Here is a 57671-nt window from a genome sequence, read left to right as displayed (position 1 = left end):
GCCGAAGTGCAGCTCGTGATAGACGTCGCTCTCGATCGCCGGCACGCCGTGCTTCGCGAGCAGTTCGACCAGCGCGCGCTTGCGCGCATCGGGCATCTGGAAGCCGAGCGGATTCTGGAAATTCGGCATCACCATGCATGCGGCGACGGGCTCGCGCGCGAGGACCCGCTCGAGCGCGTCGAGATCGATGCCGTCGCCCGGGTGCGTCGCGATTTCGAGCGCGCGCATGCCCATCCGCTCGATCGCGTGGAGCATCGCGTAGAACGTCGGCGACTCCACCGCGATCGTGTCGCCCGGCTTCGCCACCGCCTGCAGGCACAGGTTGATCGCCTCGGTCGCGCCGATCGTCATCACGATCTCGCCCGGCTCGACCGCGACCCCGCGCTCCGCATAGCGCCGCGCGATCTGGCGGATCAGCTCCTGGTTGCCGGGCGGCAGGTCGTCGATCACGCCCCAGCGCGTGCGCCGCCGCCCGATCGTCTGCGCATAGCGCGCGAGGCGCTGCACCGGAAACTGCGACGCGTCCGGATACGGCGAACCGAGCGGCACCGCGTCGTCGCGCGCGATCGAGCGCAGCGTCGACAGCACGAGCCGGCTCACGTCCACGGCCGACGGCTCGGCGGCCGGCGCGGAGACATGCAGCTCGGCCTCGGCCGGGGCCGCCGCGCGCGCCCGCACGAAGTAGCCCGACTGCGGCCGGCTTTCGATCAGGCCGCGGCTTTCCAGCACGAGGTACGCACGCAGCACGGTCGTGACGCTAAGCTGCTGCTGGCGACTCGCCTGCCGTACCGACGGAATCCGCTCGCCGGGCCGGTACACGCCTCGCTCGATCTGCGCCTGGAGATCGTCGGCCAGTTGTTCGTAACGCTTCACGTGCCTCCTTTCAGCTTCCCTTCAGCAACACAGTTGCGATCCGCATGGTATGGATGGCCGAAACTGTACTCTTTTTTGAAGTGAACAGGTGTACACACAGCGGCACGGGCGCCGCGCGTACTCTGCACGCATCGACCCCGACACCCGCATCATGAAAAAGAAATCCGCCACCGCGCGCATCGAACCGTATACCCATCCGGCCGCTGGCTGGGGCGCGCTGAAAGCCGTCACGATCAACCTGATCAAGGAAAAGGTCGCCGGCGGCAACTACCGCACGCTGCTGCGCCAGAACCAGCCGGACGGCTTCGACTGCCCGGGCTGTGCGTGGCCCGACCGCCAGCACGCATCGACGTTCGAATTCTGCGAGAACGGCGTGAAGGCCGTGGCGGCGGAGGCGACGAGCAAGCGCGTGACGCCGGCGTTCTTCGCCGCGCACACGGTGACCGAACTGCTCGAACAGTCGGATTTCGAGCTCGAGCAGCACGGGCGGCTCACCGACCCGATGGTGTACGACGCGCAGACCGACCGCTACGTGCCGATCGCGTGGGACGACGCGTTCGAGCTGATCGCGCGCCACCTGCGCGCGCTGCCGGACCCGAACCAGGCCGCGTTCTACACGTCCGGCCGCGCCAGCAACGAAGCCGCGTTCCTGTACCAGCTGTTCGTGCGGCGGTACGGCACGAACAACTCCCCCGACTGCTCGAACATGTGCCACGAGGCGACGAGCCGCGGGCTGCCGGCGTCGGTCGGCGTCGGCAAGGGCACCGTCACGCTCGACGATTTCGAGCATGCCGACACGCTGCTGATCTTCGGCCAGAACCCCGCGACCAACCATCCGCGGATGATGGGCGAGCTGCGCGAGTGCGCGAAGCGCGGCGCGACGATCGTGTCGATCAACCCGCTGAAGGAGCGCGGCCTCGAACGCTTCGCCGATCCGCAAAGCCCGCTCGAGATGCTGACGATGTCGGGCACGAAGATCGCATCGACGTTCATCCAGCCGACGATCGGCGGCGATTTCGCGCTGATCAAGGGGATGGCCAAGCGCGTGCTCGAACTCGACGACGCCGCGCGTGCCGCCGGTGCGCCGCGCGTCGTCGACACCGCGTTCATCGGCGAGCACACGGCCGGTTTCGACGCGTTCGCCGACGATCTGCGCGCCGAGCGCTGGTCCGCGCTGACGGCCGAAAGCGGCGTGCCGTACGAGCAGATCGACGCGCTCGCGCAGCTCTATGCACGCAGCGAACGCGTGATCGCGACGTGGGGCATGGGCATCACGCAGCACAAGCATTCGGTCGCGACGGTGCAGATGCTGACGAACCTGATGCTGATGCGCGGCAACATCGGCCGCCCCGGCGCCGGCCTGTGCCCGGTGCGCGGCCATTCGAACGTGCAGGGCAACCGCACGGTCGGCATCGAGGAAAAGCCGTCGCAGGCGTTCCTCGACCGGCTCGGCCACGTGTTCGATTTCGAACCGCCGCGCCATCACGGCTACGACGTCGTCGAGACGATCGAAGGGATGCTCGACGGCCGTGTGAAGGTGCTGATCGGTCTGGGCGGCAATTTCGCGATGGCGACGCCCGACACGCCGCGCACGTGGGAAGGCATGCGGCGCTGCGCACTGTCCGTGCACATCACGACGAAGCTGAACCGCAGCCACCTGATCCACGGCCGCGACGCGCTGATCCTGCCGACGCTCGGCCGCACCGAGATCGACCTGCAGGACGACGTCGCGCAAGGCGTGACGGTCGAGGATTCGATGAGCATGGTCCACGTGTCGTACGGGATGAACAAGCCGGCCTCGCCGAACCTGATGTCGGAGCCCGCGATCGTCGCGCACATGGGCCACGCGCTGTTCGGCAGCGGCACGATCGACTGGCTCGCGTACAAGAACGACTATGCGAAGATCCGCGACGCGATCGAGGCGACCGTCGATGGCTTCTACGACTACAACGCACGCATCGCACGGCCCGGCGGTTTCCACCTGCGCGTCGCATCGCGCGACCGCGAATGGCTGACACCGACGGCCAAGGCGAACTTCATCGCGCACGCGCTGCCGACCGACACGCCGATCCAGCGCGCCCGCGCGCTGCACGGCGACCGGCTGATGACGCTGATGACGACGCGCTCGCACGACCAGTACAACACGACCGTCTACGGGCTCGACGACCGCTATCGCGGCGTGTTCGGCCAGCGCCGCGTGGTGTTCGTCAACCGCGACGATCTCGCGATGCTCGGCCTGAAGGCCGGCGAATGGGTCGACATGGAAACCGTGTGGCACGACGGCATCGAGCGGCGCGCGGACGGCTTCCTGCTCGTCGAGTACGACATTCCGCGCGGCTGCATCGGCGCGTACTACCCGGAAACCAACCCGCTCGTGCCGCTCGACAGCGTCGGCGACGTGTGCAACACGCCGACGTCGAAATCGGTGCCCGTGCTGCTGCATCGCGCGGCCGCGCCGGCCTCGATCGCCGCCTGACGGAGCGCGACGATGATCGTTCGTCCGCGCGAGCACTGGCTGCGAATGCTGCTCGTCTGGAACGGCTCGGTGCTGCCGACCATCCTGCCGCAGCTCGTGCTGACGCTCGCGATCAGCGTCGTCGCGGTCTGGGGCGGCGGCCGCGTGCTGGGCGAGAAGGTGCCGCTGAACCCGACGCCGTTCACGCTGATCGGCCTGACGCTCGCGATCTTCGCCGGGTTTCGCAACAACGCCAGCTACGAACGCTATCGCGAAGGCCGGCAGCTGTGGGGCGGCGTGCTGACCGCCACGCGCACGCTGGTGTCGCAGGCGCTCTGCTACGGCGCGCTCGACCGCGACGACGCCTCGCGCCGCGCGTTCGTGCGCACGGTCGTCGCGTTCGTCTACGCGCTCAAGCACCAACTGCGCGGCACCGATCCGGCCGCGGACCTGCGCGCGCTGCTCGACGGCGCCACCTACGCGCGCGTCGCCGCTTCCCGGTTTCGCCCGATCGTCATCGTGCACGCGCTGCGCGAAGCCTTCGCCGCGCGCGCCGATGCGGGCCATCTCGCCGACACGCGCCTGTGGATGCTCGATGCGCGCCTCGACGATCTCGTCGCGATGGTGAGCGGCTGCGAGCGCATCGCGTCGACGCCGATTCCGTTTTCATACGACGTGCTGCTGCACCGGACCATCTACGCGTATTGCGTGTTGTTGCCGTTCGGTCTCGTCGATTCGATCGGTGCTGCGACACCTTTTGTGACAGTTTTCGTCGCCTATACGCTGATCGCGCTCGACGCCATCGCGCATGCGATCGCCGAACCGTTCGGCGACGGCCCGAATCATCTCGCGCTCGATGCGATGACGCGGCAGATCGAGCGCACGCTGCTCGAACTGAACCGCGAGCCGCTGCCGGCCGAGGTGACGCCCGGCCCCTCCTACCGCCTCACCTGAGCGGTCATCCTGTTCGATCGCCGCGGCCGCGCAGGAAATCGCCATGCGCGGCGGCCGCATCCGCGATCCGCCGCAGCAGGACCACGCCGTGCAGCAACGCATGCGCGGCGTCGCCGTCGCGCGCGGCCACGCGTCGTCGCAACAGGCCGGCCGCGGCATTGCACGTCTGCTCGAGCCGCGCGAAATCCGCCCGTGCGACGCGCCCACGCACCGCCGCCGCCGCGCGGCGCGCGGCCGGCTCGCGCGCGACCAGTTCGGCGAGCGACAGCAGGCTGTCGCCGATTCCCCAGATCGCGAGCAGATCGCGCATGTCGTGCTCGATCAGCGTCTGCGGCACGCTACCCGCGAATCCGAGCTCGCGTGCGAGACGGTCGGCCGTGCGGCTCAGCCATGCGCTCGCCGACCATGCCCGCGGATCGCGCGCGAGCCGCGCGAGATCGCGGCGCACCGCGCGATGCAGCCGCCGCCGGCTCGTGCCCGGATCGCCGGGAAACACCAGCGCGAATACCAAAGCGCCGAACGCGATGCCGAGCAGCGTCGCGAGCGCGCTGTTCAGAAACGCGGCGTCGCCGATCCGCGTCGTGTTGTTCGGCGACGTGAAATTCCAGAAGAAGATCGAGAACGCGCTGCCCATCGCGGCCGTGCGCGGATGGCGCATCGCGAGCCCGGTGCCGATCAGGAACACGCCGAGGATGTAGGCCAGCATCTCGAAGCCCGACACCGCGGGCAGCAGGATGAAGTTGCAGACGATGCCCGCGACCGCCGCGCATGCCGTGCCTTTCAGGAAACCGACGATCGCACGCACCGAATTGGGACGCGTCGAGAACAGCGCGCTCACCACGGCCGTGATCGCGACGAACCCGCCGCCCGCCGGCCACGCGGTGAAGATCCAGATCGCCGACGCAGCCAGCACCGCGACGAACGCGCGGACGCCGTTGTGACACGCGAGCACCGGATCGCGGTGGAACGCATAGCGCACGCGTGCAGGCGGCGGCACCGGCCGGTCGAGCAATGCCTGGCTCGCGAATGCACGGTCGAAGCCGCCGAGCAGCGCCGACAGCCGATCGAGCGTGAGCAGGCGCGACGTGTCCGGGCCGGCCGGCGCGGCCGCTTCGACCCGCAGTGCGTCGTCCACGCGTGCGCGCAGCGCCGCCATCTCGTGCCCGGCGTCGCCCGATACGGCGACCCGGTCGAGCACGCGTGCCGCCTCGTCGACGAGCGGCTCCGGCGCATCGCCGCCGCGCGCCGCATGCTCGCGGATCGCCAGCCCCGCGGCCTGCGCGGCGAGCACGCCGAGCGCCGCCACGCGCAAATGGCCGATCATGTTGCGCACCGGCGGCGCGCCGGCCGCCGCATATTCGGCCGCCGTATCGAGTTCGAGCGCGTCCGCGAACAACCGGTGCACGGCCGCGTCGTTCGGCTCGCGGCGCAGCGCGCCCGCGCCGACCGCCACCGCGCGGTCGAGATAGCGCGCGAGTCGCGTGCGGACATCCTTCAGCGGCGCGCCGGGTGCGAAGACCGTTTCGAACAGCGCACCGCACAGGATGCCGACCACCACGTACAAAAAACGCGCGACGGCGATGTCGAACGCATGCAGCGGCGCGGATACCGCGTCCATCGCGACGATCGCGGCCGTATAGCCCGCGAGCACCGCCGCATACGCACGAAAATTCCGCTGGAACGTCGCGATGCCCGCGCACAGGCCGATCCACGCGGCGAGCGCGGGCAGGAACAACTGAGGCGTCTGCGCGAACGCGCTGGTCAGCGCGAGCGCCACGGCCGCACCGATCGCGGTGCCGAGAATCCGGTATTGGCTCTTCGACAGCCCCATCCCGCGGCTACCCTGCGCGACGATCCACACGGTCGAGGCGGCCCATATCGGATCGTCGAGATTCATCCGGAACGCGATATAGAGCGCGGTCAACGACGCGGCCGTATTGCGGAGTGTGAATGCAAGCGCGCCGGGCGGCAGCGTCGGACGCGCGTCGCGCAGCGCGGCCCGGACGGCCGCGAGCGGCGGCATGCTGGGGAAAGCGAATTTCATCCGGCGAGCATACGGTCGCGCGGCAGCCGCCACTACGGGGCGCGGGCAGGATGCGTTATTGCGCCGGGCAGGATAATCGGCTCGATCCGCAACGTTCCGGCCCGCGACGGTAAGATGCACGCAGGCCAAACACCGAAACGAACCGCATGGACCTCGAGAGCATCCGGATATTCCTGCGCGTGGTGGAACGCGGCAGCTTCACCGCCGCGGCCACGCAGATCGACATGCCGCTCAGTCGCGCGAGCCGCAAGATCAGGCAGCTCGAGGACGACCTCGGCGTCCAGTTGCTGTACCGCACGACGCGCCGCGTGTCCGTCACCGAAGCCGGCCGCGACTATTACGAGCGCTGCCTGCGCGCCGAGGAGATCCTGCTCGACGCGGATCGTCAGGTGCGCGCGCTGCGCACGGAACCCGAAGGCACGCTGCGCGTGCTGGTGCCTTACGCGATCGGCCTGTTCGAACTGGAACCGGCGCTCGCCGAGTTTCGCCGGCGCTACCCGCTGGTCCAGCTCGTGCTGATCTACGACAACAGCGCGCTCGACCTCGTCGAACACGGCTTCGACGTCGCGCTGCGCACCGGCGTGCTGACCGATTCCGGCTATGTCGCGCGCTCGCTCGGCTGGTCGCACGCGAAGCTCGCGGCCAGCCCGCACTATCTCGACCGCGCCGGCCGGCCGCACACGCCGCAGGATCTCGCCGATCACGACATCCTGTTCGTCGGCCGCGACGCGCCCGGCCTGACGCTGCGCCTCACCAACGCGGCCGGCGACGTCGCCGACGTGCCGGTGCGGCCCGTGCTGATCTCGAACGAATCGGTCACGGTGCTGCGCCAGGCCGCGAGCGGCGGCGGCATCGCGCTGATTTCGACCCACTTCACCACACGGCGGATCGAGAGCAACGAACTCGAAATCGTGCTGCCCGACTGGCATCGCACCGACGACGTCGAGCTGCACGCGCTCTACCCGAAACGCGCGACGCTCGACAGCAAGGTGCGCGCATTCGTCGAGTTCCTGACCGAAGTCTTCACGGCGTGGCGGACCATGCCGTAGGGCCGGCAATCGATGCACGGCGGCTACATTATTGCGGTGCAGGAAAGGAATTAATGAGCGCGCAAGCGTTGATCGTCGTGCGCCGCATCGTTAGCCTGTGGCGATGAAAAACGACCACACCCGCTACGGCAGCCACGTGCCCGCTGCCCGCCGACGCGTCACGCGCGTCGCGCCCTCCTGACCGGCGACAGCCCGCCCCGCGACGCCCGCCCCGGCTTCGCCATTCCGATTCACCGATCGAACCGACCACCGCACGCGACGGCACCGCTCGTCGGGCCGCCGTGCGGCGCGCGTGCGTCCGTCCGTTCCGCGCTTCGCCGCACGCCGGCGCGTCGCGTGCGGGCGCGGCGTTCGGCCTTCGTCCATTACGCAGGAACGCCATGTCCTCTCCCTCGTCTTCAGGCCCGCTGTCGGGCGGCCGGCTCGTCATCGGCACGATCGCGGTATCGCTGGCGATGTTCATGAACGTGCTCGACTCGTCGATCGCGAACGTCGCGATCCCGACGATCTCGGGCGACCTCGGCGTGTCGGTCGACGAAGGCACGTGGGTGATCACGATCTTCGCGGCGGCCAACGCGGTGTCGATTCCGCTGACCGGCTGGCTCACGCAGCGCTTCGGCCAGGTGCGCCTGTTCGTCACGTCGATCCTGCTGTTCGTGCTCGCGTCGTGGCTGTGCGGAATCGCACCGAACCTGCCGACGCTGCTCGCCGCGCGGATCCTGCAAGGCGCGGTCGCGGGGCCGCTCGCGCCGCTGTCGCAGGCGCTGCTGCTCGGCGCATGGCCACGGCAGAAGTCGTCGACGGCGCTCGCGCTGTGGTCGATGACGGCGCTCGTCGGCCCGATCGCGGGGCCGTCGCTCGGCGGCTGGATCACGTACGACTACAACTGGTCGTGGATCTTCTACATCAACATTCCGGTCGGCTTCTTCGCGGCCGCCGTCACGTGGTTCGTGTTCCGCGATCGCGAATCGGCCACGCGCCGCATGCCGATCGACACGGTCGGCCTGCTCCTGCTCGTGCTGTGGGTCGCGTCGCTGCAGATCATGCTCGACAAGGGCAAGGATCTCGACTGGTTCAACTCGCCGGTGGTCGTCGCGCTGGGCATCGTCGCGCTGATCGGCTTCGCGTTCTTCCTCGTGTGGGAGCTGCACGAAGCCAACCCGATCGTCGACCTGCGACTCTTCACGCAGCGCAACTTCGCGGGCGGCACGATCGCGATCTCCGTCGCGTACGGGATGTTCTTCGGCACGCTCGTGCTGCTGCCGCAATGGATGCAGGGCTATCTCGGCTACCGCGCGGTCGATTCGGGGCTGGCCACCGCGCCGCTCGGATTCTTCGCAATCCTGCTCACGCCGGTCATGGGGCGTCTGCTGCCGCGCACCGATCCGCGCTATATCGCGACGCTCGCGTTCGTCGGCTTCGCGGCCGTGTTCATGATGCGCACGACGTTCTATACCGACGTGTCGCGCCGGGATCTCGTGCTGCCGACGCTGTTGCAGGGCATTCCGATGGCGATGTTCTTCGTGCCGCTGACGTCGATCATCCTGTCCGGGCTGCCGCCGGAAAAGATTCCGGCCGCGGCCGGCCTGTCGAATTTCGGCCGCACGTTCTGCGGAGCGGTGGGGACGTCGCTGATCGGCAATGCGTGGAACGACCGCACGATCCTGCATCACGTGCGGCTCACCGAACAGGCGAGCGTCACCAATCCGGTCTTCACGCAACAGCTCGACACGAGCCGTTCGCTGCTGCACCTGAGCCCCGATTCGGCACTCGCGTTCTTCAATGCGTCGGTCGATTCGCAGGCGGCCGTGATGGGCCTGAACGACATCTTCTACGTGTCGGCGATCATCTTCATCGCGATCATCCCGCTCATCTGGATCACGAAACCGGCGCGCTCGGGCGGCGGCGATGCCGATGCGGCGGCGGCCGGCGCGCATTGATCCGCGTGCACGGCGCCGGACTGCGCGCCGGCATCGCGACGGCCGCGCGATGCGCCGATCACGGCGACGACCGACGCAAGCGCCCGGCCGGCAGCGGGCGCTTTGTATCGAATCGTTTCAACGCGCCGACGGTGTCGAATGCTGCGGGTATACTCCGTCGTCAGCCGCCCGTTGCATCGTCGTCCGTCAAAAGCGGCCCGATTCCGGGCGGTTTCGTCGCGAAGCTTCGCGTTTCGCCACCCCGCGCTCCAGCCTCGATACGAGACCCCGACGACCGACCATGAAACGATTCCTGCTGCTCCTTCCCGCCGCCCTGCTCGCCGCCTGCGGTTCCGCTCCGTCGTCCGACTCGGCCGGCTCGGGTACGGCACCGATGATCTACGTGTCGTCGCAACGCCCGGCCTACGCGATCGCGAACTGCCTCGACAGCCGCCTGTCGGGCACCGAACAATCGCAGCACAACGGCGTGACCGACATCGCCGTCGGCTCGAATTCGTACTTCGTCACGCTGACGCCGTCGGGCAACGGCTCGGTGATCAAGGTCGTGCGCGGCTCGGGCAGCGAGCCGGCCGAGGAAGCGATGCGCTTCGCGGTCGCGCGCTGCGCGATCTGACGCCCTCCCGCGCGGGCCGCCCGGCCCGTCGCGACGCGCCAACCGGCGCGCCTGCCGAATATTTTCATCCGGGTGCCCGTCGATGAGAGAATCGCACCACGATTCCTTTTCGATGGAGCCCGAATGAAGCACCTGCTGTCCCGGCTGTTCGTCAGCGCCGCGCTCGTCGCGCTTGTTCCGGCGCTGCCGGCGCAGGCTGCCACGCCGCCCGGCATCTTCGTCGTCGCCACGCAACTCGGCGAATTCACGACCCTCGACCCGAGCGGGATCTACGAGCTGGTGCCGTCCGAATACGTCGCGAACACCTACGAGCGGCTGGTGCGCGTCGACCTGAAGGACCCGACGCGCTTCGACGGACAGATCGCGCAATCGTGGACGGTCGGCGCCGACGGCGTGACCTACACGTTCAAGCTGCGCCCGGGCCTCACGTTCCACTCCGGCAACCCGGTCACCGCCGACGACGTCGCGTGGTCGCTGCAGCGCACCATCCTGCTCGACAAGGGGCCGGCCGGCGTGCTCGCCGATCTCGGCCTCACCAAGGCGAACGTGATGCAGAAGGTGCGTGCGATCGATCCGCAGACCGTCGTGCTCGAAACCGACCGCAAGTACGCGCCGAGCTTCGTGCTCAACGTGCTGAGCGCGTGCCCGGCATCGGTGTTCGACAAGAAGCTGCTGCTGTCGCACCAGCAAGGCAACGATTTCGGCAGCGGCTGGCTGCGCACCAACGACGCGGGCTCGGGCCCGTACCAGCTCGTCAAGTGGACGCCGAACGAATCCATCGTGCTGCAGCGCTTCGACAAATACCGCACGCCGTACCCGATGAAACGCGTCGTGCTGCGTCACGTGCCCGAAGCGTCCGCGCAACGGCTGCTGCTGGAGAACGGCGACGCCGACGCCGCGCGCAACCTGAGCCCCGACAGCCTCGCCGCGCTGTCGAAGGCCGGCAAGATCAAGGTCGCGTCGTGGCCGGTGTCGGCCCTGCTGTACCTGAGCCTGAACACGAAGAACCCGAACCTCGCGAAGCCCGAGGTCCAGCAGGCGATGAAGTGGCTCGTCGATTACGACGGCATCCAGCGCAACATCGTCAGCACGACCTACAAGGTGCATCAGACCTTCCTGCCCGAGGGCTTCCTCGGCGCGTCGAACGCGCGGCCCTACAAGCAGGACGTCGCGAAGGCGAAGGCGTTGCTCGCGAAGGCCGGCTTGCCGAACGGTTTCGACGTGACGATGGACATGCCGAACGACTATCCGTACCTCGAGATCGCGCAGGCGCTGCAGGCGAACTTCGCGCAGGGCGGCATCCGCGTGAAGCTGATCCCCGGCGACGCGAAGCAGGCGATCGGCAAGTACCGCGCGCGCCAGCACGACATCTTCATCGGCGAATGGTCGCCCGACTACATGGACCCGAACAGCAACGCGCGCGGTTTCGCGTGGAATCCGGACAACTCGGACCAGTCGCCGACCAAGATGCTCGCGTGGCGCAACGGCTGGGACATTCCGCAACTGACGAAGGACACCGAGGCCGCGCTCGTCGAGCCGTCGCCCGCGAAGCGCGCGCAGCGTTACGAGGCGCTGCAGAAGGCCGTGCTCGCGAACTCGCCGTTCATCATCATGTTCGAGAAGGTCGTGCAGGTCGCCACGCGCCCCGGCGCGACCGGACCGGAAATCGGGCCGATCAACGACCTCGTGTCATACCGCACGCTCGCGAAATAATCGCGGCCGCCTGCACGCGCGGCCACACCGCCGTACAGGTAATCGCCGCGGGCCGCAGGGCCGGCGCCGGCCCGTGCGGCGGCGGCGATCTACAATGACCTGCATCGCGCGGATACCGCGCTGGGCACACGTAACGGGACGAGAACATGCATTCGAGCGAGCACGCAGTGTGCGTGGCGATCAACGACAACAACCGCGCGTGGTACGAAATGCTCGTGCCGTTCCTGCTGTCGCTGCGGCACGCCGGCTACGACGGGCGGATCGCGGTGATCGGCTACGGGCTGTCCGAGCGCAAGCGGCAGATTCTCGCGAGCCAGTCGGTCGACGTGATCGACGCGTCGAGCGCCTATGCGCTGCCGGTCGGCCGCTTCATCGAGGCCGCCGGGTATTGCGCGCGCCATCCGCAGATCCGCAAGCTCGCGCTGTACGACGCGGACATCTGGTTCTGCGCGCCGCAGTTCGACCTGTTCTCGCGGATCGGCGACGACCGCATCCACGTGTGCCCCGACCCGCTGTTCTGCACGTTCGTCGTCACGCCGCTGATCGGCGAGCGGCGCGACCATCACTGGCGCCTCGTCGTCGACGAAGTCAATGCGCGCCACGGCGGTGCGCTGCAGGCCGGGCTCGTCGCCGGCACCGCCGACGCGTGGGCGCGTTATGCCGACCACCTGCGCGACTGCATCGCCCGCATCGGCACCGATTTCCAGGAATGCTTCGGCCTCGATACGACGTTCCTGCATCTGTGGAGCGCGCAAGGCGAAACGGCGCTGCTCGACCCGGTCCAGAACTTCGTCAGCAAGTACGGCATTCACGAATCGTTCGATGCGGGCAGCGGCAAGACGACGCTCAGGCATCACGGCGAGCCGATCCGCGCGCTGCACATGACCGGCGACATCCGCTTCCTCGACCGGTGGCGCTACTACACGAACCACGCCGACGCCGCGCTGCGCGACGGCACGCCGTTCGCGCTGTCGGACGGCACGCCGGCCCCGTCCGATGCGCTCGCCGCACGCATCGCGGCGGCGGATTACGTGCAGTCGGCCGGGCTGACCGTTGCGTCCGCGGCGCTCGAGACGAGCGCGGGCGCCTACCTGCAGGCGATCGACGAACCGGGCGGCACGATGCTCGTCGGCAGCGGAAACCATGAAATCGTGTTCGCCGCGACCCGCGACATCGCACGGCTGAACGTCTATGTCACGCACCCGTCCGGCTCGCCGTCGCCGCTGCTGTGCGAGGTGCGGGTCGACGGCCACCCGCAGCGCAAAGGCACCGAACTGATGGCGCATTTCTGGTACCGGATAGCGGCCGGCGCCGTCGTCACGCTGCGCGCAACGAGCCTCGGCGGCCAGCAGTGCAACGCGATCTGGCGGCTGCGCGAAGCGCCGGACATGCAGCAGTAAGCGCCCGTCCGCACGCGTTCAATCGAACGCCGCCCAGACCAGGTACGCATTCAGCGCGACGATCACGACCGTCGCCGCGCCGGCGACGATTCGCAGCGGCATCCGCATCGCGTAAGCGCCCATCACGTCCTTGCGCGCCGACAGCATCAGCAGCGCGATCATCGGCATCGGCAGCACGAAGCTCAGCACGACCTGGCTCGCCACCATCGCCCGCGTGACGTCGCAGCCGAGCGCGACCACCACGAACGCGGGCGCGATCGTCACCGCGCGCCGCACCCAGATCGGCATGCGGCGGTGGATGAAGCCCTGCATCACGACCTGCCCGGCCATCGTGCCGACCACCGAGCTCGATACGCCCGACGTCAGCAGCGCGACGAGAAACAGCGCGCCGGCCGCCGGCCCGAGCACCGGGACCAGCGTGTGATAGGCGTCGCCGATGTCGGTCATGCCCGGCGCGGCCACGTGGAACGCCGACGACGCCATCATCACCATCGCGAGATTCACGAATCCGGCGAGCCCGAGCGCGATCACGACCTCCCGGTTCGAGAAACGCACGAGCCGCCGCCGCTGCGCGTCGTCGCGCGGCGCGGTGCGATCCTGCGTGAGGCCCGAATGCAGATACAGCGTGTGCGGCATGATCGTCGCGCCGATGATCCCGACTGCAATCGTCAGCGCCGCATGATCCGGAATCTGCGGGACCACCAGGTGGAACGCGGCCGCACGCCAGTCCTGCGGCGCGATCAGCAACTCGCCGAGATAACACGCGCCGATCACGCCGACCAGCGCCGCGATCGCCGCTTCGAGCGGCCGGAAGCCGCGTCTTTCGAGCGCGAGGATCGCGCAGGTCGCGAACGCGGTCGCGACCATCCCCGCGAACAGCGACAGGTGGCACAACAGCCCGAACGCGAGCGCGCCGCCGAGGAATTCGGCGAGGTCGGTCGCCATCGCGGCGATCTCGGATGCGATCCACATGGCCCACACGACCGGCGCGGGAAAGCGGTCGCGACACAGTTCGGCGAGGTTGCGGCCGGTCACGATGCCGAGCTTCGCCGACATCGCCTGGAACAGCATCGCGATCGCGTTCGCGGCCAGCACGACCCACAACAGCCGGTAGCCGTACGCGGCGCCGGCCTGGATGTTGGTCGCGAAGTTGCCGGGGTCCATGTAGCCGATCGACGCGATCACGGCCGGGCCGACGAACGGCAGCAGCGCGGCGACGCCGGTGCGGCGCCCTTCCAGCGCGGCGCGCGCCGCGCCGTCGGTGTGCTCGGTGGAGCGGCCCGGCAGCGCGAAGCCGCCGGCAGGTTTGCTCGGGACGGGAAGCATGGTGGAGTTTCCGTTCGAATGAGTAAGACCGATTCGGGCGCACGTGCCGCGGCCGGCCTGCCGCGTGCCGGCCATGGCAGGACGATGGCGGCGTTACAGCGGCACGACGTCGGGACGATTGCGCGGAAACTGCGCGATCACGTCCGGCGCGACGTTCAGGTGCGCTTCGACGAGCTTCGGCGGCGTATGCGCGAGCCAGTCGGACAACGACACCTCCGCATAGCGGTCGGTCTTGAAGATCTCGAGGAACACGAGGTCGGTCCGGCCGGTGTTCTGCACGTAGTGACCGAGGCTCTTCTTCACATAGCCGACGTCGCCCGCGCGGAAGTCGGCCGTCTGCGCCTTCGGCCCCGTGTCGAACACCGTCATCCGCGCCTCGCCTTGCAGGTAGTACTGCCATTCGTCGGCGTTCGGGTGCCAGTGCAGCTCGCGCATGCCGCCCGGATGCACGGTGACGAGCGCCGCCGCGACGGTCGTCGACACGTTGAAGTTGGTGCTGTCCGCGATCCGCACCTCGCCGCCGCGCGTCTTCCTGACCGGCTTCATGTCGCCGAGCGAAAAGACGAACGGATGCGGCGGCACACCGGCCGACGCGGCCGACGCGCGCTGCGCGTCCGCGAGCGGGCCCGGCTCGTCGCCCTGGAAAATCCACAGGTTGTCGAGCGGCACGTTCCTGAACGCATCGGCCGGCACGCCGAAGTTGAGCGCGAGCACGTCGGGCGGCGTATGCGCGATCCAGTCGGTCAGCAACAGCGTGTTGAATTCCGATGCGCGGCCGTTATCGAATGCGAGCAGGAATTCGGCGCCGTCGCTGCCGAGGCCCTGCAGCGAATGCGGCAGGCCGGGCGGGAAATACCAGAGATCGCCGGTCTTGACGTCCTGCACCGACGGCCGGCCGAGCTCGTCGAGCACCGTGATCCGGCAGCGGCCGTCGAGCATGATGGCCCACTCGGCCTGCTGGTGCCAGTGCATCTCGCGAATGCCGCCGCGCGTCAGCCGCATGTTGACGCCGGAAATGGTTTCGGAAATCGCGAAATCGTCCTGCGTCACTTCGCGCGCCCAGCCGCCATTTTGAATGCGTTTATGGGCATTATTGAAAGACGCCCAGAATAACGGCATCCCGTTGATATCGGTGGCCGGCGGATCCTGAAAAGATGGAAATTGATTGGCGATGGCCGGATTTTTAGGCCCCGGGTCGGTCAGGCTCTGGCGATTGCGCGCATTCACCGCGCCTTCCGGCGGACTGTCCGGATTGCCGAACGAGGCGGCCTTGGCCGATACCGCGATGCCCGCGGCGGCAATGGCGCCGGCCGTACTTGCCAGCATTTTGCGTCGAGAAAGATTCGTCATGATTTCCTCTTCATTCTTGCGATCAAGAGAATTCCAGTTACGGAATACTTGCCGTTTTCGGATTATCGAAAATCAAACATCCCGTGACGCAAGTTAAATCCAAATCACGAAAAAACTTAAATGAATTATTAACCTGAATTAATGATTTAATCTGATCGACTTTAATTTTGTAATTATTGCGGTGCGGAGGGACGCCGGGTGGCGGCGGATGTCGGCGAATCGGTCAGGTGCGGTGAATGCGGAAATACGACCGCGGCAGGTCGTGACGTCGCGCATGGCGACCGGAAGCGATCGAGGCGCGCCACGTGCCATCGCCGATGCGATGCAGCCGATTCGGAGAACCGATCGTGAAAAACGGAAAACGGGTGAACGCCGATCCGTCGACCACCGGCTAACCGGGCCGCGTCGGGCGCGGCTTACTCCCGCGGCATGTCGGCGAGCCGCTGCGCGGCGAACTGCAATCCGCCCAGGATGCGCTCCGCGACCCTGGCCGGAAAACCGGGAGGCAGTGCCGCGCCGACCGACTCGATCACGTTCGGCGTCGCGGCGACGAGCCGTTCGACGATCGGCGTCGCGATATCGCCGAGCAGGCAATATTCGGCCATCGCGGTAAAGTGCCGTCGCGTGATATCGCGCATCGCATAGTGCTTGCGCTTGCCGTGCACGGCCATCGCGAGCTTCGCCTTGTGCCACGACCACTGATTCGCGCCATCGCCTTCGACCGGCCAGATCGACATCACGTCGTAGAGCGGCGTGAGGCGGAAACGGCCGCCCGGCAGCAGCCGCAGGCTGAAATTCTTCGCATGCCCGTCCGGTGCAGCGAGCATCCAGAACACGATCAGGGCGGCGAACAGCGTGTCGAGATCCTCGCGCGCCGTCTCCGAACGGCGCAGCAGGCCGGCCAGATCGGGTACGCCGGGGCCGCCCTGCGACTCGTACTTCAGGTGAGGCGGCACGCCGAGCGCCTGGCAGAAATCTTCCTGCGGCAAGCGCAACAGCCACCCGCCGTCGCGATGCAACACCCGATCGAACCGTTCGACCGACAGTACCTTGTGCGCGCCGAAACGCACGATTTCAGCACGCGCCGCCGGCAGCCCGAACGCGCGCAGGATCGCGAGACACAGCCACTCGTTCTCGACGGAGGCCGTGAGATCGGCCCGCTTGTTGCCGACCAGCCCGAGCGGCAACTTGAGAATATGCGTCGTCGGCGTGGCGCCGTGCGGGCGCATCCAGCGCCCGTCGTGAAACAGCAGTGCGGTCTTTTCCTGCGCACCGGCGAGCGACAGCCGGAAATCGTCGTCGTCTTCGCCCGCCGTCGCCACACCGCTCGCCTGATCGAGCACGCGGGCGACGTCCTCGTCCGACAGCGGCGTGCCGTCGATGCGATCGAGGCCGGCTGGCGCATCGTCTTCGCCGAGCAATTGCACCGCCCCGACGCAATCGCGACCGAGCGCGGCAAGCAGATCGAACGGCTCGGTCGTCGGCGTGCCGAACCTAGCGGCCAATCGGCGCCGAATGGCGTCGCTGTCCGGAAGCAGGTTGTCGAAGTAATGATTGACGCGTTCGCCACGCAACGGGGCATCGCCGACACCGAACGGCAGCGACAGCGACAACGGGCGGCCGACGGCCGACTGCTTCCAGCCGGCGTCGTACAGCAGTTCCATGTCGCCGCGCACGGGAATCCGCCATGTGCCGACCCTCTGGCCGTTCGCCCAGATCGACAGCGCGCGCGTGTGCGATTTGCGGCCCATCGCTTACCACTCGGCGGCGGCGGCGTCGCGCCCGTCCTTGGTGCGAATGCTGAGTTCGAGCCCGTACAGCGCGGTCAACTCCAGCAATTGCCTGAGCGACAGGCTTTCGGTACGCGTGGTTTCGAGCAGCGACAGCCGCGACTGGCCCACCCCGATTCGCACGGCCGCTTCGGCTTGCGTCAGGCCCTTGGCCTGACGCGCCGAAGACAGGATTTCGCCCAGTTGCGCGGGCGTATTGACGATGAAATTCACGGCGCGTATTCCTGTAGGCAATATGCGCAGTATATTCCTGACAGGCATAAACGCAAATTATTCCTCACATGCATAAACGCAAAATATGCATGACAGGCATAAAAAGCGGCCTACGCGCCGACATCCCGCTTTTGGACCGACCCTATCAGTCATCCTCACACCATAGTTTTTATCCGCTGGCGCGAATGATTTTGGCTTTGTTAGATGGATGACATTCGCTCACCAGACGACAACGATCTAACATCCGATGACTTGCGCGTTCGCCCGTACCGTCGAATCCCGCTTTGCCGAGCTGACGCCGACGGCCAAGCGCATCGCGAGCTACATGCTCGCGAACCTCGACCGGCTCGGGCTCGAGACGGCCGACCAGATCGCGCAGCAGGCCGGCACCAGCGGCATCTCGGTCGGACGCTTTCTTCGCAGCGTCGGCTACCGCAATCTCGACGACCTGAAACGCGAACTGCGCGGCGGCGGCGATCGTCCGTGGATGATCACCGACCGGCTCGACGAATACCGCCGCGTCGCGGGCACGCAGCCGGCCGAACGCAACCGCGGCACCGGGAGTGACAGCCCGCTCGCGTCGTCGCTCGAGCGCGAGCTCGATGCGATCCGCCACGTGTACCGCCTGGCCGAAGGCCCGGTGTTCGCGCAGGTCGCCGACCGCATCGCACAGGCCGACGCCGTGTTCATCCTCGGCATCCAGTCGACGCGCGGCATCAGCAACGCATTCAGCAGCTACCTCGAATACCTGCGCCCGCGCGTGTTCTATTCCGACGGCCAGTCGGGCTCGTACGTCGATTCGCTGAACTCCGAATTCGAGCGGCCGTACTGCGTCGTCACCGATACGCGCGCGTATTCGCGCAGCGCGCGCCGCTATTGCCAGGCGGCCGCCGAGCTCGGCCAGCCGTTCGCGCTGGTCACCGATCTGTCGTGCCCGTGGGCGCGCGAATGGCCGGCCGACCTGCTGCAGGTGAAAACCGACGTCGGCCAGTTCTGGGATTCGCTCGCACCGCTCACCTGTCTGTTCAACCTGCTGATCACCGCCGTGGTCGACCGCCTCGGCCCCGCGATCGACCGGCGCGTCGCGCGCAACCGCGAACTGCAGCGCACGTTCGACCAATTCGAATCATGAGCGAGCCCACCCTGCCGATGAACGATCACCGCCTCGTCGAAATCACGCCCGCCACGCATCGCGTCGATATCGATCTCGTCTATGCGACCGAGCGCAATCTGACCGGCAAGCCGATCTACCGCAACGCGCACTGTCTGCTGCTCGAGCCGGCCGAAGCCGCATTGCGCCGCGCGGTCGACGTCGCCGCGCAGGCCGGCTTCACGCTGCGCATCTACGACGCCTACCGGCCGCCGCAGGCGCAGCAGGTGCTGTGGGATTTCCTGCCCGATCCGAACTTCGTCGCCGATCTCGGCCGCGGCTCGAATCACAGCCGCGGCACCGCGCTCGACCTGACGCTCGTCGGCGCGAACGGCGCGCCGCTCGACATGGGCACCGGCTTCGACGAGATGGTCGCCGCATCGGGCCACTTTCATGCGGGACTGCCCGAGCACGTGCAACGCAACCGCCTGCTGCTGCTCGGCGTGATGCACGCGGCCGGCTTCGCGCACATCGACAGCGAATGGTGGCACTACGAGCTGCCCGGCTCGCGCGCGTTGCCGCAGATCGACAACGCGGCGAGCGGCCCGTGGCGCCTGATGTAACGACGAAACACGCCCCCCTTTTCCGTTCACGTTCACCGACTTCAACGACCGATGGAGCGCACATGAAATTCCCGACATCCCGGCTCGTCGCGGCGCTGGCCGCCGCGTCCGTATTCGCCGCCGTTCCGTTTTCCACCGCCCATGCGGAAACGCCGAAGGACTTGTTCGTGATGGCGACGCTGCTCGACGAATTCACGACGCTCGACCCGGGCGAGATCTACGAGCTGGTGCCGGAGGAATACGTCGCGAACACGTACGACCGGCTCGTGCGCGTGGACCTGCGCGATCCGTCGAAATTCAACGGCGACGTCGCGCAGTCGTGGACGGTGAGCGCCGACGGCCTGACCTATACATTCAAGCTGCGCACCGGCCTCAAGTTCCATTCGGGCAACCCGCTGACGGCCGACGACGTCGCGTGGTCGATCCAGCGCGCGGTGCTGCTCGACAAGGGGCCGGCCGCCGTGCTGACCGGCATCGGCCTCACGAAGGCGAACGTCGCCGCGAACGTGAAGAAGCTCGACGACGCGACGGTGTCGATCACGACCGACCGCAAGTACGCGCCGACCTTCGTGCTGAACGTGCTCGGCTCGTGGCCCGCGTCGGTGCTCGACAAGAAGCTGCTGCTGTCGCACCAGCAGGGCAACGACTTCGGCAACGCGTGGCTGAAGACCAACGAAGCCGGTTCCGGCGCCTACAGGCTGGTCAAGTGGACGGCCGGCGACAGCCTCGTGCTGCAACGCTTCGACGGCTACCGGCTGCCGCTCGCGATGAAGCGCATCGTGCTGCGCCACGTGCCCGAAGCCGCGAGCCAGCGCCTGCTGCTGGAAAACGGCGACGTCGACGCGGCGCGCGACCTGAGCCCCGACGATCTCGCGTCGGTGGTGAAGTCCGGCAAGGCGAAGGTGGCGGCATCGCCGCAGGCGACGCTGCTGTATCTCGGCCTGAACACGAAGAACCCGACGCTCGCGAAACCCGACGTGCAGGAAGCGCTGAAATGGCTCGTCGACTATGCGGGCATTCAGAGCAACGTCGTGAAAACGACCTACAAGGTGCACCAGACCTTCTTGCCCGAAGGCTTCCTCGGCACGCTGAACACGAACCCGTACAAGCTCGACGTCGCGAAGGCGAAGGCGCTGCTCGCGAAGGCCGGCGTGCCCGGCGGCTTCTCGGTGACGATGGACGTGCGCAACGACTATCCGTACACGGAGATCGCGCAGGCCGTGCAGGCGAACTTCGCGCAGGCGGGCATCAAGGTTCAGCTGATCCCCGGCGACAACAAGCAGACGCTCGCGAAATACCGCGCGCGCCAGCACGACATCTACATCGGCGAATGGTCGGCGGACTACATCGACCCGCACAGCAACGCGCAAGGTTTTGCGTGGAATCCGGACAACTCCGACAAGTCGAGCTATAAAATGCTGGCCTGGCGCAACAGCTGGGACATCCCGCAACTGACGAAGGAAACCGACGCCGCGCTCGCCGAGCCGGCCGCCGCGAAACGCGCGCAACGGTATCAGGCGATGCAGAAGGAAGTGCTCGCGCACTCGCCGTTCGTGATCATGTTCGAGAAAGTCGCGCAGGTCGCGACGCGGCCCGGGGTGAGCGGGCTCGAAGTCGGGCCGATCAACGACCTCGTGTCGTACCGCAACCTGAAGAAGCAATAAGATTCGCCGCATGTCGACTCCCGCCTCCTCCCTCGAAGCCCTGCGCACGCTGCCCGCGCGGCGCCCGGCCGTGCGCTGGGCCCTGCGCGTGCTGCGCTGGGCGCTCACGCTCGCCGTCACGTTCGCGGGGCTGCTCGCGCTGACGTTCGTGATCGGCCGCAAGGTGCCGATCGATCCCGTGCTCGCGATTCTCGGCGATCGCGCATCGGCCGACGCCTATGCGGCCGAGCGCATCGCGCTCGGGCTCGACAAGCCGCTCGTCACGCAATTCCTGATCTATGCGCGCGACGTGCTGCACGGCAACCTCGGCGTGTCGCTGCTGACCGCGAACCCGGTGCTCGACGACATCCGGCGCGTGTTCCCGGCCACGCTCGAACTGGCGACGATCGCGACGTTGATCGGCATCGCGATCGGCGTGCCGCTCGGCGTCGCGGCCGCCGTCAAGCACAACCGGCCGATCGATCACATCGCGCGCTTCGTCGGGCTGATCGGCAACTCGGTGCCGGTATTCTGGCTCGGGCTGATGGGGCTGCTGCTGTTCTATGCGCGGCTGCACTGGGTCGGCGGCCCCGGCCGGCTCGATCCCGTGTACGACGGGATGGTCGACCCACGCACCGGCAGCCTGCTGCTCGATGCGGCGCTCGCCGGCGAGTGGGACGTATTGCGCAACGCGGTGTCGCACATCGCGCTGCCGGCCGCGATCCTCGGCTACTACTCGGTCGCGTATCTCAGCCGCATGACGCGCTCGTTCATGCTCGACCAGCTGAGCCAGGAATACATCGTCACCGCGCGCGCGAAGGGCCTGTCCGAGCGGCGCGTGATCTGGCGGCACGCGTTCGGCAACATCGCGGTGCCGCTGCTCACCGTGATCGCGCTCACGTACAGCAACCTGCTCGAGGGCTCGGTGCTGACCGAAATCGTGTTCGCGTGGCCGGGGCTCGGCTCGTACCTGACCGGCGCGCTGCTGAACGCCGACATGAACGCGGTGCTCGGCGCGACGCTCGTGATCGGCGCGATGTTCATCACCGTCAACCTGCTGACCGACGCGCTGTACCGCGTGTTCGATCCGCGTGCGCGCTGAGGGCCGCTTCGACATGACCGCTTCCGCCCCGCTTCTTTCCCCGTCCACCCCGAAGGCCGCCCGATCATGAATGCCGAGCGTCTCACGCTGCGCGCGTGGCTTCTTTCCGATGCGCCCGCGTCGCGCTCGCAGGCCGCGTTCGGCCTCGCTTACCGCCGCTGGCGCCGCTTCGCGGGCAATCCGCTCAACCTGTTCGGGCTCGCGATCCTGATCGCGCTGATCGCGGTCGCGATCGTCGGCCCGCTGATCATGCCGCACGATCCGCTGCGCCAGGTGCTGGCCGACCGGCTGCTGCCGCCCGGCTCGCCGTCGCACTGGTTCGGCACCGACCAGCTCGGTCGCGACATCCTTTCGCGGCTGATCGCGGGGTCGCGCCTGACGCTCGGCATCGCGCTGCTCGTCGTCGTGATCGTCGTGCCGATCGGTCTGCTGATCGGCACGACGGCCGGCTATTGCGGCGGCTTCGTCGACAGCGTGCTGATGCGCATCACCGACATCGCGCTCGCGTTCCCGAAGATCGTGCTCGCGCTCGCCTTCGCGGCCGCGCTCGGCCCCGGCGTGATCAACGCGGTCGTCGCGATCTCGATCACCGCATGGCCCGCGTATGCGCGGCTCGCGCGCGCGGAGACGATCCGCATCGCGCAGGCCGACTACATCCATGCGGCGCGGCTGCAAGGCGCGTCGGGACCGCGCATCCTGCTGCGCTACATCATGCCGCTGTGCATGTCGTCGGTGATCGTGCGTGCGACGCTCGACATGGCCGGCATCATCCTGACCGTCGCGGGCCTCGGCTTTCTCGGCCTCGGCGCGCAGCCGCCGAGCCCCGAATGGGGCTTCATGGTCGCATCGGGCCGCAACGTGCTGCTCGACGCGTGGTGGGTCGCGACGCTGCCCGGCATCGCGATCCTGCTCGTGAGCCTCGCGTTCAACCTGCTCGGCGACGGGCTGCGCGACGTCTTCGATCCCCGCCATGGAGCATGACATGCCGATGAATTCCACCGCCGCGCCGGCGCCGCTCTGCGAGATCCACGGGCTGAAGATCGGTTTCCGCGGGCACGACGGCAGCGTCACCGACGCCGTGCGCGACCTGTCGCTGACGCTCGCACCGGGCGAGCGGCTCGGCATCGTCGGCGAATCGGGTTCCGGCAAGTCGCTGACGGGCCGCGCGCTGCTCGGCCTGCTGCCCGACGCCGCGCGCTGGTCGGCGCGCACGATGCGCTTCGCGGGCCACGACCTGCTCGCGATGTCGCCGCGCGAGCGCCGGCGGCTGTGCGGCAGCCAGATGGGCATGATCCTGCAGGACCCGAAATATTCGCTGAACCCGGTCATGACCGTCGCGAAGCAGATGGGTGAAGCGTTCCGGCTGCGCGAGCCGGGCTTGCGCGGCCGCGCGCTGCGCGAGCGGATCGTCGACGCGCTCGCCGCCGTGCAGATCCGCGACCCGGCGCGCGTCGCCGATGCGTATCCGCACGAGCTGTCGGGCGGCATGGGCCAGCGCGTGATGATCGCGATGATGGTGTCGACCGGCCCGCGCCTCTTGATCGCCGACGAGCCGACCTCCGCGCTCGACGTCGCGGTGTCGATGCAGGTGCTCGCGGTGCTCGATGCGATGATCGCGCGACACGGCACCGGTCTGATGTTCATTAGCCACGACCTGCCGCTCGTGATGTCGTTCTGCGACCGCGTCGCGGTGATGTATGCCGGGCGCGTGGTCGAAATCTGCGCCGCGCGCGACCTGCGCGATGCGTCTCATCCCTATACGCGCGGGCTGCTCGCGGCGCATCCGCCGCTCGCGAACCCGCCCGACGAACTGCCGGTGCTGCGGCGCGACCCGGCATGGCTCGATCCCGCGCCGCCGGCCGCCGTACGCACCGATCGACAGGAGGCCTCACGATGATCGACGTCGACCACGCATCGATCCGTTTCCCGACCCGCACGGGTCATGTCGACGCCGTGCGCGATGCGAGCTTCGCGGTACGCGACGGCGAAGTGTTCGGGCTCGTCGGCGAATCGGGTTCCGGCAAGTCGACGCTGCTGCGCGCGCTGACGGGCCTCGCGCCGCTCGCGTCCGGCAGCCTGTCGATCGACGGCCGCCCGGTGGGCGGCACGCCCGATCGTGCGTTTCGCCGCCACGTGCAGATGGTGTTTCAGGATCCGTACGCGTCGCTGCATCCGCGCTTCACCGTCGACCAGACGCTGCGCGAGCCGCTGTCGATCCATGCGATCGGCGACGCCGACGCGCGGATCGCCCGCGCGCTGTCCGAGGTCGGGCTCGGCCCGGCGTTCCGCTTCCGCTACCCGCACCAGTTGTCGGGCGGTCAGCGCCAGCGTGTCGCGATCGCGCGCGCGCTGATCGTCGAGCCGCGCGTACTGCTGCTCGACGAGCCGACGTCGGCGCTCGACGTGTCCGTGCAGGCCGAGATCCTCAATCTGCTGCGCCGCCTGCATCGCGAGCGCAACCTGACGATGATCCTCGTCAGCCACAACCTCGCGGTGATCGGCTTCCTGTGCCAGCGCGTCGCGGTGATGCAGCACGGCGAGATCGTCGAACAGTTGCGCATCGAGGACGTGCGCGCCGGACAGGTCGCACGCGACTACACGCGCACGCTGCTGCAGGCGACCGAAGGCTACCGCCGCCTCGCCCCGGTGGCCGACGCGTCCGCCACGTGACATCCGCCGGACGCGAACGCATGCGATACTGCGCACGCCACGCGTCGGCTTGCCGCCGCATGGAACCCGTGCGCACCGCAGGGGTCAACTTCCATTCGTCAACAGCTCAACAGCAATAGGGAGGCGTTCATGCTGCAATTCATCGAAACCCTGGTGGTCGGGCTCATCGTCGGCCTCCTCGCCCGCGCGCTCAAGCCCGGCGACGACAAGATGGGCATCCTGATGACCATCGTGCTCGGCGTCGTCGGCTCGCTCGTCGCCGGCTACGTCGGCCGCGCGGCCGGCTGGTATGCGCCGGGCCAGGGCGCGGGCTGGATCGCGTCGATCATCGGCGCGATCGTGCTGCTCGTGATCGTCGGCGCGGTGCGCAAGCGCGCAGGCTGATCGCGGATCTGCCGCTCGTTCGAGCGGCCACCCAGGCAAAACGGCCGCTCGAACTCGAGCGGCCGTTTTGCCTTGCGCGGTCCGATCACGCGCCCGTGCACCCGGTTTTCGCAGGTCAGCGCACCACGCCGCGATCGAATCGCGGGATATTGCGTCGCGTCGAATGCGAATCAACCGCGGCTTTCTCCCGCCGTGCGTCCTTTATTCCAACGGCAAACACGTGCATACCACAAAACGGTGAGAGGCGGTACGACGTCCACCGCCGACGGCCGATACGAGCACGATCGAATCCGCCCTTGCCGCCCATCTATTCCCTTCCTCCTGCATGCCGCTCAGTGGACCTGAGCGGGTTCAGGGCATTCGGCTTCGGCCGCATCCGACCGTTTTTAAAATTTTATCGTACTTGTCCTATTAAATTCAAAAAAACATCGTAATCGTCCCATTAACGATTCTCCACAAAAACTTCAAAATTCATTCCGAAACGCAATTTTGATTTTTAAATCACAAGACTGCGCTTTCATACGTTAATTCCTGTGGAGATTCAAAGATGGAAATCAAGAAAATTGCACGCGTCCTGCCCTTCCTCCTGATCGCGGCGGGCGCGACGGTGTCGACCATGGCGCACGCATCCGACGGCACCATTTCGTTCGACGGCAAGGTCATCACGTCGACGTGCAAGATCGACGGCGAATCCGGCAACTTCACCGTTCATCTGCCGCCGATCAGCACCAATGCGCTCACCGCGGTAGGCAACGTCGCCGGCCGCACGCCGTTCTCGTTGTCGCTGAGCGGCTGCACCGTCGGCGACGGTAATCCGGTGAAGGTCGGTGTGGTGTTCGAACCCGGCGCGAACGTCGATCAGTCCACCGGTCGCCTGACGCTCGACCAGGGCGAAGACAAGGCACAAGGCATTCAGCTCAACGTGCTGGATGCGCAGCAGAAGCAGATCATGATCGGTTCGGCTTCCTCGTCGAATCCGCCGCAGGCGGTCGACATCGGCGCCGACGGCAAGGCGAAACTGGACTATTTCACGGAGTACTACGCATCGGGCGCCGTGAAGGCCGGCGACGTGAATTCGCGCGTCGAGTATTCGTTGATCTACCAATAACGGGCGGCGAACGGCGGTCGCCTACGCGGCTATCGCCCCGCGCCATTCGGTTGCTGTCCGCGCAACGATTGCGTTGCACGGGCAGCACGGTCCCAACGATACGACGAAGCATGCACATGAAACCGTTGAAACTCCTCCGCATTCTGACCGTCGCTGCCGCGGCACTCACGGCGCACGCCGAAGCCAGCGTGGTCATCGCCGGCACGCGCGTCGTCTTTCCGTCCAGCGAGCGCGAAGTCACGGTCCAGCTCACGAACGACGGCAAGCGCCCGGCACTGGTCCAGGCGTGGATCGACGACGGCGATCGCAACGCGTTGCCGGAACAGATCGACGTGCCTTTCACGCTGACGCCCGCGATGTTCAGGATGGAGCCCGGCACCGGGCAGACGCTGCGCGTGATGCATACGGGCCAGCCGCTGCCGGCCGACAAGGAATCGCTGTTCTGGCTGAACGTGCTCGAAGTACCGCCGAAGGCAACGGGCGACGACAATCCGAACCGGATGCAGCTTGCATTCCGCTCCCGCATCAAGATCATGTACCGCCCGGCAAGCCTGAAGGGCGACGCGAATGCCGCTCCGGCGCAGCTCGACTGGCGCGTGATCCGCGCCGACGGCGGCCGCTATGCGCTGCAGGCAACGAACCCGACGTCGTACGTCGTCAATCTCGGCAGCGTGATGCTGAAATCCGCAGGACACAAATACGACGCCGGCTCAGGCTACGTGTTGCCGGGCGCCACTCAGCGTTTCCCGATCAAGGATCTCGTCACGCGGCCCGTCGCAGGCGCTGCGGTCGAATTCGCCGCGATCAACGACTGGGGCGCGTCGGCCGACATCGAGCATCCGGTGTCCGTCGCTCCGTAACGCCGTCAGTCCCGGGCGGCGGCGCCGCCGCCCGATAGCGTCCCTCCCCCTTCCGTTTCCTTCCCCCCGGTTGCCCGTCGCCCGGCGCACGGCGTCGCTGGGTGCGCGCGCGCCCCCCAATCGCGGCGCGACATGGAGAAAACGGCACGGCTTCGGCCCGATGAACGCCAGGAATTGCGAATGTCTTCGAATCGACCTTTGAGAATCGGCACGGCACGGATGCCGCGCATGAAACTGATTCCGCTGCTGGTGACGGGCTGCGTCGCCACGTGGATCGGCGACGGTCGCGCCCAACCGGCAGCGTCCGCTCAAGCCGCGACTTCGCAGTCGGCGCGGGTCGAGTTCGATGACGCCTTTCTTGCCAATCGCGTCGGCAAGAACTTCGACATCACGCGCTTCGAGCAGCGCAATATCACGGCCCCGGGCGTGTACAGCGTCGACATCCGCGTGGGCAGCGACTGGATCGGCCGGCACGACGTGCGTTTCGCAGCCGTGGCCGACATTGCGGACGCGCAGCCCTGTTTCGACCGTGCGCTGCTGGAGCGCGCCGGTGTCGACTTGACCCGGCTTGCGCCCGACGCCGTCGCGCGGCTCGACGCGGGCGAAGCCTGTCATCGCATCGGCGACATCGTGGCGGACGCGAGCGCGACCTTCGACTTCACGCGGCAGACGCTGACGCTCGGCATTCCTCAGGCGGCGCTGGTGCGGCGCGCGCGCGGCTACGTGAGCCCCGATCAATGGACCTCCGGCGTGCCGGTCGGCATGCTCGGCTACAACCTCAACGTCTACACGTCGAAAAGCAGCGGCGAGGCGGCCCGCACGCAAGGCTATCTCGGCCTGAGCGGCGGCGTGAACGTCGGCGACTGGCATCTGCGCCACGAAGGCTCGTATTCCTGGTCGTCGAGCGGCGAACGCCAATATCAGGACATCGCCACCTATATTCAGCGTGACCTGACGGCGCTGTCGTCGCAGCTCGTGATCGGCGAAAGCTACACATCGGGCGAGCTGTTCGATTCGACCCAGTTTCGCGGCGTGCGCGTGTCGACGGACGACCGGATGCTGCCCGATTCGCTGCGCGGCTATGCGCCCGTCGTGCGCGGCATCGCGAACAGCAACGCGAAAGTGACGATCCGCCAGAACGGCGTGCTGCTCTACGAGACGACGGTCGCGCCCGGTAATTTCGAGATCGACGATCTGTACCCGACCGGTTACGGCGGCGATCTCGACGTGTCGGTGAACGAGGCCGACGGCACCGTACACACGTTCTCGGTGCCTTACGCGGCCGTGCCGCTGTCGCTGCGGCCCGGCATCAGCCGCTACAGCTTCGTTGCCGGCGCGCTGCGCAACACGGGCAGCGGCAGCCAGCCGCTGTTCACGCAGGCCACCTACCAGCGCGGGCTGACCAATCTGCTGACCGGGTACGGCGGCGTCACGCTGGCGGGCGGCTATGCGGCGTTCATGATCGGCGGCGCGCTGAACACGACGTTCGGCGCGCTCGGCGCCGACATCACGCATGCGACGACGTCGATTCCCGGCGTCAAGCGCTTCAACGGCTCGAGCATGCGCGTCAGCTATGCGAAATCAGTCGCGCACACCGGCACCGATATCGCGATCGCCGCGTACCGCTATTCGACGGACGGCTATTTCGGGCTCAACGATGCAATGCAGGCGCGCGACGCCGCGCGCGACGGCCTGTCATCGAGTGCGTCGGTCTGGCGCCAGCGCCACCGCGCGTCGCTCACGCTCACGCAGCGCCTGGGCGAGAAAGGCGGACGCATCGACCTCACCGCGTCGGCAGCCGACTACTGGAATCGTTCGGGTTCGGACGTCAATTACACGGTCGGCTACACCAACAGCTTCCGGAACGTGTCGTACAACCTGTCGGCGACCCGCCAGCGCAATATCGGCGGCGACATGAGCACGCTCTACTACGCGAGCGTCACGATTCCGCTCGGTCGCGCGCGGCCGACGACGCTCACCGGCAATTTGTCGTACGACACGCGCGGCCGCACGCGCGTGCAGTCGACGCTGTCCGGTTCGGCCGGCGAGGACAACGCGTTGTCGTACAGCGTGAGCGCGAACCACGCGTCCGGCTCGGGTATGTCGACGACGGACGGCGGCGGCAACGTCGCCTATCGCTCGCGAGTCGCCGAATTCAGCGCCAGCGCCGGCGCGAGCGCGGATTACCAGCAAGGCTCGCTCGGCGTGCGCGGCGCGATCGTCGCGCATGGCGGCGGCATCACGTTCTCGCAGCCGGTGTCCGAGACGTTCGCGATCGTCGAAGCGCCGGGCGCGGCCGGTGCGCGCATCACGAACGCAGCCGGTGCGCGGGTCGACGGCAACGGCTACGCGGTCGTCCCGTATCTGACGCCGTACAGCCTCAACACCGTCGCGCTCGATCCGAAGGGCATCTCGATGGATGTCGAGCTGAAGGAGACGAGCCGGCAGATCGCGCCGCGCGCGGGTGCGGTGCCGATGATCCGCTTCACGACCGACAACGGCCGCGCGGCGCTAATCCACGCGCGCCTGGCGGACGGCACGCCGCTGCCGTTCGGCGCGGCGGTGTACGACGAGACGGGCAAGGACGTCGGCGTCGTCGGGCAGGCCAGCAGGATCTTCGCGCGCGGCCTCAAGCACGACGGCGAGCTGACCGTGCAATGGGGCACGGATGACGGCTCGGCGTGCCGGATCGCGTACGAACTGCCGACCGTGAGCAAACATCAACGGAAGCCGTCCGGTCTTCAATCGGTCAACGGCGTCTGCGCGGCAGCACCGACACCTGTCAGCGGGCAATAAGGAGAAGAAATGCACAATTCGTTTCGATCGGACGGAGCAATTCGGCCCACCCGTGCGCGCACCCGGACCGTCGCGCTTCTGTTGGCGGCGGCTACGTTGGGCATGTCTGCACCGGCATTCGCCGTCTCGTCGCTGTACGCATTCGGCCAGGCGTCGATATCGATTCCGTCGAATACGGTGTCCGGTACCGTCGTGGCGCGCGAATATTACACACCGCAGCAATTTTGCGGAAAGAGCGTTTGTGAAATCACCGGCGCGCGCTTGCACCCGAAAGGAGATTTCTGGAGCGTCAGTGGTCCCGACATAGAGACCAACGTCTCGGGGCTGTCGACGCGCATGCTCATCGACGGCATGCCTGTCACCAGCTCCATCCGGACGAGCCTTCGCAACAAGGCCGAAGTACAGTTGTTCCGCGACGGCCGCACGCCTCAGGACGGGTCGTTGAATTCCGGGGTACTCTCCGCCTACATCATCGTCGATTTCAAGTCGGGCATATTTGGCGACTCCACCTTGACGTATCTGGCCGCGAAAGTCAGCTTCATCAACGGCACCTGCTCGGTACCGGACCAGACCGTCACGCTGCCGCCGGTTCAGCAAAGCGCGTTCAAAGGCGTCGGCTCGACGGCCGGCACGGTCGATTTCCAGCTGCGCCTGAACAACTGCCCGGCCGGCTACAATCGGATCGGCTATCAGCTTTCGCCGCTGGACGGCGCAGTCGCCGGCAGCCCCGGCACGCTGCAACTGCGTCCGGAATCGACCGCCGCGGGCGTCGGCATCCAGATCGCCGACGGCATGACCGGAAATCCGATGCCGCTTCAGCATTCGATCCCCGTGACCGGCTACAACAAGAACACGGGCGGTTCGCCGTCGATTCCGCTGCGCGCGTCCTACGTGCAAACGGCCGCAACCGTCAAGGGCGGCTCGGTGCGCGCCGCAGCCCAGGTGCTGCTCGACTATCAGTGATGTCCAGCGCGTCGGCCGGGCCAGTGTTCGCGCCCAAGCGCGCACGACCTGATCGCGACCGCTCCTGATTCCGGTCGTTGCCTGCCCGACGACGCGTCCCGCTGCCCGAGAAAAACGCCATTTCGAGATACGTGAAGCAACAGGCAGACGCCGGGCTCGAGACCGATATCGGACACGGCCGCTCGATTGAGCGACCGTGTCCCCCGGCTCGCGAAAATTCGCGAGAGCGCCGATTTGCCGACTCCACCGCGATTTGCGTTCGAGATCGGCATCGAGCGCCGGTCCTCTACGAGCTCCCGCCTCCGGCCATACCCTGCCTTGCGCCCCGACAAATTTGAGATAAATTGATTGAAGGAATACGCGGCCGTTTGCGTATTCCCGCTATTTCCGGATTTTCACTCAAGAGGTTCGATGAAGTTGCCGTTTACGCATACAGCACCGCAGCGTTGACGGACTGCCATTCGAGCGGCCTCGCTGCGACGCGCTTCCTCTCAGGAGCCTGTCATGAAGCATCGCCTGTTCGCCGCCTCGTTCGCCCTGGCTGCCTCGCTTCTGGCCATGTCCTCTTCATTTGCCGCCGGCACGTCCGGCATCATCTACTTCACCGGCATGATCGTCGAGCCACCGTGCTCGTTCGCGCTCGACGCGGCCGGCACCGCGCCCGCGCACATGCGTGCCGACTGTCCGCGCCCCGCGACCGGTCAGATCGCGTTCGTCGATGCGGCGAGCATGCAGGCCGTGAAGACGACGACCTTTACCCAGGCCTCTCGCGCAATCGTTTTACCGAATCGTCCGGGCAACGATCAGGCGCCGATGATCGCGGTCGTCACGTATCAGTAACGTCCGGCGCCGGTGCGGCATGCAAGAGGTTCCGCGCGTCCGGTTCGCGCCGTGAAATCGCCCGTCAGTCGCGATGGCAGGCGATCCAGTCGCTGAACGCGCGGATCTTCTGCTGGCTGCCGAGGTTCTCCGGATAGACGAAGTAGTAGCGTGCGCCGGTTTCGAGCACGATGTCGAACGGCCGTTCGAGCCGGCGCGCGCTGACGTCGTCGTCGACGAGCGTCACGTCGCCGATCGCGACGCCGAAGCCCTGCATCGCCGCGTTCGTCGCGAGATCGAGCGTGTCGAACGTCGGCCCGCGCGCCGGATCCACGCGACGCTCGCCCGCATGCTCGAGCCATGCGCGCCAGTCGCGATGGTCGCGCGTCGGATGCAGCAGCGTATGGCGCGCGAGATCGCCGGTTGCGTCGAGCGGCGACGCCTGCCGCAGTTCGGGCGCACATACGGGTGTCAGCCGTTCGTCGAACAGCGGCAGCGCGACGACGCCCGGACCCGGCGACATCCCGTAGACGATTGCCGCATCGAACGGCTCGCTCGAAAAATCGACGACGTGCTGCCACGCGGTCGTGATCTGCACGTGGAGATCGGGATGCTCGCCCTGGAAGCGCATGATGCGCGGCAACATCCAGCGGATCACGCAGGTCGGCACCTTCAGCGCGAGATCGGTGCGTTGCCGCGTGAGCTTCATCGAGATGTCCTCGATCCGCGCGAAGCTCTCGTCGACCACCGGCAACAATTGCTCGCCCTCGGCCGTCAGCGTGAGGCCCTTCGCATGCCGCTTGAACAGCGGAAAACCGTAATGCGCCTCGAGCGTCTGGATCTGCCGGCTCACCGCGCCCTGCGTGATGCACAGCTGTTCGGCCGCGCGCGTGAAGCTGCGGTGGCGAGCCACCGTCGAAAAGATCTGCAGCGCGTGCAGGGGCGGAAGTCGGCGCATGGCGAACGGGAAACGACAAACGGAAAACGGCGAGGAAACGGCACGAAAGGACCGCGCGCCGACGCCGGCGCGCGCTGCCCGACACGATAAGCCAAACGCCGGCTTTGCGCGAGACGCCGGATGCTCAGGCCGTCGCGGTCAGCGCGCCCGCCGCGATGCGCGCCGCCGTTGCGACGACATCCGCGCGCGCGGCGGCAGCGGCCTCCGGCTGCGTAAACGACACGGCCATCACGATCGGGGCGCGCGACGGCGGCCACAGCACCGCGACGTCCGTCGTCGTGCCGAAGCCGCCGTTGCCGGCCTTGTCGGCAATGCGCCAGCCGGGCGGCACGCCCGCCGCGATGCCGGTCGCCCCGCGTGCGCCGCCGACCATCCATTCCGTCAGTTGTGCGCGCTGCGGCTCGCGCAGCGCGTCGCCGAGCAGCAACCGCTGCAGCGTGTCGACCATCGCGACCGGCGTCGACGTGTCGCGCTCGTCGCCGGGCGTCGCCCGGTTCAGTTCGGGTTCCCAGTGATCGAGACGGAAGGTGGTGTCGCCGCTTTCGCGCGCGAACGCGGTGACGGCCTGCGGGCCGCCGAGCACGCCCATCAGCAGGTTGCCCGCGCCCTTGTCGCCCGACTGCAGCATCGCCGCGCACAGCTGGGCGATCGTCATGCCGGTGTCGACGTGGCTTTCCGTAATCGGCGAGCCGGACACGATTTCATAGCGGCGGTACAGGATGCGCCGCGGCAGCAGCGATGCGTCGAGCGAACCGCGCGCGAGCATCGCGGCGGCCGCCATCACCGCATACGTGCCGCACAGCGGGAAGCGCTCGCGCGCATGGTGTGCGATGCGCACGCCGTTCGACGTATCGAGCGCGGCGACGCCGAGCCGCCCGTTCGACGCTTTTTCGAGCGCGGCGAGTTCGGCTTGTGCGGTGTGGGCGCGCCCCTGGTCGGCGACCGGCGCGGACGTGCACGCGGCAACGAACGGCGCGGCAACGGCGGCGAGTAACAGCGAGCGGCGTGTCGGAGAGTGTTCCATGAATGAGATCTGTTCTGTCGGAAACGGTGGCTCGAAGCAACGCGGCCGCGCATCGGCGACGCGCGACCGTTCGCGCCGACGGCCGGCCCGCGACGGCTTTCGCCGCGCATCCCCGAAAGACGGCCGTCGGCCCCGCGCGAAGGCGGGATTCGCATGAACAGACCCTAGCGTAGCAGCGACCGCCGTCGCGTTCCAGCGAAACGGCCGCGCGTCACCCTTGCGACGAAGGCAGATACGGCATCGGATTCACCGGCTTGCCGTCGCGTCGCACCTCGAACAGCAGCGCGACGCGCGAGTTGTCGAGATCGCCCATCTCGGCGATCGCATCGCCCTGATGCACGATGTCGCCGGTCTTCACGAGCAACTTGCGGTTGTGCGCATAGGCAGTCAGGAAATCGGCGTTATGCTGGACGATGATCAGGCTGCCGTAATCGTTCAGGCCGGTGCCCGCATACATCACGCGGCCGTCGGCCGCGGCGCGAACCGGGTCGCCCGGCCGGCCGGCGATCTGGATGCCGCGGTTCTGCCCGGGCCGGAACCCGTCGACGATCTTGCCGGTTGCGGGCCACTTGAGCGCGACGCGGCCCGCATGACGCCTGGTTTCCTTGACGACCTCGCGATCGCTCGCGGTCGACGCGGCGGCTGGCGAATTGGCCTGCGCGGTTGCCTGGTTACCCACCGCGCCATTGCTCGCCACGGTCTGCGTGTCCGCCGCGCGTGCCGGCGGCAGCGGCTGCTGCTTGACGATGCGCAGCACCTGCCCCATGCGCAGTCTGCCGTTGGCGGTCAGCTTGTTCCAGGTGCGCAAGTCGGCCACGCTGCAATCGTTCGCGGAGGCGATGCCCGTCAGCGTGTCGCCGCGTTTCACGACGTACTTTTGCGCGACGAGAATCGGCGCAGGCGGCATCGCGGCGGCCGACGGAGCGACGGGCGGGCTCGCATCGGAAGGCTGCCCTGCCAGCGTGTCGCTCGGCGGAACGGACTGGGGACTTGCACAACCGGCCATCACGAGCACGGCGGCCAGGCCCGACAGCCACGCCGCCTTGCGGTGAATCTCGCGCGTTTTCATGGACGATCCGACTCCGGTTTGACAATCTTTCAAGCATCTCAAAAACGGAACGGCCGACGTGTAACCGGATGCAAACAATGATGACAAACGATCACGGACCGGATGCCGGCCGGCATTCGCTACCGGTAATACGGTCCGATCCGGAAAAACTTGATGGTCTTTTCGCAGAAAAACGGAAGAATTTTCGTTGCCGAAAACTATGGCCCGGATATTTCAATAGGCGGGAGCCACGACCCTCACCGCAACCATGCGACGAATTCGGCACCGGCCCACGCGACGCCGATGCACAGGAACAGCAGATGCAGCGCGATCTTGAACGACACGCCCCAGGACGAATCGATCTGCATGACGGGCTCCCTCGATTGATGTGCGTCCATCATCGGCCACCGATCGCACCCCGAAAATGCGGAAGCGGCGAACCGGGTCTCAGGCTGCCCCTGAGACCAGCGCGGCGGTTCCTGCTAACTTATCGGCCATTCTCCCCATCGCTTCGCCCATCATGCGCTTCGACCTGACCGACCTGCGGCTTTTCCTCAATATCTGCGAAGCCGGCACGATCACGAGCGGCGCCGAGCGCACGCACATCACGCTGCAGGCGGCGAGCGAACGCATTCGCGGGATGGAGGACGAACTGGGCGTGCCGCTGCTGCACCGGACCAAGTCGGGCGCGCAGGCGACCGATGCGGGCCGCGCGCTCGAACACCACGCCCGCACCGTGCTGCAGCAGATCGATCACATGCGCGGCGAACTGCAGCAATACGGCCAGGGGCTGCGCGGCCATATCCGGCTGCTGTGCAACACCGCGTCGCTGAGCGAATACTTGCCGGACGCACTGGCCGAGTACCTGCCGCACCACCCCAGGCTGTCGATCAGCGTCGAGGAGCGCTCGAGCCAGGAGATCGTGCATGCGATCCGCAACAAGACGGCCGAGGTCGGCATCGTCGCCGATTCGGTCGGGCTCGGCGGGCTCGAACAGAAGCCGTTCCGCGAAGACTGGCTGATCGTCGTCGTGTCGGCCGCGCATCCGCTCGCGTCGCGCGACAAGGTCGCGTTCGACGACATCGCCGGCGAAGACTTCATCGGCCTCACCGACGGCAGCGCGCTGCAAGTGCATCTGGCCGACCAGGCACGCGCGCTCGGCAAACGGATCCGCTATCGCGTGCAGTTGAAGAGCTTCGACGCGATCTGCCGCGTGATCGCGAGCGGCGTGGGCATCGGCATCGTGTCGCGGCACGCGGCCGAGCGCGCGATGCAGACGATGGACGTGCGGCTCGTCGAACTGTCCGATCCGTGGAGCCATCGGAAACTGACGCTCTGCGCGCGGTCGTTCGACGCGCTGCCGAAGTACACGCGCGAATTCGTCGCGTTTTTGTCGGGCGACGCGCCGCCGCGGTGACGCGCCGCACTCGACCCGCCCATCGACATACGGAGACATCGCCATGACCGATATCGATCTCGCAACCCGTTATCGCGCGTATATCGACTGCCTGAACCGGCAGGACTGGGCGGCGCTCGGCGAGTACGTGTCCGACGACGTGATCCACAACGACCGGCCGCTGGGCCTCGCCGGTTATCGCGCGATGCTGGAGCAGGACTTCCGCGACATTCCCGACCTCCGTTTCGAGATCCGGTTGCTCGCGTGCGACCCGCCGCACGTCGCGTGCCGCCTGCGCTTCGCGTGTTCGCCGAAAGGGACGTTCATGGGGCTCGCGGTCGACGGCCGCAAGGTCACGTTCGCCGAGAACGTGTTCTACGAGTTTCACGAAGGCAAGATCCGCCAGGTGTGGTCGGTGATCGACAAGGCGGCGATCGAAAAGCAGCTTTGAACGGCGTCGAAGCGCGGGGCGTCGCCCGCGGCGGCCGGTGGGCAGCGGCGGCTGAACGCATTTCGATTCTTATGGATAACGTTTTCTCTCTTCATCCATCGTGAACCCGTCTCCATACGATGCACCCTTCCGCCGCGTCACAGCCGCTCCCTCGCGCGCGCGATGAACACTCGATCATCAAGAAAAGTCCCGATGATTTCGTCGTAATCTCCATTCCATTTCACCTCCTCCGCTCCTGCCATTCGGGTTTCTACCGGCGTCTCCGATGTGAAAGTTGATTGACATCGCGCGGATCGATGCCTAAATTTGGAAAACGTTTTCCAACGCCAAAGCGCGACGCCGGTCTCGGCTCGCGCAGGGGGAACGCTTGCCCGCTCGATTTGCGATTCAGGGCGTCCGTCTTCAGGGATCAGGGTTGCAAGGCGGACGCCGGGTACGGGCATCGAGCATGGCATCGGCCACACCCGCCCGTCCTTCACCACTATTCAAAACCGGAGACACCATGCATCAGCGCAGCAGATTCGCGCTCGGCGCCGCGCTCAGCGCCCTTTCCGTCGTGCTCGTCAGCGCATGCGGCGGCAACGACGTGACCGACACGCCGCCGTCGCCCCCTTCGTCCACCCCGCCCGCGCTCGCAGCGAACTCGCTGCAGGCGCTCGTCTATGGCGCGCCCGACACCAGCGTGCCGGCCGGCACGAACGTCCCGCTCACGATGATGGGGCAGATGCGTGCGCTGTTCGACCTGATCCGGAAATCGCCCGACTTCACGCAGGTCGTGATGGATCTCGGCGACGGCACGCCCGTCCACGTGCTCGACACGAATACCGGCGACAAATTCCTGCCCGGCAAGCTCGCGCTCGGCCTGTCGTACATCCTGATCGACATGAAGTCGAAGAACGACCCGCAATACGCGAGCTACCTCGCGACGTACCAGACGATCACGACCGCGATGATGGCGCAGTCGGGCAGCAACTACACGTATGCGAACACGTCGTGGGGCGAGTACTACTACCTCGTCGCGCTGAACAACCTGAAGGCGCACGGGATGCTCAACGAAGTCTTCAGCGATGCGATGCTCGCGACGCTGCAGCAGCGGCTCACCTTCTGCGACATGTTCGGCCCCGATTCGAGCGGCAAGACCACGACGTGCCCGGCCGCCGGCACGCCGATCGACATCGCGTCGCTCAACACCGCGCAGAACTACTATGCGGTGTCCTACGGCATCGCCGGGCTGCGCCAGAAGCTTGGCTGGAGCAGCCCGACGTTCGCGTCGAAGACCGATCCGGCGGTCGCGACGATGAGCGCACGCGACGCACTGCTGTACACGCTGACGAACCACATCCGTAACGACTCGTCGGGCGGATTCTCCGACGAAGCGTCGAACACGCACACGACCTACTACGATCAGGCGCGCTTCGACCGCTACAGCACGCTGCTGATCGGCGAAGTGGTCGAGCGCACGTTCGAGATGGGCAACGAAGCGAATCTCACGCCGGAGCTGAAGGGCTATCTGCGCAAGTCGGTCGACCTGATCCTGCCGCAACTGAACGCCGACGGTCAGGGCTTCAACTACGGCCGCTCGATCGGCCCGTACGGCGATTCCGCGTTCATGGAGGTGCTGACGGCCGCGGCCAATGCCGGCGTGCTGACCGATCGCGAGAAACAGGTTGCGTATGCATTCATCTACCAGGCCGCGCGTCGTTTCGACACGTACTGGTACGACCCGTCGCTGCCGACGCCGTCGGTCAACATGTGGGTCAAGGGCCGCGGCACCGACACGTATCGCGGCAAGCCGCGCGTGATGGGCGAGAACTTCAGCCTGCTGCACCAGTACCTGTACGTGAACGCGTGGTGGAACAAGCTCGGCTTCGGCGGCAAGGCGCCGATGGCCGATTCGGATTACACCGCGTGGCTCGACGCGCTGCCGCGCTATACGCTCACCTGGTACAACCAGCCGGGCGACGCCGCGCATCCGTACAGCGCCGCGCTGCTCACCGTGCGCGACGGCCGCCGCGTGATCAACCTGAACCTCAGCCAGGCGCCCGACTACAACTCGTATACGCCGTATTACCCGGTGCCGTTCTCCGACAAGCTGATCTACGGCACGACCGACCTCGGCTATGCGCTGCTGCTCCCGCAGGTGACGTACAACGCGAAGACCTACATTCCCGTCACGTACTACAAGAACCTGAACGTGCAGCAAAGCAACGGCCAGGTGATCGTGTCGTTCGATACGACGAAGTTCCGCCTCGCGTCGAAGAACGCCGCTTACACGACGGATCTCGACCTGCAGGTGCACACGGTGCTGACGTTCGCGCACGGCACGATCTCGCGCAGCGACACGCTGAGTTCGGGCACGCTCGCGGGCAACCTCGCGGTCGAAACGGACTTCACGTCGTTCGCGGATTTTGCGTCGACACAGGCCAACGGGGACGGCGTGTCGGTGACGTATGCAAACAGCGCCGCGACCGGCTATGCGGCATCCGGGTTCGACAACTGCGCGCTGTCCGCCTTCGACACCGCAAACGGCACGACGAATCCGCTGTCGACGACGCCGATCGGGCAGTTGCATTCGAACTTCGCCTGCACGACGAAGCCGTTCGCACTCGGCGCGGGTGCGACCCGCACGGTCGGGTGGACGCTGAGGTACGCCGATCCGGCGTAAGCGGCGTGACCGCGAGCCCGTGACCGATCCCGTAGCCGAAACCGGCTACGGGATCAGTCGGCAGCCACACGCGCGCTCGCCCCCGCCATATACGCGCCGAGCGCAATCAGCCCGACGAAGAAGCAGCGCTTGAACGTCTTCTCGCTCATCACGCGCCGCGCATATTGCCCGCCGGCCATCCCCGCCAGCGCGGGCACGAGCGCGAGCGCCGACACGCCGAGATCGACCGTCTGGAGGGCACCCGACACGCGCAACTGCAGGCCGAGCACGATCGTCGACGCGGTGAACGACAGCCCGAGCGCCTGGATCAGATCGTCCTTCGACAGCCGCAGCGCCTGCAGGTACGGCACGGCCGGTACGACGAACACGCCGGTCGCGGCCGTCACGACGCCCGTCAGGTAGCCGACCACGGCCGACAGCCATTTTTCGTGACGGCCCGGCGCGGGCAGCCGCGCAGCCGCCAGCCCCCACAGCCCGTAAAGCACCAGCACCACGCCGAGCGCCGCATGCGTCCACGTGCTGCCGGCCGCGAGCGCCGGCAGCCCACCCGTCAGCGTGCCGACCGTCAGGCCCGCGAGCAGCGGCCACAGCCGGCGCAGCAGCGCGCCGAACGACGGGCCGAGCCCCAACTGCCACACGTTGGTGACGAACGACGGCACGAGCAGCAGGCTCGCCGCGGCCGACGGCGGCATCGCGAGCGTCAGCAGCCCCATCGCGATCGTCGGCAGCCCGAGTCCGATCATGCCCTTGACCGCGCCGGCCAGCAGGAAAACCAGTACGACGATCGTCAGCGTATGAGTTTGCATGGCAGGCATTCCATCCGGTGAGTACGGCGCCGATGGTGCCTGCCCGTCATGCCGCCCGCCATCTGGTTTTGCCTGAGGCTGGCTCGGGCCCGTCGGACGGGGTATTCGGGCCGGTCGATCCGGCCCCGTGAATCACCCCCGACCCTGCTCGCTGTCGAGGTGAGCCATCTGAGCGGCCGGATAGCGCTCGCCGGCAGCCGCCCCGGCGGGAACCGCCGCTTCGATGCGAGCGAGATCATTGACCGTTAGTTGCAATTCAGTCGCCCGCAAACCGTCCTGCAGTTGCGTGCGCTTGCGCGCGCCGACCAGCGGCACGATGTCGGCGCCGCGCGACAGCGCCCACGCGATGGCGATCTGCGCCGGATTGCTGCCCTTCTCGTCGGCGATCGCGCGCAGCGCATCGACGAGCGCGAGGTTGTGCGCGAGGTTCTCGCCCTGAAAGCGCGGGCTCGCCGCGCGGAAATCGCGCTCGCCCTGCCGTGCCGCGCTCCAGCGCCCGCCCAGCAGCCCGCGCGACAGCACGCCATAGGCCGTCACGCCGATGCCGAGCTCGCGGCATACGGGCAGAATCCCGGCCTCGATCCCGCGCGACAGCAACGAGTATTCGATCTGCAGATCGGCGATCGGCGCGACGGCGGCCGCGCGGCGGATCGTGTCCGCGCCGGCTTCCGACAGGCCGATATGCCGCACGTACCCAGCCTTCACGAGATCGGCGATCGCGCCCACCGTCTCCTCGATCGGCACGGCCGGATCGACGCGTGCCGGGCGGTAGATGTCGATGTAGTCGGTGCCGAGCCGCTTCAGCGAGTACGCGACGAAGTTCCGGATCGCCGCGGGCCGCGCGTCGTAGCCGGCAAACCCGCCGGCCGGATCGCGCAGCGCGCCGAATTTCACGCTGATTAGCACCTGGTCGCGCGCACGGCCGCGCAGCGCGTCGCGGATCAGCATCTCGTTGTCGCCCATGCCGTAAAAGTCGCCGGTATCGAGCAACGTGATCCCGTGGTCGAGCGCCGCGTGCAGCGTCGCGATGCTTTCGTCGCGGTCGGCCGGCCCGTACAAGTCCGACATCCCCATGCAGCCGAGTCCGATCGCCGATACCTGCGGGCCGGTGCGGCCCAGTTGACGCGTGTCCATGTCCGTTTCCTTCGAATGGTGAGTGGATGAAACGGATTCTGGACGCGCGACGCCGCGCGATAAACCCGAAACGCTCCACCAAACCATTCGACGCTGATTAACAATGGAGTCTTTCCGTTTCCCGCCAAGGCCCTCGCCCGCATGGACCACCTGCAAGCAATGCGCATCTTCGCGCGCGTCGCCCATCTCGGCAGCTTCACGAAAGCGGCCGAGCAACTCCAGCTGCCGCGCCCGACGGTCAGCAACGCCGTCCAGTATCTGGAAAAGCACCTGAAGATCCGCCTGTTGCAACGCACGACGCGGCGCGTCGCGCTGACCGCCGAGGGCGCGACCTATTACGAGCGCTGCGTGCAGTTGCTGGCCGATCTCGACGATGCGGAAACGCTGTTCGAGGATGCCGGCGCGTCGCCGCGCGGCGTGATCCGCGTCGACCTGCCCGAACGTTTCGCGCTGACCCGGGTGATTCCGGCGCTGCCGGATTTTCATGCGCGCTACCCCGATCTGCGCGTCGCGATCAGCACGACCGACCGCTTCGTCGATCTCGTCGCGGACGGCATCGACTGCGCGGTGCGGGTCGGCGTGCTGTCCGACACGTCGCTCGTCGCGCGGCGCGTCGGCGAGATGGCCCAGATCAACTGCGCGTCGCCGGCCTATCTCGCGCGCCACGGCACACCGCGCTCGCCGGACGAGCTGCCGGACCACGTCGCGGTCGGCTATTTCTCGAGCCGGACGGGCCGCGAGCTGGACTGGGAATATGCGGACATGGATTCGGGTGAGATGCACACGGTGAAGATGCACAGCATCGTGTCGGTCAACAGCTCGCAGGCGTATCTCGCGTGCTGCATCGCGGGCCTCGGGCTGATCCAGGCGCCGCGCGACGGGCTCGCGCCGCTGCTCGCCGACGGTTCGCTGGTCGAGGTGCTGCCGGAATGGAATGCCGGGCCGCTGCCCGTATCGGTGGTGTTTCCGTACGGCCGGCATCTCGCGCCGCGCGTGCGGATCTTCGTCGACTGGCTCGCGGAAACGCTCGGCGGCCGGGCGGACTGACGGCAGCCGTGCCGGGGTTTTGCGCCCCGGCGCCGGCGCCCGGTCAGAACTTGTGGCGGATCGCGGCGCGCACCGAGAACTGGTTCGACGACGCCGACGGGCCGTCCGTCCCGACGACATAGCCGCCGTCGGCCGCCGTGCCCGTCTTGTCGCCGCCCACCTTCTGCCACGCGCCCTGCAGGTACACGTCGGTACGCTTCGACAGGCTGTAGTCGGCCATCAGGCCGACCGTGTGGTACTTCGGCTTGAACGAGCCGGCCGCGGCATCGTATTTGCCGTCCGTGTACACGTACTGCGCGCCGAGGTAGAAATCGGACGTGAGCTGGTACTTGCCGTTGATCTCGAAGTTCTGGAACTTCGTCGCGGTCAGACCGAGGCCGGCGAACGTCGACGCCGGCAGGTAGACCGTCGATACGGGATTCTTCACGTCGGTCTTCGTATAGACGACGCCGACCGTGGCCGGGCCGAACGTATAGTTGACGCCGCCGCCGAAGATGCGCAGCCGATCGGCGACGAAGTTTGCGTCGTCGGCCGCGATCGCGCCCGCGCTGCCGATGCCCGGGTTGTTCGCCTGCAGGTACGCGGCCGCGACCTGCAGCCCGGCCAGCGAATACTGCGCGCCGATGCTGTACTGGCGGTTGTTCGAGAAGCTGGTGCCGTTGCTGAAGCTGTACGTGCCGCCGAACGTCAGGCCGTTCCAGTCGGGGCTCGCGTACTTGACCGTGTTGTTGACGCGGAACGAGTTGTCGGTGTTGTCGTTGTCGAACGGGTGCGAGAACAGCGTGCCGCCCCAGTTGCCGTTCGCGGTCAGCGGCGCGAGATAGTCGACGACGGAATCGTACTGGCGGCCGAGCGTCAGCGTACCGAAGCGCGACTCGGAAAGCCCGACGAACGCCTGACGGCCGAACATGCGGCCGCCCTGGCCCAGCCGGCCGTTGTTCACGTCGAACCCGTTTTCCAGCGTGAAGATCGCCTTCAGCCCGCCGCCGAGATCCTCGCTGCCCTTCAGGCCCCACCGGCTGCCCTGCGCATAACCGCTCGCGAGCTGGTAATTCGTCTTTCCGACCCCATTGACGTTGACGTTGTTCGTGTAATTGAAGCCTTCGTCGATCACGCCGTACAGCGTCACGCTGCTCTCGGCAAAGGCCGGCGCGGCGAATGCGGCGAGCGCGGCGGCAAAAATGACGTGCTTCTTCATGACGGATCTCCGGAGCCGAGGGCCGGGCAGGCCGAACGCCCGGCGAATGTTTGGTCTGTGTATAAGTGGCCCGCAGGGCGGACGACGCGGTGTGCGGCCGCGTGAGGACAAAATGGTGTCACGTCGCAAACCTTCCGTCCATCGGGTGCGGGTCGTCGCGCGCAAAGCGTTGCGCTCGTCCAACTGCCCCGTTGCGCGGATAGCCTGACCGGGCTTATCGGCAGCGGCAGACAGGCAGGCCATCCGCGTAAACCCGATGGGCGTCGCATCGGTGGCACAATGCGCATCCGTTCGTCATTTCTTCACGAAGTCATGCTTCACCCCGATTCTTGCGCGGCGCGCGCCAGCCGCGCCCGCGGCCCGCGCCGGAAGGCGCGCCGATGACCGCGCCGGCCCGCGCCGGCCGCTACGCCGAGCTCGATTTCTTCCGCGGCCTCGTGCTGCTCGTCATCGTCGTCGACCACATCGGCGGCAGCATTCTGTCGCGCGTCACGCTGCACGCGTACGCGCTGTGCGACGCGGCCGAGGTATTCGTGTTCCTCGGCGGCTTCGCGACCGCCATTGCGTACAACTCGCTCGCCGAGCGGCACGACGAGGCCGCCGCGCGCCAGCGTTTCATCCGGCGTGCATTCGAGATCTACCGCGCGTTCCTCGTGACGGCCGGCCTGATGCTGCTGATCACGGCCGTGCTGAATGCGTTCGCGATCGACGGCCCGAACATGCCGACCAACGATCTCGACGGGCTGCTGCACAAGCCGCTCGCCGCGCTGCGCGACATCCTGCTGTTCCGCCGCCAGCCGTACCTTGCGTCGGTGCTGCCGATGTACGCGTTCTTCGCGCTGCTCGTCCCGCTCGCGCTGCCGCTCGCGCGCACGCAGCCATGGCTGATGCTCGCGTTCAGCGGATCGCTGTGGTACGCGGCGCCGCACGTCGCGCGCTTCCTGCCGACCGTCGAAGGCGCGCCGTGGGATTTCAATCCGTTCGCGTGGCAGTTCCTGTTCGTGCTCGGCGTGATCGCACGCTGCCAGCCCGTCTACCAGACGCTCTCGCCCAAGCCGCAGGGCTGGCTGCTGACGGCCGCGTCGCTCGCGATCGTCGCGGCCGGCGCGTACTACCGGCTGCGTATCGAGCCGTTCCCCACCGATCCGTCGATCAAGCAGAACCTCGGCGTGCTGCGGCTCGTGAACTTCCTCGCGATCGCGTGGCTCGCCGCCAAGCTCGTTCACCTCGGCTGGATGAAAAAGGTCGCGCACGCGATGCCGTGGATCGGCACGATCGGCCGGCAGGGGCTGCTGTGCTTCGTCGCGGGCACCGGCATCTCGCTCGCGGTCGATTCGCTGCTCTACCAGGCGACCGAAGGCTATCTCGACGTGCCGCTGGGCCTGACCGCCGACGCCGTCGCGATGGGGCTGCTGTATCTCGTCGCCAAGCTCTACGGGCCGCTCGTGGCGCGGCTGTCGTTCCGTTCGCGGCAATGACGCGCCGCGCCGTCACGCGCCGCTGCTACGATAGCCGGCGCCTCTCCTGAAACGATTCTCCATGCGCCGACTCGCCCTTCCGTTCGCCCTCGCCCTGCTCGCCGGCGCCATCGCCACCGCCCATGCCGCACCGCCGACGGCGCCTGCTCCGGCCGTATCGACCGCGCCGCCGGCCGTCCAGACCGCGACGACGCCGTCCTCCGCGCCGGAGCCGTCCGTCAATCCGGGCAGCAGCGTCGTGCTGCGCACGTTCCGGTCGGCGTCGCTGAAGCGCGACTGGTCGTACACGGTCTACCTGCCGCCCGGCTACAACCCGGAAGGCGCCCGCTACCCGGTGATGTACCTGCTGCACGGCAACGCGGGCAACGCGAACGACTGGGTCACGCAGGGCCGGCTGCAGGCCACCGCCGATACGCTGATCGAGCGCCACGACATCCCGCCCGTCGTGATCGTGATGCCGCAGGGCGGCACCGACTGGTACGTCGATCGCAAGGAGAAGATGCAGAGCGCGTTCCTCAACGACCTGCTGCCCGAAGTCGAAGCGCACTTCGCGGTGTCGAACCAGCGCGCGGGCCGCGCGATCGGCGGCGTGTCGATGGGCGGCTTCGGCGCGCTGCGCTTCTCGCTGCTCGAGCCGGGCCTGTTCTGCGGCGCGATGCTGCTGAGCCCCGCGATCTATGCGAACGAGCCGCCGCTCAATTCCGCCGCGCGCTACGTCGGCGTGTTCGGCGACCGCCAGTTCGATTCGCGCGTGTGGCACGAGCTCAATTATCCGGCGCTGCTGCGCGGCTATTTCGCGCGCAACTGGCGCGTGCCGATGTTCATCGCGGCCGGCGACGACGACCTGACGATCCAGGCGGAATCGAGCGTGCTGTACACGCACCTGCGCCGCGCGCAGAACCCGGCCGAGCTGCGCATCGTCGACGGCGGGCATACGTGGGACGTCTGGCGCGGGCTGCTCGGGCAGGGGTTGAAGTATGCGCTGGAGTGCGTGAAGTGACGGCCGGCGGGCGTGGCAGGAAAGCCGCGCCCGGCCGGAAGAAAGGGTCGCCGCCGCCGTCTCGTCGAGCACGTTTCATGATGTCGCCCGAATCCGGGCATCGCGCATTTCGACTACATTGCCGAAGTGGCGACGGCATCGACCGGCCGCCTCTCCCGTCACTCAACCCGCAGGGAATCCCGCCATGTCCGACTCGAAGAAATTCGCCGCCGTCACGGGCGCCGGCTCCGGCATCGGTCGCGCCGCGGCCATCGCGCTCGCCCAGGCCGGCTTCACCGTCGCGCTGCTCGGACGCACGGAGACGTCGCTGCGCGACACGCAGGACGCCATCCGCGCCGCCGGCGGCGACGCCGACGTGTTTCCCGTCGACGTGACCGACGAAGCCTCGGTCGATCACGCGTTCGCGCAGCTCGCGCAACGGTTCGGCCGGCTCGATGTGCTGTTCAACAACGCCGGCCGCAATGCCCCGGTCGTTTCGCTCGACGAATACGAACTCGACGTGTGGAACAGCGTCGTCGCGACGAACCTGACCGGCGTCTTTCTGTGTGCGCGGGCCGCGTGGCGGCTGATGAAAACGCAGACGCCGCAGGGCGGCCGAATCATCAACAACGGCTCGATCTCGGCACACGCGCCGCGCCCCGACACGATCGCGTACACGGCCACCAAGCACGCGGTCACCGGGATCACGAAGTCGCTCGCGCTCGACGGCCGCCGGTACAACATCGCGTGCGGCCAGATCGACATCGGCAACGCGGCCACCGCGCTCACCGAACGAATGACGCAAGGCGTCCCGCAAGCGGACGGCAGCCTCGCGCCCGAGGCGCGGATGGACGTCGCGCATGTCGCGAACGCGGTCGTCCAGATGGCGAATCTGCCGCTCGACGCGAACATTCTCAACATGACGATCATGGCGACCGCAATGCCGTTCGTCGGGCGCGGATAGCGCGTGGTGCGCGCCCGCGCCGGACGGCGGCGTTCACGCACGGGCCGCTACCGAACCGATCCGTGGCGCCGGCGCCGAATGCCCGCGCGTTCGCGACGCACATTCAGTGAGGCAGGCCGATCGCTTGCTGCTCGTCCTCGAGCAGCTGCGTCAGCGAACCATGCAACCGCTTGAGGCTGCGCGGCGGTAGTGCGAAGCTTGCCCAGCCAAGCCCGCTATGACGCAGCAACAGCACCACGCCGCCCTCCAGCGGATGGCGCTCGGCATACCAGCAAGGATCCATCTCAGTCACGAATTGCTGCGCGTGCGGCGGACGTTCCGGCACTGCGGGCTGCATCGCCGCGCGCAACAGGCTCAAGTACTGGATGACTGCATCCACGTCTTCCGGATCGAGCACCGCCGCGCCCCGTTCGATCGACATCAACACGACGGGCTTGCCGCGCTCTTCGATCATCTTGATGCTCAACGGTTGTGCCATTTCTGTGGTCCTTGCCGCGGTTACGTGATCCCATTATCGATCTCGATACACGTCTGCCGCCTGAAGATTCGTGATCCGCGCATGAAGCTTTTTTTAGAATTTTCTGGAAAACGCGCCGCGCAATCGTCTGTCGAGGCGCCGCCGCTTTCTAAACGAAATTTCATCCGGCCAGCGCTGTTTTTTTAGCGTCCCGCATCCGCGTGCCTTCCATAATGAATTCGCTGCCCGCCCCGGCAGGCGCCGCGCGATGCGTCGACGTAGCCCGCCGAAGACGGACGCGCCCCCCGTATTTCCGGCACATCCATTCCTCGCCGATCATGAACCAACTGCAAGCGATGCGTGTCTTCACGCGTGTGGTCGAGTTATCGAGCTTCAGCCTCGCCGCACGTCAGCTCGGCATGTCGGCCGCCGCGGTCACGCGCAGCGTCGGCATGCTCGAGGCACATCTGAACATGCGCCTGTTGAATCGGACCACGCGCAGCCTGTCGCTCACCGAGACGGGCCGCGAATATCTCGACGGCTGCCGCGCGATCATCGAGAAGCTCGACGAGATCGAATCGAATCTCGCGCAGGTCAATCGCGACCCGCACGGTACGCTGCGCATCGCCGCGTCGGCAACCTCGGTCGCGGCCGGGCTTGGTGCGCTGCTGTCCACGTATCGCCTCGCGCATCCGCGCGTGCGATTCGACGTGACGACCTTCGATATCCAGGTCGACATGGTGGAAGGCGGCTACGACGTGTGCTTCTGCGACGATCACCGCCTCGTCAACTCGACCTTCGTGTCGCGCACGTTGACGAACGTTCGCGACGTGATCGTCGCGTCGCCCGACTACCTCGCGCGCCACGGCACGCCGGTCGAGCCGGTCGAACTGAATACGCACTGTCTGCTGACCGTGTCGAACGGCGCCGCGCGCAACTGGGCGTTCTCGGACGTCGACGGGTGCGCTCGCATCGATACCGGCAACGCGCTGGCGTCGACCAGCAACACGATGGTGCGGATCGCGGCGCTCAATCACATGGGCATCGCGCAATTGCCGCATCCGCTCGTTGCCGACGATCTCGCGCGCGGCACCCTGGTGCCGATTCTCGAACGCTACGACGTGAACGGCGGGCCGCGCTGCGTATCGATCCTCTACCCGAGCCGCAATTACCTGTCCACGAAAGTGCGCAGCTTCATCGACTACGTGGTCGATCACTATCGCACGCCCGAGCGCACGGCCATGCAGCTTGCCGCGGCCTGATTCCGCCGATCGCGTACGCCATGGCCCACATCCTGACGATCGAAGACGATCCGCTGATCGCGGATCACATCGCGCACACGCTGCGTACCGAAGGCCACCGGATCGACATCGCACGCACCGGCCGCGACGGCATGGCCCGCGCGATGAGCGCGAACTACGACGTCGTCACGCTCGATCGCATGCTGCCCGACCTCGACGGGCTGACGATCCTCGCGACGATGCGCGGCGTCGGCCTCGATACGCCGGTACTCGTGATGAGTTCGCTGGCCGACGTCGACCAGCGTATCCAGGGGCTGCGCGCAGGCGGCGACGACTACCTCGTCAAGCCGTTCTCGCTCGAGGAGATGTGCGCACGCATCGACGTGCTGATTCGCCGGCGGCCGCGCGGCACGCACGTCGAGACGGTGCTGCGCGCTGGCGAGCTGGCGCTCGACCTGGTGCGGCGACGCGCCACGCTGGGCGCGCGCGAGCTCGCGCTGCTGCCGACCGAATCCCGCGTGCTCGAATTCATGATGCGCAACGCCGGCCGCGTGCTCACGCGCACGATGATCTTCGAGGCCGTGTGGGGCTGCCGCTTCGATCCCGGTACGAATCTGATCGACGTGCACATCGGCCGCCTGCGCAAGAAGGTGAACCGGCCAGGCGCGGCGCCCCTGATCCGCACGATCCGAGGCTCGGGCTACATGCTCGGTTGACGCCGCCCGCTACTTAAAACTTGTTTCATCTTTTTTGCGACCCGTTGTTAGGGGCTGCTCCGCAGAATGCGGTCGTCGGATGCGCATCGGTGTTTTCCCGAAGACGCGCACACCCGGCTCATCTTCACGACGATCTTGAACGGAGCAGCACCTCATGCTGAAAATTGTCCGGCTCGCGCTCACGCGGCCCTATACGTTCGTCGTACTGGCGCTGCTGATCCTGATCGCGGGCCCGCTCGCCGCAGTCCGAACGCCGATCGACATCTTCCCGGACATCCGCATCCCGGTGATCAGCGTCGTCTGGAACTACGCCGGACTGCAGCCGGACGACATGTCCGGGCGCGTGATCACCTACTACGAGCGCACACTCGGCACGACGGTCAACGACGTCCAGCATATCGAGTCGCAATCGTTTCGCGGCTACGGCATCGTGAAGATCTTCTTCCAGCCGACCGTCGATATCCGCACCGCGACCGCGCAGGTCACCTCGATCTCGCAGACGGTGCTCAAGCAGATGCCGCCCGGCACCACGCCGCCGCAGATCCTCAACTACAACGCGTCGACCGTGCCCGTGCTGCAGATCGCACTGACCAGCAACACGCTCGACGAACAGAAGCTGGGCGATTACGCGGTCAACTTCATTCGGCCGCAGTTGCTGTCGGTGCCGGGCGTCGCGATTCCGACGCCGTATGGCGGCAAGACGCGCGAAGTCCAGATCGACCTCGATCCGCAGGCGCTGCAATCGAAAGGGCTGTCGGCGCAGGACGTCGCGCACGCGCTCGCGCAGCAGAATCAGATCATCCCGGCCGGCACGCAGAAGATCGGCCGCTTCGAATACAACATCAAGCTCAACAACAGCCCGCTCGCGCTCGACGCGTTGAACGACCTGCCGATCAAGTCGGTCGGCGGCACGACGATCTACATCCGTGACGTCGCCCACGTGCGCGACGGCTACCCGCCGCAGGGCAACATCGTGCGCGTGGACGGTCACCGCGCGGTGTTGATGAGCATCCTGAAGAACGGCTCCGCATCGACGCTCGACATCATCGCGGGCGTGAAGGCGAAGCTGCCGCTGGTCGAACAGACGCTGCCGCCGGGCCTGAAGCTCGTCACGATGGGCGACCAGTCGACCTTCGTGAACGGCGCCGTCAGCGGCGTGGCGCGCGAAGGCATCATCGCGGCCGCGCTGACCTCGCTGATGATCCTGCTGTTCCTCGGCTCGTGGCGCTCGACGCTGATCATCGCCGCGTCGATCCCGCTGGCCGTGCTCTCGGCGATCGCGCTGCTCGCGGCCACCGGCGAAACGCTGAACGTGATGACGCTCGGCGGCCTCGCGCTCGCGGTCGGGATCCTCGTCGACGATGCGACGGTGACGATCGAGAACGTGAACTGGCACCTCGAACAGGGCAAGGACACGCGCACCGCGATCGTCGACGGCGCGAAACAGATCGTGATGCCGGCGCTCGTCTCGCTGATGTGCATCTGCATCGTGTTCGTGCCGATGCTGATGCTCGACGGCATCTCGCGCTTTCTGTTCGTGCCGATGGCCAAGGCGGTGATCTTCTCGATGGTGTCGTCGTTCGTGCTGTCGCGCACCTTCGTGCCGATGCTCGCGCAATATCTGCTCAAGCCGCATGCGTCGGCCGGTCACGCATCGGGCGAACTGGCCGCGGTGATGGACCCGCACGCGGGCCACGCTGGCGCGCACGACGTCCCGCCGTCGCGCAATCCGCTGGTGCGGTTCCAGCGTGCGTTCGAGCGCCGCTTCGAGTCCGTGCGCGCGTCGTACCGGATCCTGCTGGGCCTCGCGCTCACGCGCCGCAAGCCGTTCGTCGTCGCCTTCCTCTGCATCGTGGCCGCGTCCTTCCTGCTCGCCCCGTCGCTCGGCCGCAATTTCTTCCCGACCATCGATTCCGGCGAGATCGCGCTGCACGTGCGCGCGCCGGTCGGCACGCGTGTCGAGGAAACCGCCGCCGAGCTCGACCGCATCGAAAACACGATTCGCGGCGTGATTCCGCCCGCGCAATTGCGCGAAGTAATCGACAACATCGGCTTGCCGAACAGCGGGATCAACCTGACCTACAACAACAGCGGCACGCTCGGGCCGCAGGACGGCGACATCCTGATCTCGCTGTCGCGCGATCACGCGCCGACCGCCGACTACGTGCACACGCTGCGCGAACGCCTGCCGCGCGCCTATCCGGGCACCACGTTCTCGTTCCTGCCCGCCGACATCGTCAGCCAGATCCTCAACTTCGGCGCACCGGCCCCGGTCGACCTGCAGGTGGCCGGCCCCGACCAGCAGGCCAACCTCGCTTATGCGCGCGAGTTGTACCGCAAGCTGCGCCTGATCGCGGGGGTCGCCGACCCGCGCATCCAGCAGGCCAGCACCTATCCGCAGTTCACGGTGACGGTCGACCGCACGCGCGCCGACCAGCTCGGCATCACCGAGCAGGACGTGACGAACTCGGTGGTCGCGACGCTCGCCGGCACGAGCCAGGTCGACCCGACCTACTGGCTCAATCCGCGCAACGGCGTGTCCTATCCGATCGTCGCGCAAACGCCGCAGTACAGGATGACCACGCTGTCGGCGCTGCGGAACCTGCCGGTCACCGGCGCGAACGGTCAGTCCCAGCTGCTGGGCGGCCTGGCCACGATCACGCGGGGTGTCGGCAACGCGGTGGTGTCGCACTACAACATCGAACCGCTGTTCGACATCTACGCGACCACCCAGGGGCGCGACCTCGGCGCGGTCGCGGCCGACATCGACGATATCGTCAAGGCCACCGCGAAGGACGTGCCCAAGGGCTCGACCGTCACGCTGCGCGGCCAGGTGCAGACCATGAACGGCGCGTTCGCCGGCCTGCTGCTCGGCCTCGTGGGCGCGATCGTGCTGATCTACCTGCTGATCGTCGTGAACTTCCACTCGTGGGCCGACGCATTCGTGATCGTCTCGGCACTGCCGGCGGCGCTGGCCGGCATCGTATGGATGCTGTTCACCACGCATACGCCGCTGTCGGTGCCGGCGCTGACCGGCGCGATCCTGTGCATGGGCGTGGCCACCGCCAACTCGATCCTCGTCGTCAGTTTCGCGCGCGAGCGCCTGGCTGAAACGGGCAACGCGCTCGCCTCCGCGCTCGAAGCCGGTTTCACGCGTTTCCGCCCGGTGCTGATGACCGCGCTCGCGATGATCATCGGCATGGCGCCGATGGCGCTCGGCCTCGGCGACGGCGGCGAGCAGAACGCGCCGCTCGGCCGCGCCGTGATCGGCGGCCTCGCGTGCGCGACGATCGCGACGCTGTTCTTCGTTCCCGTCGTGTTCAGCCTCGTGCATCGGTGCGACGCGCTTAAGCACGACGCGTCCCGCGCTTCCTCCCCTTCCGCGTCCGGAGCTTCCCATGTCCACTGAGATCGATATCAAGTCGCCGAAACGGCTGCCCAACCTCAAGCTCGTCGCCACGCTCACCGCGCTGATCGCGGTCGGCATCGTGGCGACCGGCATCGTCGGCCGCGCGCACGCGAAACAGGAAATGACCCGGTGGTCCGCCGAACAAGCGGTGCCGACCGTGGTCGCGTACACGCCGTCGACCGGCGGCGACGGCTCGACGCTCGAGCTGCCCGGCCACCTGTCCGCGTTCGAGCGCGCGCCGATCCACGCGCAGGTGTCGGGCTACCTGCATGCGTGGTACGCCGACATCGGCGCGCACGTGAAGTCGGGGCAGTTGCTCGGGCTGATCGATACGCCCGAACTCGACCAGCAACTGCAGCAGGCGCGCGCCGACCTGCAGAGCGCGCTCGCCGACGAGAAGCTTGCCGCGTCCACGGCCGCGCGCTGGACCAGGATGCTCGCGCAGGATTCGGTGTCGCAGCAGGAAACCGACGAAAAGACCAGCGACCTCGCGGCCAAGCAGGCGATCGTCGCCGCCAACGAGGCCAACGTGCGACGCCTCGACGCGCTCGAGGCATTCAAGCGTATCGTCGCGCCGTTCGACGGCGTCGTCACCGCGCGCAAGACCGACATCGGCCAGTTGATCTCGGCCGGCGGCGGCGCCGGCCCGGAGCTGTTTGCCGTGTCCGACGTCCACCGGATGCGCGTCTACGTGAGCGTGCCGCAGAACGAGGCCGCCGCGATCCGTCCCGGCATGACGGCCACGTTGACCGTGCCGGAGCATCCGGGCGAGACCTTCCGTGCGACGCTCGCCGACACCGACGACTCGATCGCCGATTCGACCGGCACGCTGCTCGTGCAGTTGATGGTCGACAACCCTGCAGGCAAGCTGATTCCCGGCGAATACACCGAAGTGCATTTCGCGCTGCCGGCCGGCAGCACCCATGCGTTGACGATTCCGGCCAGCTCGCTGATCTTCCGGCAGGCCGGCCTGCAGGTCGCCGTGGTCGGCAAGGACGATCGCGCGGTATTCAAACCCGTGACGATCGCGACCGACCTCGGTACGCACGTGCAGATCGCGACCGGCCTCGCGCCGGACGATCGCGTGATCGACAACCCGCCCGACTCGCTCGCGGCCGGCGACCCGGTCAGGCTCGCGGCGCCGGCCCGCACCGTCGCGTCGGCCGCGCGCGATACGGAGCGTGCGCATGGCTAACCGGCTTCGGCTCTGCGCGCTGCTCGCCGGCGTCGCGTTTCTGTCCGCGTGCTCGTTCGCGCCCGCCTATCACGCGCCGCAGACGGCGCTGCCGGCCAGCTTCAAGGAAGCGGACGGCTGGCAGGCCGCGCAGCCGGCCGACCGCATCGCGCGCGACGGCTGGTGGAAGGCATTCCGCGATCCCGTGCTCGACCGGCTCGAAGCGCAGGTGAGCGTGGCCAACCCCGACGTGGCCGCGGCCGTGGCCCGCCACGACGAAGCGGCCGCGCTGTTCGATCAGGCGCGCTCGGGGCTGTTCCCGACCATCGGCCTCGGCGCGCAGGTCTCGAGCAACCGTCAATCGGCCACGCGGCCGCTGCGCGGCTCGAACCAGCCGAACGTCTATGGCGCCGACACGCTCGACGCCGGCTTCGACTACGACCTCGACTTGTGGGGGAAAGTCCGCAACGCGGTCGCGGCCGGGCGAGCCGACGCCCAGGCGAGCGCCGACGATCTCGCGTCGGTGCGGCTGAGCCTGCAGGCGAGCCTCGCAAGCGCGTACTTCAGCCTGCGCGGGCTCGATCAGCAACAACGGCTGCTGACCGACACGATCGACACCTACCAGCGCGCGCTGCGCCTGACGATGAGCCGGCACGCGGGCGGCATCGCGTCCGACCTCGACGTCTCGCGCGCGCGAACGCAGCTCGATGCGGCCCGCGCGTCGGCCGAGGACGTCCGGGCGCGGCGCGCGCTCTACGAGCACTCGATCGCGACGCTCGCGGGCGTGCCGGCGTCGTCGTTCTCGCTGACGCCGGATCTGAATGCGGCGTATCTGCCGACGATCCCGACCGGCATTCCCGCAACGCTGCTGCAGCGGCGTCCCGACGTGGCGGCCGCCGAGCGGCGCATGGCCGCCGCCAACGCGAAGATCGGCGTGGTGCGCGCGGCGTTCTTCCCCGACATCACGCTCGGGCTGGTCGGCGGCTATCAGAGCTCGGGCCTCGGTCACTGGCTCAGCGCACCGAACGAGATCTGGTCGATCGGGCCCAGCCTCGCGCTGACGTTGTTCGACGGCGGCCGGCGCCAGGCGCTCACCGACCAGGCGCGCGCACAGTTGGCCGAGAACGGCGCGAAATACCGCGTGGTGGTGCTCGACGCGTGCCGGCAGGTGGAAGACAACCTCGCACTCACGCACCACCTCGGCGACGAAGCCGATCGCGAGCAGGAGGCGCTCGACGCGGCCGAACGCACGTTGCAGCTGTCGATGTCGCGCTATCGGGACGGCGTCGTCAGCTATCTCGACGTGGTGACGGCGCAGGCCACCGAGCTGGATACGAAGGTCGCGATGCTGGAGCTGAACACGCGCCGGCAACTGGCGGCGGTGGGGTTGATCGCCGCGCTGGGCGGCGGGTGGTCGTCAGATGAAGCCGCGGCCGATACGCAAGCACCGGCCGCGCTGCCGGCTCGTTCAACGAACTGAATCCTTCGCGACATGGACGAGGCGTGTCGCATTTCAAGGCACCCGCCGCAATGACGGGTGCCGTTTTTTTTACGCCGGACTGGCGGCTCAGAACTTGTGGCGGATGCCGGCTGCGACCACGGCCTGACGATCGTTGTCTGACGCTGCCAGGTTGAAGATCCCTGCGTTGCCGAGCACCGCGACGCCGTCGGCGCCTGTCACGCGCTGGTACACGCCTTCCAGATAGAGGTCGGTGCGGCGCGACAGCGCATAGTCGGCCTGCAGCATGAACTGGTTCCACTTCGGCGCGATGCTGTGGCCCGCATCGTCGAAGCGGCCCTGCGTGAACGTATAGGCGCCGCCCAGCGAGAAGGCCGGCGTGACGAAGTAGCGTCCGTTCAGTTCGTAGTTGCTGAAGGTCAGCAACTGGCCGTTCACACGGCCGTATGCGCCGCCCTGCGACAGCTCGCGCGGGTCGTTCAGGATCGTTCTGGTGTAGACCACGCCGATCGACGCATGGTCGAACGCATAGTGCGCGCCGGCGCCGAACGTGCGCCAGCGGCCGCCGGCCAGCATCGCGTCGCCATCCGAACTGCTCAGCGAACCGCCGGTGTTCTGCGGCGCGTTCACGCCGCCCGGCTGGTTCGACTGCAGGTACGCGACGGCGAGGTCGACCGGGCCGTTCGCATACTGCGCGCCGACGCTGTATGCGTTGTCGTTGCTGAACCCGCCGCCCTGATTGCTGAAGCCGTACGCGCCGCCGAACGTGAAGCCGCCGTAGTTCGCGCTGCGGAACTTCACCGCGTTGTTCATCCGCGTGTCGTTGGCGAGGTTGTCGTTGTCGTACGGATGATCGGCGAGGTTGCCGCCAAACCCCGACCCCGTCGCCGACAGCGGCGCGACGAAGTCGACCAGGAAATCGTATTGGCGACCGAGCGTGACCGTGCCCCACTGGCGGCTCGCGAGGCCGACCCACGCCTGGCGGCCGAACTCGTCGCCGCCATTGCCGAACTTGCCGTTCGCGACGTTGAAGCCGTTCTCGAGCGTGAACACGGCGGCCAGGCCGCCGCCGAGATCCTCGTTGCCGCGCAGCCCCCAGCGCGACGTGCTGACGTTGCCGCTCTGCAGGCCGTAGACGGGCCCCGCGCCAGCGGCCGATTTCTGGTTGCTGATGTAGTCCAGGCCCGCGTCGATCGTGCCGTACAGCGTCACGCTGCTCTGCGCATGCGCCGAACTCGCCAGCAGGCACGCGACGGCTGCCGGAATTGCCAGATATTTCTTCATGATGGTTTCGTTGGAGTGGATCGGTCTGCTCGCATCGCCGGCCCGCGCGACATCGCCGCTCGTGCGCGATGCGATGGCGCCCAATTTAGGCAGCGGGCATGACAGCGCCGTTATCGAAACGGCCCGAAAAATGAAACCTGCTTCATCTTGACGACATCCCGGTTTCACGTCCCCGCGAATGCGCGTCGGTGCATGAATTTCTTTTCACGTTGCGTATGCCGATCCGCTAACACCCCTCTTCTATGCTTGTCCTCAACCCGGGCGCGATGCCGATATCGACACGCCACGCCCCGGGGATATGCCCATTCGATCATCATGAGGACTCCAAACATGAAAACCGCCAACATCGTCGTCGCCGCCATGCTTGCGGCAATCGGCACGCTGTCCGTTCCCGCGTTTGCCCTGACCGGCAGTCAGCCGATCCGGATGTCGCCGGCCGCCACCAAGGACGGCACGCCCGGCACTCAGGCCGCCGGCCAGTGGGTGCCGCCCTACGGCCAGCCGATCCACGAGAAGACCCGCGCCGAGGTCCATGCCGAGCTCGTGCAGGCCGAACAGGACGGGCAGCTCAAGTACCTGAACTCCACGCTCTATTCGCATTGATGAGTGCGACCGTGCGGCCGGGCGCGCTGCCCGGCTCACGCCGGCTGTTCCCCGAATTACCCGCCATCCATGAAGCTGCTTCCCCTGCTCGCCCGTTCAGCCCGTCTCACGCTCCTCGCGATCGCCGCCGGCGTCATGTTGTCCGCCTGTGCCTCCGCGCAGCCCGACGGCCCCGGCAATTGCGTCGGCCCGCCCGACTTCTGCGTGCCCTTCTTCGGCGCGTAAACGCACGACGGCGCACGACGGGCGCGCTGCCGCCGGCAGGGCGCCCGTCGCGTCGGTTGCGCGGCCGACACCGCGCGTTCATGCGTCCGGCAGCGTCACCTGGTAGCCATAGCGGCTCACCGTATCGATGCGGACGTCGGGCAGATGCCGCGCGAGCTTACGGCGTAGTCGCGACAC

The 57671-nt window shown here is 67.4% G+C and carries 49 protein-coding genes (2 of these 49 cut by a window edge); 34 read left to right on the top strand and 15 right to left on the bottom strand.

The window, feature by feature from the left end; translation table 11 throughout:
• A protein-coding gene (locus WS96_RS25100) for an aminotransferase-like domain-containing protein (RefSeq protein WP_059789594.1) crosses the window boundary here: on the bottom strand, nt 1–873 show its 5' portion. Its footprint begins 549 nt before the window's first position; the window shows 873 of its 1422 coding nt (coding positions 1–873); its start codon is at nt 871–873; its stop codon lies off the left edge, out of view.
• A 151-nt stretch (nt 874–1024) separates the two neighbouring features.
• Here WS96_RS25100 and WS96_RS25095 point away from each other — a divergent pair, with 151 nt between their 5' ends.
• Together WS96_RS25095 and WS96_RS25090 are read left to right on the top strand one after the other, a co-directional pair.
• Complete coding sequence (locus tag WS96_RS25095) at nt 1025–3349, top strand: FdhF/YdeP family oxidoreductase (protein ID WP_059836210.1); 2325 nt, start codon at nt 1025–1027, stop codon at nt 3347–3349.
• 12 nt (nt 3350–3361) lie between these two features.
• Nucleotides 3362–4282, top strand: a complete 921-nt coding sequence (locus tag WS96_RS25090) for a bestrophin family protein (protein ID WP_059836208.1) — start codon at nt 3362–3364, stop codon at nt 4280–4282.
• 4 nt (nt 4283–4286) lie between these two features.
• Here WS96_RS25090 and WS96_RS25085 read toward each other — a convergent pair whose 3' ends face one another.
• On the bottom strand, nt 4287–6326 hold the full coding sequence (locus tag WS96_RS25085) for an FUSC family protein (RefSeq protein ID WP_059836206.1): 2040 nt from the start codon (nt 6324–6326) through the stop codon (nt 4287–4289).
• Between the two features lie 146 nt (nt 6327–6472).
• Here WS96_RS25085 and WS96_RS25080 point away from each other — a divergent pair, with 146 nt between their 5' ends.
• The 5 genes from WS96_RS25080 to WS96_RS25060 all read left to right on the top strand — a co-directional run bounded on the left by WS96_RS25080 (nt 6473) and on the right by WS96_RS25060 (nt 13041).
• A complete protein-coding gene (locus WS96_RS25080) occupies nt 6473–7375 on the top strand; it encodes a LysR family transcriptional regulator (protein ID WP_059836204.1) in 903 nt (300 codons plus the stop codon).
• Between the two features lie 380 nt (nt 7376–7755).
• The gene (locus tag WS96_RS25075) at nt 7756–9315 is read left to right on the top strand and encodes a DHA2 family efflux MFS transporter permease subunit (protein WP_059836202.1); all 1560 of its coding nucleotides are present in this window, start codon (nt 7756–7758) and stop codon (nt 9313–9315) included.
• Nucleotides 9316–9595: 280 nt separating this feature from the next.
• Complete coding sequence (locus WS96_RS25070) at nt 9596–9928, top strand: hypothetical protein (RefSeq protein WP_059836200.1); 333 nt, start codon at nt 9596–9598, stop codon at nt 9926–9928.
• A 123-nt stretch (nt 9929–10051) separates the two neighbouring features.
• Nucleotides 10052–11641, top strand: a complete 1590-nt coding sequence (locus WS96_RS25065; RefSeq protein ID WP_034204669.1) for an ABC transporter substrate-binding protein — start codon at nt 10052–10054, stop codon at nt 11639–11641.
• Nucleotides 11642–11787: 146 nt separating this feature from the next.
• Nucleotides 11788–13041, top strand: coding sequence for a hypothetical protein (locus WS96_RS25060; protein WP_059836198.1), 1254 nt, complete (start codon nt 11788–11790; stop codon nt 13039–13041).
• 18 nt (nt 13042–13059) lie between these two features.
• On the opposite strand, the gene WS96_RS25055 is transcribed toward WS96_RS25060, so the two are convergent.
• The 4 genes from WS96_RS25055 to WS96_RS25040 all read right to left on the bottom strand — a co-directional run bounded on the left by WS96_RS25055 (nt 13060) and on the right by WS96_RS25040 (nt 17720).
• The gene (locus WS96_RS25055) at nt 13060–14367 is read right to left on the bottom strand and encodes an Nramp family divalent metal transporter (protein ID WP_059836196.1); all 1308 of its coding nucleotides are present in this window, start codon (nt 14365–14367) and stop codon (nt 13060–13062) included.
• Between the two features lie 93 nt (nt 14368–14460).
• Nucleotides 14461–15717, bottom strand: a complete 1257-nt coding sequence (locus WS96_RS25050; protein WP_059836194.1) for an oxalate decarboxylase family bicupin — start codon at nt 15715–15717, stop codon at nt 14461–14463.
• Nucleotides 15718–16133: 416 nt separating this feature from the next.
• Nucleotides 16134–17468: a type II toxin-antitoxin system HipA family toxin gene (locus WS96_RS25045; RefSeq protein ID WP_059836192.1), complete on the bottom strand. Its 1335-nt coding sequence runs from the start codon at nt 17466–17468 to the stop codon at nt 16134–16136.
• A 3-nt stretch (nt 17469–17471) separates the two neighbouring features.
• Nucleotides 17472–17720 carry a helix-turn-helix domain-containing protein gene (locus WS96_RS25040; RefSeq protein ID WP_034204664.1) on the bottom strand — a complete coding sequence of 83 codons (249 nt, stop codon included), beginning with the start codon at nt 17718–17720 and terminating at the stop codon, nt 17472–17474.
• Between the two features lie 247 nt (nt 17721–17967).
• Here WS96_RS25040 and sapR point away from each other — a divergent pair, with 247 nt between their 5' ends.
• The 13 genes from sapR (at nt 17968) to WS96_RS24975 (ending at nt 31799) form a co-directional block, all read left to right on the top strand.
• Nucleotides 17968–18852 carry a sap1 transcriptional regulator SapR gene (gene sapR / locus WS96_RS25035; protein ID WP_059836189.1) on the top strand — a complete coding sequence of 295 codons (885 nt, stop codon included), beginning with the start codon at nt 17968–17970 and terminating at the stop codon, nt 18850–18852.
• Nucleotides 18853–18869: 17 nt separating this feature from the next.
• Complete coding sequence (gene ddpX / locus WS96_RS25030) at nt 18870–19433, top strand: D-alanyl-D-alanine dipeptidase (RefSeq protein WP_059836187.1); 564 nt, start codon at nt 18870–18872, stop codon at nt 19431–19433.
• Between the two features lie 62 nt (nt 19434–19495).
• On the top strand, nt 19496–21097 hold the full coding sequence (locus tag WS96_RS25025) for an ABC transporter substrate-binding protein (protein WP_059836185.1): 1602 nt from the start codon (nt 19496–19498) through the stop codon (nt 21095–21097).
• A gap of 10 nt (nt 21098–21107) precedes the next feature.
• Nucleotides 21108–22178, top strand: a complete 1071-nt coding sequence (locus WS96_RS25020; RefSeq protein WP_034204661.1) for an ABC transporter permease — start codon at nt 21108–21110, stop codon at nt 22176–22178.
• A 66-nt stretch (nt 22179–22244) separates the two neighbouring features.
• On the top strand, nt 22245–23159 hold the full coding sequence (gene nikC / locus WS96_RS25015; RefSeq protein ID WP_059836183.1) for a nickel transporter permease: 915 nt from the start codon (nt 22245–22247) through the stop codon (nt 23157–23159).
• 1 nt (nt 23160) lies between these two features.
• Nucleotides 23161–24075: an ABC transporter ATP-binding protein gene (locus WS96_RS25010; protein WP_059836181.1), complete on the top strand. Its 915-nt coding sequence runs from the start codon at nt 23161–23163 to the stop codon at nt 24073–24075.
• Nucleotides 24072–24848: an ABC transporter ATP-binding protein gene (locus tag WS96_RS25005; RefSeq protein WP_059836179.1), complete on the top strand. Its 777-nt coding sequence runs from the start codon at nt 24072–24074 to the stop codon at nt 24846–24848. The genes WS96_RS25010 and WS96_RS25005 overlap by 4 nt, the downstream gene beginning before the upstream one ends.
• Before the next feature lie 129 nt (nt 24849–24977).
• Nucleotides 24978–25232, top strand: a complete 255-nt coding sequence (locus WS96_RS25000) for a GlsB/YeaQ/YmgE family stress response membrane protein (RefSeq protein WP_034204657.1) — start codon at nt 24978–24980, stop codon at nt 25230–25232.
• A 547-nt stretch (nt 25233–25779) separates the two neighbouring features.
• Nucleotides 25780–26340 (top strand): fimbrial protein, encoded by a 561-nt coding sequence (locus WS96_RS24995; RefSeq protein WP_082720351.1) that lies wholly within the window; start codon nt 25780–25782, stop codon nt 26338–26340.
• A gap of 116 nt (nt 26341–26456) precedes the next feature.
• The gene (locus WS96_RS24990) at nt 26457–27200 is read left to right on the top strand and encodes a fimbrial biogenesis chaperone (protein WP_059836177.1); all 744 of its coding nucleotides are present in this window, start codon (nt 26457–26459) and stop codon (nt 27198–27200) included.
• 228 nt (nt 27201–27428) lie between these two features.
• Nucleotides 27429–29996, top strand: coding sequence for a fimbria/pilus outer membrane usher protein (locus tag WS96_RS24985; RefSeq protein WP_257128059.1), 2568 nt, complete (start codon nt 27429–27431; stop codon nt 29994–29996).
• A gap of 9 nt (nt 29997–30005) precedes the next feature.
• Nucleotides 30006–30959, top strand: a complete 954-nt coding sequence (locus WS96_RS24980) for a fimbrial protein (RefSeq protein ID WP_257128058.1) — start codon at nt 30006–30008, stop codon at nt 30957–30959.
• 504 nt (nt 30960–31463) lie between these two features.
• Nucleotides 31464–31799 (top strand): hypothetical protein, encoded by a 336-nt coding sequence (locus tag WS96_RS24975; RefSeq protein ID WP_059836171.1) that lies wholly within the window; start codon nt 31464–31466, stop codon nt 31797–31799.
• Between the two features lie 64 nt (nt 31800–31863).
• Here WS96_RS24975 and WS96_RS24970 read toward each other — a convergent pair whose 3' ends face one another.
• The 3 genes from WS96_RS24970 to WS96_RS24960 form a co-directional block, all read right to left on the bottom strand.
• Nucleotides 31864–32736, bottom strand: coding sequence for a LysR substrate-binding domain-containing protein (locus WS96_RS24970; RefSeq protein ID WP_059836169.1), 873 nt, complete (start codon nt 32734–32736; stop codon nt 31864–31866).
• A 124-nt stretch (nt 32737–32860) separates the two neighbouring features.
• Nucleotides 32861–33760 (bottom strand): class A beta-lactamase, encoded by a 900-nt coding sequence (gene bla / locus WS96_RS24965; RefSeq protein WP_059836167.1) that lies wholly within the window; start codon nt 33758–33760, stop codon nt 32861–32863.
• A 211-nt stretch (nt 33761–33971) separates the two neighbouring features.
• Nucleotides 33972–34829: a peptidoglycan DD-metalloendopeptidase family protein gene (locus WS96_RS24960; RefSeq protein ID WP_059836165.1), complete on the bottom strand. Its 858-nt coding sequence runs from the start codon at nt 34827–34829 to the stop codon at nt 33972–33974.
• A gap of 499 nt (nt 34830–35328) precedes the next feature.
• Here WS96_RS24960 and WS96_RS24955 point away from each other — a divergent pair, with 499 nt between their 5' ends.
• The 3 genes from WS96_RS24955 to WS96_RS24945 all read left to right on the top strand — a co-directional run bounded on the left by WS96_RS24955 (nt 35329) and on the right by WS96_RS24945 (nt 39320).
• Nucleotides 35329–36225, top strand: a complete 897-nt coding sequence (locus WS96_RS24955; protein WP_059836163.1) for a LysR substrate-binding domain-containing protein — start codon at nt 35329–35331, stop codon at nt 36223–36225.
• A gap of 43 nt (nt 36226–36268) precedes the next feature.
• Nucleotides 36269–36655: an ester cyclase gene (locus WS96_RS24950; RefSeq protein ID WP_034204650.1), complete on the top strand. Its 387-nt coding sequence runs from the start codon at nt 36269–36271 to the stop codon at nt 36653–36655.
• Nucleotides 36656–37157: 502 nt separating this feature from the next.
• Nucleotides 37158–39320 (top strand): hypothetical protein, encoded by a 2163-nt coding sequence (locus tag WS96_RS24945; protein ID WP_059836160.1) that lies wholly within the window; start codon nt 37158–37160, stop codon nt 39318–39320.
• A gap of 53 nt (nt 39321–39373) precedes the next feature.
• Here WS96_RS24945 and WS96_RS24940 read toward each other — a convergent pair whose 3' ends face one another.
• Both WS96_RS24940 and WS96_RS24935 read right to left on the bottom strand, forming a co-directional pair.
• A complete protein-coding gene (locus WS96_RS24940; protein ID WP_059836158.1) occupies nt 39374–40126 on the bottom strand; it encodes a sulfite exporter TauE/SafE family protein in 753 nt (250 codons plus the stop codon).
• 132 nt (nt 40127–40258) lie between these two features.
• On the bottom strand, nt 40259–41260 hold the full coding sequence (locus WS96_RS24935; protein ID WP_059836157.1) for an aldo/keto reductase: 1002 nt from the start codon (nt 41258–41260) through the stop codon (nt 40259–40261).
• A gap of 141 nt (nt 41261–41401) precedes the next feature.
• Here WS96_RS24935 and WS96_RS24930 point away from each other — a divergent pair, with 141 nt between their 5' ends.
• Nucleotides 41402–42307, top strand: coding sequence for a LysR family transcriptional regulator (locus WS96_RS24930; RefSeq protein WP_034204646.1), 906 nt, complete (start codon nt 41402–41404; stop codon nt 42305–42307).
• A 43-nt stretch (nt 42308–42350) separates the two neighbouring features.
• Here WS96_RS24930 and WS96_RS24925 read toward each other — a convergent pair whose 3' ends face one another.
• Nucleotides 42351–43505 (bottom strand): porin, encoded by a 1155-nt coding sequence (locus WS96_RS24925; RefSeq protein ID WP_059836155.1) that lies wholly within the window; start codon nt 43503–43505, stop codon nt 42351–42353.
• Nucleotides 43506–43885: 380 nt separating this feature from the next.
• Between WS96_RS24925 and WS96_RS24920 the strand changes: the two genes are divergently transcribed.
• The 3 genes from WS96_RS24920 to WS96_RS24910 all read left to right on the top strand — a co-directional run bounded on the left by WS96_RS24920 (nt 43886) and on the right by WS96_RS24910 (nt 46926).
• Nucleotides 43886–44983: an OpgC domain-containing protein gene (locus WS96_RS24920; RefSeq protein WP_059836491.1), complete on the top strand. Its 1098-nt coding sequence runs from the start codon at nt 43886–43888 to the stop codon at nt 44981–44983.
• Nucleotides 44984–45044: 61 nt separating this feature from the next.
• Nucleotides 45045–45983, top strand: a complete 939-nt coding sequence (locus WS96_RS24915) for an alpha/beta hydrolase (protein WP_059836152.1) — start codon at nt 45045–45047, stop codon at nt 45981–45983.
• Nucleotides 45984–46167: 184 nt separating this feature from the next.
• Complete coding sequence (locus tag WS96_RS24910; RefSeq protein ID WP_059836150.1) at nt 46168–46926, top strand: SDR family oxidoreductase; 759 nt, start codon at nt 46168–46170, stop codon at nt 46924–46926.
• Nucleotides 46927–47029: 103 nt separating this feature from the next.
• Here the strand turns inward: WS96_RS24910 and WS96_RS24905 are convergent, their stop codons facing one another.
• Nucleotides 47030–47404 (bottom strand): hypothetical protein, encoded by a 375-nt coding sequence (locus WS96_RS24905; RefSeq protein ID WP_059836149.1) that lies wholly within the window; start codon nt 47402–47404, stop codon nt 47030–47032.
• A gap of 317 nt (nt 47405–47721) precedes the next feature.
• Between WS96_RS24905 and WS96_RS24900 the strand changes: the two genes are divergently transcribed.
• From WS96_RS24900 to WS96_RS24880, 5 genes are all read left to right on the top strand, one after another.
• A complete protein-coding gene (locus WS96_RS24900) occupies nt 47722–48645 on the top strand; it encodes a LysR family transcriptional regulator (protein ID WP_059836147.1) in 924 nt (307 codons plus the stop codon).
• A 20-nt stretch (nt 48646–48665) separates the two neighbouring features.
• Nucleotides 48666–49340, top strand: a complete 675-nt coding sequence (locus tag WS96_RS24895; RefSeq protein ID WP_059836145.1) for a response regulator transcription factor — start codon at nt 48666–48668, stop codon at nt 49338–49340.
• A gap of 154 nt (nt 49341–49494) precedes the next feature.
• Entirely contained in the window at nt 49495–52749 is a 3255-nt protein-coding gene (locus tag WS96_RS24890; protein WP_059836143.1) for an efflux RND transporter permease subunit, read from the top strand.
• A complete protein-coding gene (locus WS96_RS24885; RefSeq protein WP_059836141.1) occupies nt 52739–53944 on the top strand; it encodes an efflux RND transporter periplasmic adaptor subunit in 1206 nt (401 codons plus the stop codon). The genes WS96_RS24890 and WS96_RS24885 overlap by 11 nt, the downstream gene beginning before the upstream one ends.
• Nucleotides 53937–55403, top strand: coding sequence for an efflux transporter outer membrane subunit (locus WS96_RS24880; protein ID WP_059836139.1), 1467 nt, complete (start codon nt 53937–53939; stop codon nt 55401–55403). The genes WS96_RS24885 and WS96_RS24880 overlap by 8 nt, the downstream gene beginning before the upstream one ends.
• Nucleotides 55404–55490: 87 nt before the next feature.
• Here the strand turns inward: WS96_RS24880 and WS96_RS24875 are convergent, their stop codons facing one another.
• On the bottom strand, nt 55491–56666 hold the full coding sequence (locus tag WS96_RS24875; protein WP_059836489.1) for a porin: 1176 nt from the start codon (nt 56664–56666) through the stop codon (nt 55491–55493).
• A gap of 330 nt (nt 56667–56996) precedes the next feature.
• On the opposite strand from WS96_RS24875, the gene WS96_RS24870 reads away from it, so the two are divergent.
• Both WS96_RS24870 and WS96_RS34135 read left to right on the top strand, forming a co-directional pair.
• Complete coding sequence (locus WS96_RS24870) at nt 56997–57269, top strand: DUF4148 domain-containing protein (RefSeq protein ID WP_059836137.1); 273 nt, start codon at nt 56997–56999, stop codon at nt 57267–57269.
• A gap of 69 nt (nt 57270–57338) precedes the next feature.
• Nucleotides 57339–57494, top strand: coding sequence for a hypothetical protein (locus tag WS96_RS34135; protein WP_179949981.1), 156 nt, complete (start codon nt 57339–57341; stop codon nt 57492–57494).
• Nucleotides 57495–57572: 78 nt separating this feature from the next.
• Here WS96_RS34135 and WS96_RS24865 read toward each other — a convergent pair whose 3' ends face one another.
• On the bottom strand, nt 57573–57671 hold the final stretch of the coding sequence (locus WS96_RS24865) for a response regulator transcription factor (RefSeq protein ID WP_059836488.1). It continues 585 nt past the right edge of the window; 99 of the gene's 684 nt are visible here — the last part of the coding sequence; the start codon falls outside the window, past its right edge; it ends in the stop codon at nt 57573–57575.

It is taken from the genome of Burkholderia sp. MSMB1835 (genome assembly GCF_001526365.1).
Taxonomy (GTDB): domain Bacteria; phylum Pseudomonadota; class Gammaproteobacteria; order Burkholderiales; family Burkholderiaceae; genus Burkholderia.
This window is presented reverse-complemented; position numbering and strand designations above follow the sequence as displayed.

Bases quoted from the DNA above. Each gene is read 5' to 3' on its own strand.
- WS96_RS25095 (WP_059836210.1), top strand. From the start codon at position 1,025: ATGAAAAAGAAATCCGCCACCGCGCGCATCGAACCGTATACCCATCCG.
- WS96_RS25090 (WP_059836208.1), top strand. From the start codon at position 3,362: ATGATCGTTCGTCCGCGCGAGCACTGGCTGCGAATGCTGCTCGTCTGG.
- WS96_RS25085 (WP_059836206.1), bottom strand. From the start codon at position 6,326: ATGAAATTCGCTTTCCCCAGCATGCCGCCGCTCGCGGCCGTCCGGGCC.
- WS96_RS25080 (WP_059836204.1), top strand. From the start codon at position 6,473: ATGGACCTCGAGAGCATCCGGATATTCCTGCGCGTGGTGGAACGCGGC.
- WS96_RS25075 (WP_059836202.1), top strand. From the start codon at position 7,756: ATGTCCTCTCCCTCGTCTTCAGGCCCGCTGTCGGGCGGCCGGCTCGTC.
- WS96_RS25070 (WP_059836200.1), top strand. From the start codon at position 9,596: ATGAAACGATTCCTGCTGCTCCTTCCCGCCGCCCTGCTCGCCGCCTGC.
- WS96_RS25065 (WP_034204669.1), top strand. From the start codon at position 10,052: ATGAAGCACCTGCTGTCCCGGCTGTTCGTCAGCGCCGCGCTCGTCGCG.
- WS96_RS25060 (WP_059836198.1), top strand. From the start codon at position 11,788: ATGCATTCGAGCGAGCACGCAGTGTGCGTGGCGATCAACGACAACAAC.
- WS96_RS25055 (WP_059836196.1), bottom strand. From the start codon at position 14,367: ATGCTTCCCGTCCCGAGCAAACCTGCCGGCGGCTTCGCGCTGCCGGGC.
- WS96_RS25050 (WP_059836194.1), bottom strand. From the start codon at position 15,717: ATGACGAATCTTTCTCGACGCAAAATGCTGGCAAGTACGGCCGGCGCC.
- WS96_RS25045 (WP_059836192.1), bottom strand. From the start codon at position 17,468: ATGGGCCGCAAATCGCACACGCGCGCGCTGTCGATCTGGGCGAACGGC.
- sapR (WP_059836189.1), top strand. From the start codon at position 17,968: ATGACTTGCGCGTTCGCCCGTACCGTCGAATCCCGCTTTGCCGAGCTG.
- ddpX (WP_059836187.1), top strand. From the start codon at position 18,870: ATGAACGATCACCGCCTCGTCGAAATCACGCCCGCCACGCATCGCGTC.
- WS96_RS25025 (WP_059836185.1), top strand. From the start codon at position 19,496: ATGAAATTCCCGACATCCCGGCTCGTCGCGGCGCTGGCCGCCGCGTCC.
- WS96_RS25020 (WP_034204661.1), top strand. From the start codon at position 21,108: ATGTCGACTCCCGCCTCCTCCCTCGAAGCCCTGCGCACGCTGCCCGCG.
- nikC (WP_059836183.1), top strand. From the start codon at position 22,245: ATGAATGCCGAGCGTCTCACGCTGCGCGCGTGGCTTCTTTCCGATGCG.
- WS96_RS25010 (WP_059836181.1), top strand. From the start codon at position 23,161: ATGCCGATGAATTCCACCGCCGCGCCGGCGCCGCTCTGCGAGATCCAC.
- WS96_RS25005 (WP_059836179.1), top strand. From the start codon at position 24,072: ATGATCGACGTCGACCACGCATCGATCCGTTTCCCGACCCGCACGGGT.
- WS96_RS25000 (WP_034204657.1), top strand. From the start codon at position 24,978: ATGCTGCAATTCATCGAAACCCTGGTGGTCGGGCTCATCGTCGGCCTC.
- WS96_RS24995 (WP_082720351.1), top strand. From the start codon at position 25,780: ATGGAAATCAAGAAAATTGCACGCGTCCTGCCCTTCCTCCTGATCGCG.
- WS96_RS24990 (WP_059836177.1), top strand. From the start codon at position 26,457: ATGAAACCGTTGAAACTCCTCCGCATTCTGACCGTCGCTGCCGCGGCA.
- WS96_RS24985 (WP_257128059.1), top strand. From the start codon at position 27,429: ATGAAACTGATTCCGCTGCTGGTGACGGGCTGCGTCGCCACGTGGATC.
- WS96_RS24980 (WP_257128058.1), top strand. From the start codon at position 30,006: ATGCACAATTCGTTTCGATCGGACGGAGCAATTCGGCCCACCCGTGCG.
- WS96_RS24975 (WP_059836171.1), top strand. From the start codon at position 31,464: ATGAAGCATCGCCTGTTCGCCGCCTCGTTCGCCCTGGCTGCCTCGCTT.
- WS96_RS24970 (WP_059836169.1), bottom strand. From the start codon at position 32,736: ATGCGCCGACTTCCGCCCCTGCACGCGCTGCAGATCTTTTCGACGGTG.
- bla (WP_059836167.1), bottom strand. From the start codon at position 33,760: ATGGAACACTCTCCGACACGCCGCTCGCTGTTACTCGCCGCCGTTGCC.
- WS96_RS24960 (WP_059836165.1), bottom strand. From the start codon at position 34,829: ATGAAAACGCGCGAGATTCACCGCAAGGCGGCGTGGCTGTCGGGCCTG.
- WS96_RS24955 (WP_059836163.1), top strand. From the start codon at position 35,329: ATGCGCTTCGACCTGACCGACCTGCGGCTTTTCCTCAATATCTGCGAA.
- WS96_RS24950 (WP_034204650.1), top strand. From the start codon at position 36,269: ATGACCGATATCGATCTCGCAACCCGTTATCGCGCGTATATCGACTGC.
- WS96_RS24945 (WP_059836160.1), top strand. From the start codon at position 37,158: ATGCATCAGCGCAGCAGATTCGCGCTCGGCGCCGCGCTCAGCGCCCTT.
- WS96_RS24940 (WP_059836158.1), bottom strand. From the start codon at position 40,126: ATGCAAACTCATACGCTGACGATCGTCGTACTGGTTTTCCTGCTGGCC.
- WS96_RS24935 (WP_059836157.1), bottom strand. From the start codon at position 41,260: ATGGACACGCGTCAACTGGGCCGCACCGGCCCGCAGGTATCGGCGATC.
- WS96_RS24930 (WP_034204646.1), top strand. From the start codon at position 41,402: ATGGACCACCTGCAAGCAATGCGCATCTTCGCGCGCGTCGCCCATCTC.
- WS96_RS24925 (WP_059836155.1), bottom strand. From the start codon at position 43,505: ATGAAGAAGCACGTCATTTTTGCCGCCGCGCTCGCCGCATTCGCCGCG.
- WS96_RS24920 (WP_059836491.1), top strand. From the start codon at position 43,886: ATGACCGCGCCGGCCCGCGCCGGCCGCTACGCCGAGCTCGATTTCTTC.
- WS96_RS24915 (WP_059836152.1), top strand. From the start codon at position 45,045: ATGCGCCGACTCGCCCTTCCGTTCGCCCTCGCCCTGCTCGCCGGCGCC.
- WS96_RS24910 (WP_059836150.1), top strand. From the start codon at position 46,168: ATGTCCGACTCGAAGAAATTCGCCGCCGTCACGGGCGCCGGCTCCGGC.
- WS96_RS24905 (WP_059836149.1), bottom strand. From the start codon at position 47,404: ATGGCACAACCGTTGAGCATCAAGATGATCGAAGAGCGCGGCAAGCCC.
- WS96_RS24900 (WP_059836147.1), top strand. From the start codon at position 47,722: ATGAACCAACTGCAAGCGATGCGTGTCTTCACGCGTGTGGTCGAGTTA.
- WS96_RS24895 (WP_059836145.1), top strand. From the start codon at position 48,666: ATGGCCCACATCCTGACGATCGAAGACGATCCGCTGATCGCGGATCAC.
- WS96_RS24890 (WP_059836143.1), top strand. From the start codon at position 49,495: ATGCTGAAAATTGTCCGGCTCGCGCTCACGCGGCCCTATACGTTCGTC.
- WS96_RS24885 (WP_059836141.1), top strand. From the start codon at position 52,739: ATGTCCACTGAGATCGATATCAAGTCGCCGAAACGGCTGCCCAACCTC.
- WS96_RS24880 (WP_059836139.1), top strand. From the start codon at position 53,937: ATGGCTAACCGGCTTCGGCTCTGCGCGCTGCTCGCCGGCGTCGCGTTT.
- WS96_RS24875 (WP_059836489.1), bottom strand. From the start codon at position 56,666: ATGAAGAAATATCTGGCAATTCCGGCAGCCGTCGCGTGCCTGCTGGCG.
- WS96_RS24870 (WP_059836137.1), top strand. From the start codon at position 56,997: ATGAAAACCGCCAACATCGTCGTCGCCGCCATGCTTGCGGCAATCGGC.
- WS96_RS34135 (WP_179949981.1), top strand. From the start codon at position 57,339: ATGAAGCTGCTTCCCCTGCTCGCCCGTTCAGCCCGTCTCACGCTCCTC.